Source organism: Agrobacterium vitis (assembly GCF_013426735.1).
GTDB classification, from domain to species: Bacteria; Pseudomonadota; Alphaproteobacteria; order Rhizobiales; family Rhizobiaceae; genus Allorhizobium; species Allorhizobium vitis_D.
On sequence record NZ_AP023272.1, the window covers coordinates 729,911 to 786,751 of the forward strand.

The window sequence follows — 56,841 nt, forward strand, 5'->3', positions numbered from 1 at the left end:
TTGCGGCTGCTGGCGCTCTGCAAGAGCCTTCATATAGTCCTGCATCGCCTGACGAACCTCGTCCATCAGCTTTTTGATCTCGGCATCGGGCGCATTGCGTTCCAGTGCCTCCGACAGCTTCTGCTGCGCTTCGCTCAGCTTGCGTTCCGCCAGTGACACATCGCCATCGTCGATGCCAAGCGCGATTTCCCAGAGGTAGTCTGCCGTGTCCTTCAAGGCTTCGGTGGTGCTCGCCATCTGCATACGGGCATGGGCCGAGGAAATCAGCAGGTAATGGGAAAGCTGCGGAATGGTTTCATCGGCGCGCAGCGTCAGTGCTTCGTTGAGCGCCACGGCGCGAGGCATCCGCCGCGTGTCCAGCGCAAAGACCTGACGCTGTTCGGCCACGGCGGCGGCCAGCGGTTCGGAAAAATTGCGGCCCGGCAGGATCATCTCATGGGCCGGGCTGCGGCCCTCCTGGCCCAATCCGTCCTTGGCAATCAAGGTGATGCGCACCTTCTTTCCAGCCAGCGGATGTTCGGTCAGGTTGCGGCTCGATATGCTTTTGATGTCGCGGGCATTGCGGCTTGGCAGGTCCAGCTTGAACTCGGGCAGGGGATAGAGAGGGCTGGCCTGCGGATCTGCATCCACAGGGACGATCTCGGCGCGCGCTTCCAGCAGGCCATAATCGTCGCGGGCGGTAAAGCCGATTTCCAGCGCTCCGTTGACCGCACGTTTCGGAATGCCGTCAAAGGCGATGGTTGGGCCATGGTCGGGAATGACCTTCAGCGGCCATTGCCTGTTACCAAGATCCAGCGTGCCGCTTTCACCCAATGTCAGGGTCAGCGTACGGGCGCTGTTGTCAGTCTGAGCTGGTGTTGGTGTGGCTGACGAGACGGCAGTCGAGGAGCCGGGCGTGTTTTCCTGGTCGGCCTTGACCGCTTGGAAAGCGACTGCCGCTGCCCCGGATGCCGGTTTGAAGTCTGCCTGTTCGTCTCCGGTGCTGCCGGTCAACCGAACAGTGACCACCGATTGGGTGGGAACGGCGATATCCTGGGTGCCATCGCCATTGCGTCCCGTGAGGAAAACAGGGGGACGGCCCGTATAGCCCGGCGGGGTAATCCAGGCATCGATGCGCAGGGTAGGGGCGGCGTCGTCCCTGTCTTGCAGCAGAAAGGCATCGGTGAGACGGCCAGCGCCATTCGAGCCGGAATAGGCAAAGGCCACCGCCAAAAGCAGAGCGGGCAAGGCCCGTAGGCCGAAGCGGTCAAAGCGGGCGATATCAGGCTTTGGCCGTCCGGCATCGAGCGTGGCGATCCGGGTCGCCATGCGCCGTTGGTGCTCATGCCAGAGGGCGCGGGCAAAAGGCGTGTCGAAGGCCGGTTCCTCACCCTGCACGCCGATGGGTTGATGCGGCAGATGATTGCGCTCTTCCAGCAGCCGGTCTGCTTCGCCAATGTGCGGCCAGCGCAGACGGGCCAGGGGCAAAAGCGAGGCGAGAAAGCCGAAAACCAACAGGAAAACCAGCGGCCAGCGCAGATAGCTGGGTGCCTCGCGGAAAAAGCCGAGCCAGGCCAGTGACAGGAAAATGGCGGCAATCGAGGCTGGAAGCAGCAGCAGAGGCAGCAACCGCTCACAAAACAGCACGAGCCTTGCCGTCCAGCGGTTCACGGCCAGCCTGCGGGCCAGCTTTTGATCGCCGTTTAGAGCAACTTGGCTCTTTTTCGTGCCGGAAGCGGTCATGGGCAGTCTCCGGTTTCCTGTCATCTCAACGCTTATACTGCGCATCGCAACTCATACGGTTCACGACAGCGTTGACATGTTAGGATAGCATTGTTTGTGGCGAAGACGAGGGGCAGGCCCGTTAAGGGGGTGGTTTTTTCAGCCATCCGGGTAAATTGTGAACGCTATCTCCTGAAAAGACGGCGTACTCAGGATGCCAGCCAATCGGGCAGGCTGTCCAACCCGATCATATCCTCATAGCTCGGCCTTGGCCGGATCACGTGGAATTGGTCGCCCTTGACCAGAACTTCGGGCACAAGCCGTCTCGTATTATACGTGCTCGATTGCACGGCGCCATAAGCCCCTGCCGAGCCGATGGCGATCAGGTCGCCGGGCCTTGGCATGCTCATTTCGCGGTCGAGCGCCAGATAATCGCCGGTTTCGCAGACTGGCCCGACCACATCGGCGCGGATGCGCGGGGCGCTGGCCGCAGACAGCATTACCGGGCGAAGCTCGTGATGGGCGTCATAGAGTGTCGGGCGGATCAGGTCGTTCATAGCGGCATCGACGATGACGAAGGTCTTGTTGCCGCCGTCCTTCACATAGATCACTTCGGTGACGAGAATACCGGCATTGCCAACGATCAGCCGGCCCGGCTCGGCCACGATCCGGCAGTCCAGCGAGGCCAATTGCTGCTTGACGATGGCTGCATAGGCTGCCGGGTCGGGCGGCGGATTATTGTCGTCTTTGTAGGGAATGCCAAGTCCACCGCCGACATCGACGTGATCGATAGTGTGGCCTTCGGCCCGCAGCGTGGTCACCAGGTCGCGCAGCAGCTTGAAGGCCTCGGCAAACGGCTGGAGATCGGTGATCTGGCTGCCGATATGCATGTCGATACCGGTGACCTTGATACCTTCGAGGCTGGCGGCGCGGGCATAGACGGCGCGGGCGCGCTCATAGGAAATGCCGAATTTGTTTTCTTTCCGACCGGTGGAAATCTTCGCATGGGTTCCGGCATCGACATCCGGATTGATACGGAAGGAGACATGCGCTGTTTTACCGGCTTTCAGCGCCCTTTGATTGAGGACGTCTAGTTCCGGTTCGGATTCGACATTGAAACAGTAAATCCCGACCTCCAACCCCAGATCCATTTCCGACGGGGTCTTGCCGACACCGGAAAACAGGATGCGGTTGGGGGGAATACCGGCTGCCAGTGCCCGGCGCAATTCGCCTTCGGAGACCACATCGACGCCCGCCCCCAATTGCCCAAGGGTTTTCAGCACCGCCTGGTTGGAATTGGCCTTGACCGCGTAGCAAACCATGGACTCGACGCCGTTGAAGGCCTCGGAAAACACCCGGTAATGGCGCTCCAGCGTTGCGGTGGAATAGCAATAGAAGGGGGTGCCGACCGCTTTGGCGATCTCTGGAACGGACACATCCTCGGCATGGAGAATGCCGTCGCGATATTGGAAATGGTTCACAGTGCGCCTGTCACAGAAGCGGATCGAGGAAGAATTTCTTCTCCGGTGCCTTGGTCTGGGTTGGCGCGTCCGCCTTGTTCTGCTGGGCCACAGGGGTGCTTGGCTTATCCAGATCGCCCTTGCGGCCACAGCCGGTGACGACAATGCTGGCGGCACCGAGCAGGGCGGCGGAAATCATCAGTCTTCGATAGGAAACAGCCATAATATCCTGTCCAACGTGGTGGTTGGCCTATGTCTAGCCAAAAACCGGGCTCTATGCATCCCGATTTTTGTGATGGATCGATCGGGTTTGGCGATCAGTTGCGGCTACGCCACCATTTGATCTGCTTGCGCACCTCGTCCGGGGCCGTGCCGCCATAGCTTTTGCGGCTGGCAACCGAGGCTTCCACCGTCAGGACCGAATAGATATCGGCGGTGATGGCGGTATGAATGGCTTGCAAGTCCTCAAGCGGCAGATCGGCAAGATCGCAGCCTTTTTCCTCCGCCAGGGCGACAACCCGGCCCGTGACATGATGGGCGTCGCGGAAGGGAAGCCCTGCCTCGCGCACCAGCCAGTCAGCCAGATCGGTGGCGGTGGAAAAGCCGGAACCGGCTGCGGCCTTCATCCGGTCTGCCCGCACAGTCATGTCGCGGATCATCCCGGTCATGGCGGCCAGCGCCAGTTCCAGGCTCTCGGCAGCGTCGAAGACCTGTTCCTTGTCTTCCTGCATGTCCTTGGAATAGGCGAGCGGCAGGCCCTTCATAATGGTCAAAAGTGCAATCAGCGAGCCGTTGATCCGGCCCGTCTTGGCGCGCACCAGTTCGGCGGCGTCCGGGTTCTTCTTCTGCGGCATGATTGATGAGCCGGTCGAAAAGGCATCCGAGAGCCGGATAAAGCCGAATTGCGGTGTTGACCAGATGACGATTTCTTCTGCCAAACGCGACAGATGCACCGCCGAAATGGCGGCAATCGACAGGAATTCCAGCGCGAAATCGCGATCCGACACGGTATCGATGGAATTGCGGGTCGGCTCGCGAAAACCGAGCGCCTTTGCGGTCATATGGCGGTCGATAGCATAGCCGGTGCCGGCAAGAGCGGCAGCACCGATTGGGCTTTCATCCAGATGTTCGATAGCGTGGCGTACCCGCTGGCGATCCCGGCCAAACATTTCCACATAGGCCATGCAGTGATGGCCGAAGGTGACTGGCTGCGCGGTCTGCAAATGGGTAAAGCCGGGCATGACCGTTTCGGCATGTTCCTCGGCACGGTCGAGAAAGGCGGCAATCAGGTCGGTCAGCAGGCTTTCGGCTTTTTGCAGCTCTTCCTTGACCCAGAGGCGAAAATCCAGCGCCACCTGGTCGTTGCGTGAGCGGGCGGTGTGCAGGCGACCGGCGGCGGGACCGATCAGGTCGGCCAGCCGCGCCTCGATATTCATGTGAATGTCTTCAAGCTTGCGGGAGAAGGTGAATTGTCCTGCTTCGATCTCTGACAAAATCGTGTTCAGCCCGGTAACGATCTTGTCTTTGTCTTCACCGGAAATAATGCCTTGATGGGCCAACATGGTGGCGTGGGCAATCGAACCGCGGATATCCTGGGCATAGAGCTTCTTGTCGAAACCGATTGAGGCGTTTATCTCCTCCATGATGGCCGCCGGGCCAGAGGCAAAACGGCCGCCCCACATCTGGTTGGAGGATGTCGTGTCTTTGGTGTCCTCGGCCATGCTCAATAGATCCTGGAGACGTCGATGACGAAAAAAAGACCGCTGGGACTTCCTTCCGCCAAGCTGATTGCGTTTGCGGCGATTGCCGGTGTGTTGGCCGGCGCGGTTGCGGTATACGTGAAGGAGACGGGGTCTGGCAATGGCTCTGAAATCGCTGTCGCCCAAGGGTGTGAGACGGCAGCGCAGGCGGTCAAGACGCTTGACCCGTTGATCAAGGGCCAGGTTGCGGCCGTGGTGGCGGCCAATCCGCCGCGCCCCATTACCGGTCTTAGCTTCAAGGATGCCAGCGGCGCCGACAAGAGCCTCCAGGATTTCAAGGGCAAGCCGCTGTTGGTCAATCTCTGGGCGACCTGGTGCCTTCCCTGCCGGGAAGAAATGCCCGCCCTTAACCGTCTGCAACAAGCCAAGGGCGGCGAGACATTCGAGGTTGTGGCGATCAATATCGACAGCGGCAGCGACGAAAAGCCGAAAACCTTTCTCAGCGACAACGGCATCGATCATCTTGGCTTTTACCGTGACAGTTCTATGGGCGTGTTCAATGCGCTGAAAAAGCAGGGTCTGGCTTTCGGCCTGCCGGTGACTTTGGTGCTTGATGGCAAGGGTTGCCTGCTCGGCTCCATGAATGGCCCTGCCGTATGGGACAGTGAGGATGCCAAAACCCTGATCGATAAAATAATGTCTCTTTGAAAATGTTGATAAAAATGGAAAGGAGGACGACATGTTGAAAATCTGGGGTCGGGCAAATTCGACCAACGTCAAGAAGATCTTATGGGTCGTTGAAGAGCTGGATCTTGTTTATCAGAGAATAGACGCAGGCGGCGCATTCGGAGTCGTCAACGATCCCGCGTTTCGCGCCATGAACCCCAACGGGCTGGTGCCTGTGCTGGAAGACGGCGATGTGGTGCTGTGGGAATCCAACACTATTCTCCGATATCTCGCGGCGCGCTATGGTGATGCTGCGTTCAATCCGGTTGATCCGGTCGCCCGCGCCCAGGCGGAAAAGTGGATGGACTGGGTGACATCGACCATTGCCACACCTTTTAAGGATGTGTTCTGGGGCATGATCAGAACACCGGCAGCAGACCGTGATATGGCGAAAATCGAAGCGGCGGCCAAGGTTGTGGCCGGGCATCTTTCCGTCGTCGATACGGTGTTGGCCAAACAGGATTATCTGTCTGGCGAGACATTCGGTGTTGGCGATGTTCCACTTGGATGCTTCATCTATGCATGGTTTGAAATGCCGATTGCCCGTCCGGATCACCCGAATCTCGCCGCATGGTATGAGCGGCTGAAAAGCCGCCCCGCCTATCAAAACGCGGTGATGAAGCCGCTGAGCTGAATGCCGTGGATTACCGTGTCGGAACCGGGATTTCGCCACGGTAATCATAGAAGCCGCGGCCCGATTTGCGGCCAAGCCATCCCGCTTCCACATATTTGACCAGCAGAGGGCAGGGGCGGTATTTGCTGTCGGCCAGGCCGTCATGCAGAACCTGCATGATCGACAGGCAGGTATCGAGACCGATGAAATCGGCGAGTTGCAACGGTCCCATCGGATGATTGGCGCCGAGCTTCATCGCCGTATCGATGGCCTCGACCGAGCCGACACCTTCATAGAGCGTGTAGATCGCCTCGTTGATCATCGGCAGCAGGATGCGGTTGACGATGAAGGCGGGAAAATCCTCGGCGACAGTAATGGTCTTGTCGAGCGACCGCACGAAGTCCTTGGCGGTCTCAAAGGTCTTTTCACCGGTGGCAATGCCGCGCACCAGTTCCACCAGCTTCATCACCGGCACAGGGTTCATGAAATGGATGCCCATAAAGCGCTCCGGGCGATCCGTGGATGCCGCAAGCCGGGTAATGGACAGCGAAGACGTATTGGTGGCCAGCAGCGCTTCGGGCTTTAGCACCGGGCAGATCTGGCCGAAAATCTTGCGCTTGACGCTTTCATCCTCGGTGGCGGCCTCAATCACCAGATCCACCTGGGCCAGATCCTGCACGTCGGTGACGCCGGAAATGCGGGCAAGTGCTGCCTTGCGCTCACTATCCTCCATCTTGCCATTGGCAACCTGGCGGGCCATGTTGCCGTTGATGGTGGCAAGCCCGGCTTCAATCCGTTCCTTGCTCAGGTCGTAAAGCGTGACATCGTAACCGGAAAGCGACGAGACATAGGCAATGCCGCAGCCCATCTGTCCCGCGCCGACAATTCCAACATTCTTGATCATCACGTCTCCCATCCCTGCCTTCAGGCTGCAAAAGCGCCCGTTTCCCATCTCGTTGCCGGGCCTAAAGCCTTGCAAACCGTGGCGCGCGCAGATCGTGCCTATGGCTCATCCGGCGTGTCCTGGCCGACAGTGATAAAGCCATGTATCGCTGTTTTCCAGCCCTGATCGCAGCCCGTTGCTTTATTCCTGTCGCCGCTTGGCTTTAGCCCCGGGATTGTCCCGCTCTTGTTGGCGGAGCAGCCAGCGCTATCCCCAGCGCTTTAGGGTTATTTTAAGCCGCAACGATTAAAGTTGCCGAAAGGTGGCGCGGCTTTTTCAGGTAACGCCATAAGGATGACTATAGCGCTCTGACGCATTCACTTCGTTCATGCTGTCACACGCTCACATTTTTTTTATGCATCGATTGTTCAAACCCGGCTGAGGCCGCCGTTTGGATCGATGCACAGGGGGAGAAATCGCATGCGCATTGCGCGTAAGTTGCCATTGTTTGTCTGTTTGATCACGATTCTGTCGATCGGAGCAGCCAGTTGGGCCACGTTGATTCAAAGCTCCACCCTGGTCAAAAAAGAAGTGATGCAGAAGCTGGAGGCGACGGCCGACGGTCGCCGCAACGAGGCCAGGCTGTATTTCGAAAATCTGGTCACCAATCTGCGGGCTTTTTCCAGCGTCGCCACGACGGGTGAGGCCCTTTACAAGTTCAAGGCGGACTGGCGCTATCTGGGCGAAAAGCCGCGCGAAGCGCTGGTGGATCGCTACATTACTCAGAATCCCAATCCGGCCGGGCAGCGATTGCAGTTGGAGTCGGCCCGTATCGATACCTATGACAGCAACCATGCCAAATTCCATCCGTTGCTGCGCATGGCTTTGCAGCAATACGGCTATGCGGATGTGTTCCTGATCGATCCGAAGGGCAATATCGTCTATTCGGTGCAGAAAAATGATGAATATGCCGGCAATATCGCCGATCCCACGCTGAAAGACGGTCCTTTGGCCCAGGCCTATGCCCAGGTCGCCAAGAGCGACGACCGGCAATTCTATGCGCTGTCCGATTTCACCCTCTATGGTCCGTCGCGTCAGTCTGTGGCCTTCCTGTCGACGCCGCTGTTCATGGGTGACATCAAGATGGGCGTGCTGGTCGTTGCCATTCCCTCGGAGCGGCTGACCGCGATGTTTTCCAACCGCACAGGGCTTGGCGATACGGGTGAGACCATTCTCCTCGATTCCAATAGCGCGATGGTCAATGATTCCGTGCTAACAGGTGAAAAGGATTCTCTCGTCACCAAGATTACCGCACCGATGCTGGCCGATGTTTTGAAGGGTGCCAAGGCGAGCGGTCAGATAGATGGCTATCGCAATATGGTGAGCTATGCGGCGGCCATTCCCCTGTCCTTTGCCGGTCATAACTGGGCTGTCGTCGCGCTGATGAGCGAGAATGAGGCACTGGCCAATGTCGCGCAGCTGCGCAATATCGTGCTGCTGATTGCCGCCGGTCTGCTGGTTCTGGCGATCACTGGCGCGGTTCTGTTTTCCCGCTCGCTGACCGGGCCGATCAATCAACTGGTCGATAGCATGAAACGGCTGGCCGATGGTGATACCGGCGTGACGCTTGTCGGTGAGAACCGGGCCGATGAAATCGGCGATATGGTGCGGTCCGTGGCGATCTTCCGCGATGCGGCCATCGAGAAAACACGGCTGCAATCCGCCGCCGAACAGGATCGGCAGACATCGGAGGCCGAGCGTCTGGCCCGTGAAGCTGCCCGCAACGAGGAAACCGCAAGGCTTCAGCAGGCCGTCGATATTCTCGGTGCCGGTCTGCAACGGCTTGCTGCTGGGGACTTGACGACCACGATCGAGACGCCGTTCATGGAAGGTCTTGACCGGCTGCGCACCGATTTCAACGATTCGATCCGGCGGTTGGCATCGACAGTACGCCAGCTGTCCGGCAGCACCGGCTCGATCAATGGCACCGCGACCGGAATGGTCGCGGCAACACACGATCTGTCGCGCCGCTCCGAACAGCAGGCGGCGGCCATCGAGCAGACATCCGCCGTGATCAACCAGATCATGGAAGCCATTCGCACATCCACGGAGCGGGCCGAAAATGCGAGGCGTATGGTGGCAGATGCCAAGACATCAACAGAACGCTCAGGAGCAATTGTCGGGTCCGCAATCGACGCCATGGGACGGATCGAAGAAGCGTCGCTGGCGATTTCGCAGATCATCAATGTGATCGATGAGATTGCCTTCCAGACCAATCTTCTGGCCTTGAACGCTGGGGTGGAAGCGGCCCGTGCGGGCGAAGCAGGCAAGGGCTTTGCAGTCGTGGCCCAGGAAGTTCGTGAATTGGCGCAGCGTTCCGCTGGTGCCGCCAAGGAAATCAAGGAACTGATCAGCAAGTCCGGCGAGGCGGTGAAAAGCGGTGTCGGGCTGGTGCGCAATACCGGCGACGCGCTGGGCGATATTGCTGGTCAGGTCGTGCATATCAACGAGGAAATCTCGTTTATCGCCACTGCCGTCGGCGAACAATCGGAAAGCGTGCGGGAAATTTCCACGGCGATCCGCCAGATGGAGGAAACGACCCAGCAGAATTCGCAGATGGCAGACCGCACCAATTCCGACATGTCCCGCCTGACCAGCGATGCCGAGGCACTGTCCAATCTGGTGTCGCAGTTCAGGGTGATGGATGGTGAGATCGTTCCCAACCCGTCAGCCTCGTATCGTCCGACGACATCGCATCACAGTGCAATTCCAGGAACCCGCCAGATGATAAAGCCAGCCGACCCGGCCAATAACCGTCCTGCCGCTTCGCCTGCCCGCGCCTTGATGGGCAAGTTGGCAGCGGGGTTGAAGACTGGCACTGGCTCACCCGCCCCAAGCGGTGGCAATAATTGGGAAGAGTTCTGATCACTCTCCACATAATCCCTGAAAGCCAAAAAGGCCGCAGAAATGCGGCCTTTTCCATGTCTGAATTGCTGTGATCAAGGCGCGATCAAAGCGCCTTTTCAAATTCCGGCAGAGCCTCGAACAGGTCGGCGACCAGACCGTAATCGGCGACCTGGAAGATCGGGGCTTCCTCATCCTTGTTGATGGCGACGATCACCTTACTGTCCTTCATGCCGGCGAGATGCTGGATCGCACCGGAAATGCCGCAGGCGATGTAGAGCTGCGGTGCAACGACCTTGCCGGTCTGGCCAACCTGCCAGTCGTTCGGCGCATAGCCTGCATCGACGGCGGCGCGTGAGGCGCCGACGGCGGCACCCAGCTTGTCGGCCAGCGGCAGGATGACTTCCTTGAACTTCTCCGAGGAGCCGAGCGCACGTCCGCCCGAGATGATGATCTTGGCGGAGGTCAGTTCCGGGCGCTCCGAAGACGACAGCGCATCCGAGACGAAGCTGGACAGGCCGGGATCGGCAACCGCTGCCACGGCCTCGACCGCAGCCGAGCCATCGGCAGCAGCGGCGGAGAAGGAGGCGGTGCGCACGGTGATGACCTTCTTGGCATCGCTCGACTGAACCGTCTGGATGGCATTGCCGGCATAGATCGGCCGCTTGAAGGTGTCGGCGGAGATCACTTCAACGATTTCCGAGATCTGGGCGACATCAAGCAGGGCTGCGACGCGCGGCGCGACATTCTTGCCAACGGACGTGGCGGCGGTGATGATCGTATCGTAGGCGGGTGCCAGCGACACGATCAAGGCTGCCAGCGGTTCTGCCAGCTGGTTGCCAAGCTCGGCGCTGTCGGCCAGCAGCACTTTCGAGACGCCGGACAATTTGGCGGCGGCGTCTGCGGCGGGTTTGGCACCCGCACCTGCAACGAGAACATGGATATCGCCGCCAATTTTGGCCGCTGCCGTCAGAGTCTTGGCGGTCTGTTCGGAAATGGTTGCGTTGTCGTGATCTGCCAGAAGAAGAATGGCCATTTTTCTATATCTCCCAATCCGAAATCAAAGCACGCCGGCTTCGTTTTTAAGCTTTTCGACCAGTTCGGCCACCGACTTGACCTTGATGCCTGCCTTTCGGCCACCCGGCTCCTCGGTTTTCAGCACCTTGAGACGCGGCGTGGTATCGACGTTGAAATCGGCAGGCGTCTTCTTGTCGAGCGGCTTCTTCTTGGCTTTCATGATGTTCGGCAGCGAGGCATAGCGCGGCTCGTTCAGGCGCAGGTCTGTGGTGACAACCGCAGGCAGTTTGACGGCAATGGTCTGCAAACCGCCATCGACTTCGCGGGTGACATTGGCCGACCCTTCGCCGATCTCCAGCTTGGAAGCAAAGGTGGCCTGCGCCCAGCCCAGGAGGGCCGCGAGCATCTGGCCCGTCTGGTTGCTGTCATCATCAATTGCCTGCTTGCCGACGATGACCAGGCCCGGGGCCTCGGCCTCGACGATGCCCTTGAGGATCTTGGCGACGGCCAGCGGCTCGACGGCATCCTCGGTTTCCACCAGAATGGCTCGGTCTGCACCCATGGCCAGCGCGGTGCGCAGGGTTTCTTCCGCCTTGGCTGGGCCGATGGAGACCACGACCACTTCCTCTGCCTTGCCCGCTTCTTTCAGGCGCAGCGCTTCCTCAACGGAAATTTCGTCGAACGGGTTCATCGACATCTTCACATTGGCAAGCTCGACGCCGGAGCCATCCGGCTTGACACGGATCTTGACGTTATAATCAACGACGCGCTTGACGGGCACGAGAATCTTCATGGGGTCCTTCCTTGCTTCACGTTCTTGTGGGCCTTGCGCATGATGACATGCGGTGCCGCCACTGCTTGTTTCCTGCATCATTCCGTAGATCAGCGACGATTTAGGGAATAATGCAGCCGAGTTTTCACGCTCTCCTCAATGCGATAGCCCAGTTTATCTGCCAGTCCGAGAAATCAGTGATCCGTTTCCAGGCAAACGCCAGACTGCGGCATTTTGCACGTCGGAGATTGTCAATTGGCGACATGGATACGCATTTTTTCCTCCATGACAACGGTGCCATTCATTCTTGCGATGCTCCTCCCGCAGACTGATGCTCCGAGGCCAGAATTACCTAACTTTTACGTTCACGTCAAATATTGCCTTTCATCCAATCAAAATCGGTTTTCTGCGCGATGCTGTCGCTACCGGTTTTTTCCCGGCACCCACAAAACATCGGCCTTGCCAATCTCATTGGCATAGCGGGCGGCGACGAACAGGAAATCGGAGAGCCGGTTCACATATTTCAGCGCCGGTGCCGAGACGGCTTCTCCGGGGATCTGCATCAGGTCGACCATGATACGCTCGGCGCGTCTTGCTATGGTGCGGGCCAGATGCAGATTGGCGGAGGCTGGTGAGCCTGCGGGCAAGACAAAGGATTTTAGCGGTTCGAGATGGGCGTTCAGCGCATCGATTTCCTGCTCTATCCTGTCCACCTGGCTCTGGACGACGCGCAAGGGTTCCCATTCCAATTTTTCGCCGGTATCCGGCGTCGCCAGATCGGCACCAAGATCGAAAAGGTCGTTCTGGATGCGAAACAGCATGGCGTCCAGCACCTCATCGCCTGCTGTGTACAGGCGGGCAACGCCGATGGCGCTGTTGGCCTCGTCTATCGTGCCATAGGCATCGACGCGCAGATCGTGCTTGAAGCGGCGCGGGCCGCAGACCAGCGCCGTGGTGCCGTCATCGCCGGTACGGGTATAGATTTTATTGAGTTTTACCATGGAACCATTCGTCTTGAGAAAGCAGGTGGTACCCGCACTATTAGAGTTTGCCTTACAGCCTGCTCAAGAATTGCTGCTGGCCAGCGGCGATTTTTGGATAGACTGCTAGGAAAAGTGGAGCCTGACAGATCTAACGGCCCCCACCGGTGATCCACAATGTCAACATGATCAGCACCACGGCAATGGCCTGAAGCAGCACACGCAATTGCATCAGCTTGTTGGAACGGTTGGCATCGCCGCCCTTCATCATGTTGAAAAGCCCGCGCACCAGAACCAGCGCGACAAGCCCCATGACGATAATAGCCAGAATAGTGGTGAATGAGGACATGATGCGCCGCCGACTTTCGTTATTGATGCTTTCCGATCAATCCAGCGCCCGCATCAGCCGATAGAACAGATCGGACGGCATCAGCCGTTTGAGTGCGACGCCCTGTTTCGCCGGTTTCGTGACGAGATAATGTGGCCGTGGACGCTTCGCGGTCAAGGCGTGTTGCAGCACTTTATACACGGCATCCGGTCCAAGCTTATGGCGGTTTTTAGGCCCGGTGCCGTCAAGGCGGGCCAATTGCCGCTGGTAATCTGCGGCATGGACCGAATTTTCCACATCGATATTGCGTTTGATGGCTTCAAGGCAATTGGCGGTGAAGCGGCTTTCTATCGGACCCGGCTCGATCAGGCTGACCATGACGCCGCTGCCGTCCAGTTCCATGCGCAGGGTGAGCGACAGGCCCTCCAGCGCAAATTTGGACGCCGTATAAGCGCCGCGCCAGCGATAGGGAATAAGGCCGAGAATAGACGAGCATTGCACGATCCGGCCCGACCCTTGCGCGCGCATCACCGGCACGATCCGCCGCGTCAGGTCGTGCCAGCCGAACACATTGGTCTCGAACTGGTCTCGAAGCGCCTCTGTTGGCAGATCTTCGACCGCGCCTGCCTGGCCATAGGCGCCGTTGTTGAACAGGGCGTCCAGCCGCCCGCCGGTGCGCGATAACACGGTCTCAGCAAGGGCTGCGATGCTTGCCGTGTCGCGGTAATCCATCAGCAGCGCTTCAAGACCCTCATCCTCAAGGGCTTTTAAGTCTTCGGCCTTGCGCACGGTGGCAAATACCTGCCAGCCATCCTGCTTCAGGGCGCGGGCGCAGTAGGCTCCGATGCCGGAGGAGCAGCCGGTGACGATAATGCTTTTCTGTGCGGCCATATGAGATTTTCCTCTTACAAATACGATAGGGTCTCCCATATTCGAACCATATAGGCAATTGTGGCAGGCCGTTTGGCACGCAGTCATGAAATAAATGAACGGGAGACGGAATGCGGTCCTATCTGGGCAGGCTTTACAAGGTGGCCTTTGATGCGGTCTGGCATTTCACCGAGGACGATGGTTGGGCAATGGCGAGCCATGTGGCGCTGTCGATCCTGCTGGCGGTGTTTCCGTTCTTGATCTTTGGCACGGCGCTTGCCGGTCTTCTCGGTGCCAATACCTTTGCGCCAACCGCCATCCATTTCATTTTCGATACCTGGCCAGAGGAAATCGCCAAGCCGATTTCCGAACAGGTGGTGCAGGTGCTGACCATTCCGCGCGGCGGGCTACTGACCATTTCGGTGCTGGCGGCAGCCTATTTTGCCTCAAACGGGGTGGAGGCGCTGCGCACGGCGCTGAACCGTGCCTACCGGGTCACGGAAACCCGGCCCTGGTATATTACCCGGCTGATCAGCCTTGGTTTCGTGATCATGGGGGTTGCCGCCTTCGCTGTGATCAGCGTGCTGCTGATCGCTGTGCCAATTGCGCTGCGCTTTGCCGAGCGGCAATTTCCGCTCTTGAAGGATTTCCTGGCGCTGGTCTCGAATTGGAGCGTACTCGGCACTTTGATCCTGCTGGCAGTCGGCCTGACGATTTCGCATCTGTGGCTACCGGCGGACCGGCGCCGGCTGATCGACGTTCTGCCCGGCATCTGCCTGACATTGCTGCTCTGGCTGCTGGGTGCGCTGGCCTTTGCCGCCTATCTCGCCACCTTTGCCAATTATGCCGCCACCTATGCCGGTCTGGCCTCGGTTATGGTGGTGATCATATTTCTCTACATGCTGGGCGTGCTGTTTCTGATCGGGGCGGAATTCAATGCGGCACTGATGAAATTTTCCAGGCCGCGCACGCGATCACGGCGAATGTCAGATCCCAATCCCCACCAGCCTACGGATGTCGAGGGGTGATAGGCCCTCTGCGCGCGCATGCCGGAGCCCTGCCGATTGCAGGCTTTTCGATAGTTTGCGCCCATCCTCGCCCATCATCAGCCGATGGTGCGTATAGGCCGGTGCGGGCAGGTCAAGCAGGCTCTGCAACAGGCGGTGGACGGCGGTGGCCTGGTAGAGATCCTCGCCGCGCACCACATGGGTCACGCCCTGAAGGGCGTCATCGACCACCACCGACAGATGATAGCTGGACGGCGCATCCCAGCGCCAGAGAATGACATCGCCCCAGGTGGCCGGATCGGCTGTGATCATCTGTACCGTGTTGCCATGTCTTTCCTCCCAATGCAGGTCGGCGCCAATCATGGACAGTGCTTTGCCGGTATCCAGACGCATGCTGTGGCGCTCACCCCGGTCGATCCGTTGCTGCGCCAAATGCCGGTCCATCTGCCGGTCGCTCGCTGGATAATGCCAGGCACCATCCGGATCGCGCGGCCAGACCTTGCCTTGCGCCTCTGCCGTCTGCGCCTGCTGCTTGATCTCGGCGCGGCTGAGAAAGGCCGGATAGACCAGATCCATAGCCTGAAGCTTTGCCAAGGCAGAACGATAGGCATCGATATGCTCTGACTGGCGGCGCACCTGATCTTCCCATGTCACGCCGAGCCAGGCCAGATCCTCGTAGATCGCCGCCTCGAATGCGGGTGTGCAGCGGTCGATATCGATATCCTCGATCCGCAACAGCAGCCGGCCACCGGTCGCCTCAGCCATATCCGCGTTGATCAGTGCCGAAAGGGCATGGCCGAGATGAAGATAGCCATTTGGACTGGGCGCAAAACGCAAGACTGGTTTTTGCGAAACAGGTAAAGGATGGTGATGATCGGACATGGTTTGTTTTGGCATGATTTATAGCGGGAGGAAAAGATGGCCGAGATGATGCGAATTCGCAACCAAGCGGATCTTGCCACCGGCCTTGAGGCCCTGCTGGATATCGATCCCCGGCTGCATGCCATTGCCCGCGAAGCCGGGCCTTTGCCGCTTCGGTTGACGGAACCGGGTTTCGAAGGGTTGGCCTTCATCATCGTCTCGCAGATGGTATCTCGCGCCAGCGCTGATGCGATCTGGCGGCGGCTTTGTGGGGCGATGGGAACACCTGAACCTGCCGCCTATCTGGCGCTGGGTGACGCAGCGCTTTCGCTCGGTCTTTCGCGCGCCAAGCATGCCTGCCTGAGCGGTCTGGCCTCTGCTGTCCAGGCTGGTAACATCGATCTCTTCGCCATCCTTGATCAGCCGGTGGAGACAGGCATCGCCGAGTTGACTCGGCTGCGTGGCATTGGGCTGTGGACATCGGAAGTTTATCTGATGTTTTGTGGCGGTCACGCAGATGTGTTTCCGGCAGGTGACGTGGCACTGCGGGCGGCTGTGGGGGATGGTCTTTGCCTTGCCGCGCGCCCGGACATCCGTGAAACCACCCGGATTGCACAGACCTGGCGGCCATACCGCGCCATTGCGGCACGGTTGTTCTGGGCCTTTTATGCGGCGCGTTTACGACGCGAAGCAGCGCCGGTGCCGGTCTGATGGAGAATCAGTTCACTGCTTATTTATTGGGCTTCACAATCCTGTAACAGCAAGCCTAATATAGAGGGAGCAGATGCCGAATCGATCAGGAGAACGCCTTGACGATTGCAGTTTCGCCCCAGTCCTTGCCAGCGCTTGTGCTCAACGCTGATTATAGGCCACTGAGTTATTATCCCTTGTCGTTGTGGTCCTGGCAGGACGCGATCAAGGCGGTTTTCCTTGACCGTGTGAATATCATCGCCGAATATGATCATTCGGTCTGTTCACCCAGCTTTTCCATGCGGCTTCCCAGCGTGGTCAGCCTGAAAACCTATGTGCAGCCGACCCGCAATCCTGCCTTCACACGCTTCAACGTGTTTCTGCGCGACAAGTTTCAGTGCCAGTATTGCGGCTCGCCTGACGACCTGACCTTCGATCACGTCATTCCCCGCGCCCATGGTGGGGAAACCACCTGGCAGAATGTCGTGGCGGCCTGCTCGCCGTGTAATCTGCGCAAGGGGTCGAAATTGCCGAAACAGGCCAATATGTTCCCGGCCCAGAAGCCCTATCAGCCAAGCGTGCAGGACCTGCACAACAATGGCCGGTCGTTTCCACCCAACTATCTGCATGAAAGCTGGGTGGATTATCTCTATTGGGATTCCGAATTGCAGCCTTAAGCCGTCATGCGCCGAGCGCCCCAGAAAGCGATGGCGGCGAGAACGAGGCTGGTCAGGACATTCCAGCCGGCCAGCGACACACCGAAAATCCGCAAGGCTGCTTCCGTGCAGGACGGCCCCTTGAAGCTGTTGAGCTGCGAGAGGATATCGCCGCTGCCGTTGAAGCCTGCGCCGCTGGTGGCTGAGCAGGCGCTCGGCCCTTCCCAGAAATGCCATTCGACACCTGCATGGTAAACGCCGAGACCAGCGCTGACGATCATGATCAGGCCGAGAAGCAGGATCAGGCTTTTCGTGACTTTGGCGGGTAGGTTGATGGCGGCGGCGATGACCGTCACCAGTCCGATTACGGCGCCGATATAATAGGGCTTGCGCTGCAACAGGCAAAGTTCGCAGGGAATATAGCCGCCGAGATATTCAAAGGCCAAAGCCGAGCCGACGACGCCCGCCATGCCAAGGGTCAACAGGAGGGCAGGGGCAAGACCGGGCCGGTTGGAAGAAAGCGTGGTCATGATGGTTCTCCGGACCTCGTCGTTCAATGCACAAGGAGGCGATAGGCGACGAACAGGGCGATCAGCACGATAGCGCCGACAGCAGCGATCACGCCGAGGCGTTTTTCAATGAAATGGCGGATCGGCTCGCCATAGCGACGCAGCAGCCAGGCCAGCAAGAAAAACCGGCCTCCACGCGCGACGATGGCGGTCATGATAAACAACCAGATATTCACATGGGCGACGCCCGACAGGATTGTCACCACCTTGATCGGCGGCAGATGGGCCAGGCCGGAGGTAATCAGCAGCAGCACCACCGTTTCATAGTCAACCGACAGCCGCAGCTGGTCGAAGGCATCGGCCTTGCCGTAAAACTCAAGGATTGGCCGGGCAATGCTTTCATAGGCGTAATAACCGAGAAACCAACCAGCTATGCCGCCCAAAACCGAGGTGATGGTGGCAATGGTCGCATAGCGCCAGACCTTTTCCGGCTTGGCCAACGCCATGGGCAGGAACAGCACATCGGCAGGGACAAGGAAGATCGAGCTTTCCACAAAGGAGACTGCCCCAAGCCAGGCTTCCGCGGATTTGCGGGCGGCAAGCGACATGGTCCAGTCGTAAAGGCGTCGCAGCATGATCGCTCCTTGGCTCGATGCAGAGGGTCTTTGCCATTGCGGCGCAGCATTCAAGATGACGAAAGACTGAATATCTGCCGCTCCGTCAAGTCTTTATGCGCAAAGCGCATGGGCTGTAAATGCGGCGAAAACAGTGATATTGCCGGGATGCCTAACTTTTGCGTGAAACCGGAAATTTGTAAAAAACCCGGTTGACCGACCCCCCTTCCTCCGTGTAGTTCGTCCTTCTACTCTAAGTGCCCCTTTGGCGGAATTGGTAGACGCGCCTGACTCAAAATCAGGTTCCGAGAGGAGTGCTGGTTCGATTCCGGCAAGGGGCACCATCAATATCTTTGATATATTGAAATCATTGAGAGTTTAAGGTGTTTTTGTCACATCTTTTGTCGGCCCCGGAATGCCTGGGACAATCTCGGTGTTTTTTTGTTCAGGGATGAGCTTGTCAACGGCGTTCTCGGCAGTCCTCTTCCGGTTGGCATTTTTAGTGTCGGTGACCGTTTGGGTCTTTGTCACCTAAGCATAGATCGCCATTCACCCGATCGAGCAGCAGCTTTCAAGGGCCACGAGTGCGGGCCAGACGACAGAATTGAGGGCGCCTAACCATGTTATTCCGCCACTCCGAAACCGGCCGCAGAGGTCGCGGTCTGCGCGGCGACAGCAAGCTGAGACATCACGCTTCCCGCAACATGTGACGTTTCCTCACCGAGAGCCTCAGCCAGACGGACGCGGGCATCCTCCCAGGTGGCCATAGATTTGGCCATCAACTGGAGGCCTTTGTCGGTAAGCGCCAGGCGTTTGCCGGCCCGGCCCCGCCCTCCGTGACTATGCACGAGATTGTTCCGTTCCAGGCTCTTTACGCTCCGGCTGAGAGTGGTGGCGTCGACCCCGGCGCGTGCCGCCAGTTCAGCGAGCGTTGGCTCGTGGCTACCGCCAATCCCCACCAGAAGACTGAACTGCTCTGCGGTGATCCCTAAGGGTCGAAAGCAGGCATTGTAATAGCGTGTCAAGGCCCTCGCGGCGACCCTGGCCTGGAAGGCCGGGCACTCGGTTTCGACGCGGCGATAGAAATCTGAAGTGTCTGTCATTTGCAGGTCTCGACAATCTCCGACTCACTGAATACTGTATATACAGTATTTTCGGGAGCTGCACTATGACTGCCTATGTTCACGTCAATCTGCGTATCAAAGATCCAGCCAAGCAAGCCGCATTAGCGCCGCGCTTTCAAGCCGCGTTAAAGGCAGCCGGGGGCCGTATCCTGCACTTTGGGCCGGTAGCCGAGATTCTGGAAGGGGACGTGACCCCATTGCCTATGGCTGGCATCTTCGAATTCGCCACCCTTGCCGATGCGCAGGCGTTTTATAAGTCGTCAGAATATGTGCCAATCAAGGTCGAGCGTGATGAGGCCCAGGAAGCACGTATGTTTATTGTCGACGCGAATTAGCTAGATCCGCACCTACGATCGTCCGGCCACTTGTCTGTGAATTAAGCAACGGCCCTTTTCCGTCGCAATTTTTGGAGAACGCCGGACAGGTCAAAAGCAGATTTTGCAGGGCAGCCCCTAGAAGCGGGCTTTCTAGGTTCGGCCCCGTCTCAAACATTTAAGATAGCCTAAGTAGGGTGGCGGATATCGGGAGCCGCCAACGCTGATGGAACGAATGAACTGGAAACTTTTAAACGCTGATTGACAACATATTGTCGAGAAAATCCCACGCACGCCACTTACTCGCGTTTTGATCGGCCATGGAGCATCTTTGAAAATCATTGGTGCGCGGCTGTGATCAATGTGCTGGTGGGCGATGTTCGGCGCCGAGAACTATTAGCTCTCCGTTTTCAGAGCACTGATGAGGGCGCGTAGCGCTGGTGGCGTCTGACGGCGGCTCGGGTGATAGAGGTAGCAGCCCTGAAATTGCGGACACCACTCGTCGAGAACCTGGATCAATCGGCCGGAGGCAATGTCCTCGGCAACATCATGCTCCAACAGGTAGCCGAGACCAGCCCCGGCTCTGACGGCGGCGGCGGCGAGATCGCCGTCATTGCCGACAAAGGAACCGGAGGTTCTGATCTTCATCTCACGTCCATCGCGTTCAAACTCCCAGGGAAGAAGTCCGCCAGCGCTTGCGAGCCGATATCCGATGCAGTTGTGTACTTCAAGATCACCAGGCGTTTGCGGCTTCGGATGGTGCTCGAAATAAGAGGGCGTCGCGACCACGATGGTTCGAAGGTCTGGACCGACCCGCACGGCGATCATATCCTTCGCGACGTTCTCGCCGAACCTTATTCCGGCGTCGTAGCCTTCGGCGACGATATCTGTCAGCCGGTCATCGATATTCACTTCGACCTGGATTTCGGGATGTGACAGGAGGAACGCTGGAAGCTTCGCCATGAGAACGGTTTTTGCAGGGTAAGAGAAGGTCGTGATCCGCACTGAGCCTGAAGGGCTGTCACGCCATTCGGCCAGCGCCGAAAGCCCATCCTCGATCGAGGCGAATGCTGGCCGGATGGATTGCAGCAGCCTGTCGCCGGCTTCCGTCGGAGCGACGCTGCGTGTGGTCCTTGCCAGCAGCCTGACACCAAGTCTTTCCTCTAATCCGCGCATGGCATGGCTCAGCGCCGAGGGCGATATTCCCAGGGATGCTGCGGCCCTTGTGAAGCTCCGCTCGCGTGCGACGGCTGCAAAAGCCAAGAGATCGTTCAGTTCGCCTCGTTCCATTGCTGCAACGTGCTCACAAGTTCATGCCGCGCGCAACGGCTAATCGAGAGGCATGCGACCGGCTAGGGTGTCAGCAGAAACTTTTCGAAACACATTCAAGGAATTCAACATGGACCTGTCAAGCTACCGCACGCTGGGCCGATCCGGCCTCATCGTCAGCCCGTTGGCGCTTGGAACAATGACGTTTGGTGCCGAGCGCTGGGGCGCAGGGATGAAAGGATCGCGCCAACTCTTCGACACCTATGTCGCGGCGGGTGGCAATTTCTTTGATACTGCTGACGTCTATTCAGGCGGCCGAAGCGAGGAGATGCTGGGATCTTTTGTTGCCGAAGCTGGCCTTCGCGACAGACTCGTTATCGCCACCAAGTCAGGCTTTACGCGCAGCCAGGGAACACCTCTGCATGGTGGCAACGGAGCCAAGAACATCCGGCTCGGGATCGAAGGCTCGCTGAAGCGGCTGAAGACGGACTACATCGACATGTACTGGATGCACGTTTGGGATCGGACCACGCCTGCCGAAGAGGTGCTCCAGACCCTGACCGATGCCGTCCGGGGTGGGAAAATCCTCCACTATGGATTCTCCAATACGCCATCATGGTATGTTGCAAAGATCGCGACGCTGGCGGCAGTCCACGGACTTCCGATGCCAATCGGGCTGCAATATGCCTATTCCCTCGTAGATCGGGGCGTCGAACTCGACATCCTTCCGGCAGCCGCAGAGTTTGGAATGGGGCTTGTTCCATGGAGCCCTTTGGCAGCTGGATTGCTTACGGGCAAATACGGTCGCGACATGCTCGCACAAGCCGGAGTAAGGGGTGGCCTTCCGGACAAGGCCTCAGTTGATGACGAAAGCGAGAGCAACGGCCGACTGAACGGCGACAACCCTTTCGGGGGCATGTTGTTCACCGAGCATAATTTTGACGTCGTCGATGTGGTGCGGCAGGTTGCCACGGAACTTGAACAGCCGATGGCGGCAGTGGCGCTGGCATGGACGATACAGCGTCCCGGCATCGATACCACTCTCGTCGGTGCCAGTCGAGCCGAGCAGCTCGCGCAGAATGTGGCATCGCTGCAGGTGGCGCTGACAGCCGATCAACTCAATCGACTGGATCAAATCAGCGCACCGCCATCGTTCAACCCCTACTTTATCTTCACATTGCCAACGCAGGTGATGTTTGGAGGGCAGACGGTCCAGGCTTGGGGGTAAATCAGATTGATCCGCTTTCCCCTGTTTGATCGCAAACAAGGGTAACGGGATCAACGACGGCAAGAGACGTAAACCCTGTAGATAATCATGATGGCCAGTGTTGTCGCAACGCGACCATGATTGCGACCGAACTCTAGGCCGTAGACTCATAACGATCTGATCCAAATTCTTGCTGCTGCCAATTTGACAGCGGCGAGAAAGTTCAATGGGTCTTTGTCGTAACGGGTTGCGATGCCTCTGAACTGTTTGAGTTTGCTGAAGAAACGCTCAACGAGATTGCGCTGTCGGTAAACCCATTGGCTGAAAGGGAAGCTTCCCTTCCGATTGCTCTTGGCAGGAATATTGGCCCATGCCTGCCTTTGCTTTGCAAATGCTCTGATCGCGTTGGTATCGTAGGCCTTGTCCGCCAGCAGGATCGCACCCTTGGAGATTGTCTGTAACAATGGTTCTGCCATGCGACCATCATGGGCTTGACCGGCTGTGAGTGCGAGACGGATCGGTCGGCCATCGGCATCGACAACGGCGTGGATTTTGGTGGTCAAGCCGCCACGGGAACGTCCCATGCAGCCATCGTGTTGATCCCCCTTTTTCCCGTGGCCGCATGTTGATGAACACGGACACAGGAGCTGTCGATCATAACGATATCGCCGTCGAAAGCCTTGGAAATCTCGCCCAGAACATGATCCCAGACACCCGCCTTTCGCCATCGCACGAACCGGTTGTAGCAGGTTGTATATGGGCCATATCGATCAGGAACGTCTGCCCAGGGTGAACCTGTCCGAAACCGCCACAAGATGCCGTTGATCACCCGCCGGTCGTCAACCCGTGGCACCCCACGCGGCTTGTTGGGTAACAAGGGCTGGATGACAGTCCATTCGAAATCGGTGAGATCAAACCGGCGACGGGTCATGAGAGGCCTCCAAATCAAGCCCTCAGTGAATCAAAATCAGGCCGATTTGCAAACCCGGTTTATGAGTGTGCGGCCTAGCAGAAATCATTTCTGCTTTGCGCCCCCATGCGGGTCGTTCACACCACCCGCATTGGATCCTGAAAGCTGTCGGTCTGCTGTTCAGCAGTCACGTCCGGAACGCGGCCGAAAGGTGACTTCGACAATGATAGAGCGCGCCAATAGCCTCGCAAGCATTCGCGGGACGAGCGTTCCCAGCGAACTCGTTTCGGTATCGCCGCGCCGATCTCCAAGAGCCTCGGCATTTCGCCCCATTGCAGGACCAACAGAGACCGACTTCACGTTTTGAAATGAACGGTCACCGAAAATGAGTTCCCATTCGGTGCCAATGCGGGCATGTGTTTGTGAAAGCCCGTATGAGCCACTGCTCGACGACACACGAATCAAAGAGCTGACAGATGGAAAATCCGGTTGCACTGAATCGTCTTTCCGAAAACACGGTCTTCCGTAAAGGCGATGTTTTCGTCCTTTTCGGCGAATTGTTCGGCCGCGGATACGCTACCGGATTGCTCGATGAAGCCAAGCGGGCAGGAATGGAGATTGTCGGGATCACCGTCGGGCGGCGCGACGAGAACAACGCGCTGCGGCCGCTCGACGCCGAGGAGCTGTCTTCGGCGGAGGCCCAGCTGGGCGGCAGGATCATCAACATACCTCTTATGGCGGGTTTCGATCTCGATGCGCCCGAAGACGGGCCAACTCCCACCGATCTCCTGGCAAAGATGACGCTTGAGAGCTGGGAACACGACACGGTCGACTGGGACTATCTCGGGCAATGCCGCGACATCGCCACTGCGCGTTTTACAGAGGCGCTTTCGAAAGTCATGACCGTTCTCGACGGGATGATCGCCGCTGGCCGCAATGTCTTCTTTGCCCACACAATGGCCGGGGGCATCCCGAAGGCGAAGGTATTGTTGGTCGTCGCCAATCGAATCTACAAGGGGACCGGAACGCGCCACATGTCGTCGCAGACCTTGCTCGACAGTGACATGGGAAAACTCATCCTGCAGAATTTTGACGACGTCTCCGCAAACACCTTTCGCCATCTCATTGATTTCAGCGCGGCGATCCGCGAGCGCGTGGAAGCTTCGGGTGGTCAAGTACGATATACGGCCTATGGTTACCACGGATCGTCGGTCCTCATTGACGGAAGCTATCGTTGGCAGACCTACACCAACTACACCCAGGGTTATGCGAAGATGCGGCTCGAAGGCATTGCAGAGCAAGCCTGGGCGGCAGGGATAAAGGCAACTGTCTATAACTGCCCCGAAATCCGGACCAATTCCTCCGATGTGTTCACGGGTATCGAACTGCCCCTGATACCGCTGCTGCTTGCCTTGAAGAAAGAAAACGGTGGCAAATGGGCAGACGAACAGTGGCAGGCCTGCCAGCAACTTCTGGCAGACGGCCTAACCATGAAGGATGTCTTCCAAAAGATCACCGATATGCAGGCCAGCGAGGTCATGCGTCCGTTCTATGACTTTTCGGCATGGCCCATGGCAAACAGCCAGGCACAGGCCGATTTGACCATCAGCACGTCTAACGGGATCACCCAGATGCATCGCAATAGCAAGGTGATGATTAGCGACCTCCTGAGCGGTCTCGTTGTGAAGGCAACCGGGCAGCTCATTTTTGGCGAATCGTCAGACCCCTCCGGTCCTGTCCTGTGGCTCAACCACGATATCGTGGCTCGGCGACTGAACGCTTCCCACCCGCATTCGAAGTCTCCAGCGCCGGGAATGGAATCTTCGTCCCTTGAGATGGCGTGACGGCTTTCCAGCTTAGCTTGGAAGCTGGGTGTTTGGCCATGAAACGACGAATCTTGCGACAGGAACGCCCCCATTCTGGTCATTCGCCATGCGGTAATATGATCTACGCATAGGTGACAAAAAACGCCATCATCGACGCGCTGAAGTACCACATGTCGAGCGCATCGGCATGTTAACCTGCGAATTCAAGTTTGACGCCATTGGTACGTTGTACACGTTGGAGAAGATCGAGACGCCCGCTCCACTGCAATCGGGTAGCGCGTGGACCACTCCAGGGCGGCGCTCGTGTAAAGGATCCGCTCACCAAGACGATGATAGCGTCCTGCACTGGTCGGTCTCGGCGGGTGCAACACTTGATGAACTCTATCCGTCAGACTAGAGCGGTAGAATGTACCGGAAATCTTCTTGAATACGTCACGGGCTTCTCAGCCCGCGCGGCAGGTCTTTCTCGCGGGGATCATTTCCACGTTTATGAAAGTCGCATGACGTCTGCTTCAGGCCAATGATGGAAGTCGGCGAACCGAGATGCTCTGGCCGCTTTCGTCTGCTCTGAGCACAGTCCATTGAACGGTCGGCGCACGCCATCCCCGTCCAGTTCACCCTGGCGGATCTCCAGGGACACATCCACCAGCTTGCCGATCAGTTCTTCCGGCTTCACCGCCTCGCACTTGGCACGCACCGAGAGCGTAATCTCGAACAACCGATTGACGCCTTCCTCGACCGGCATCCACTCCGGCCCCAACTGTCGCGTTGAACACCCACCCGGTCAACGCGTGAAAATATCTTATTTACGTCATTAACGCGTCTACAATAGACTTCTCTCCTAAAAGATCAAGGTGCTGGCAGCCTTAGCGGAGGCCTGGTTGCCAGGCGAACTTATGGCCTTTCGATGTTCGGATTATATCCAGTCATTCACGACGGAGTTCAACATGGCAGTCATGGACTCCCTAAGCCAATGCTGGCCCGGTGACAAAAATGCTGCGGTCTGGTTGGCTTTGTGTCACAAATAGCTGAGGGCGTTTTGAGGTTCGCAGTGGATGCGGTTGCGGCCATGTTGTTTGGCGCGGTAGAGCGCCATATCGGTGGCGGCCATGAATTTCTGGAAAGTTGAAAAATGATCGGCGGATTGGGCAAGGCCAAAGCTGGCGGTGATCCTGCCAGGTGCCAGTGGTTCAAGACAAATATTTTCCAGGCAGGTGCGTAGACGTTCGGCAATCGCTTGGGCCTGGACCAGATTGGTGCCGGGCAGAAGAACGCAGAACTCTTCGCCGCCGATCCGGCCTGCCAGATCGTTTGGTCGCAAATTACTGCGGATTGTCTGTGCTGCTGCGATCAATGCTTTATCGCCGGTTTCATGGCCGAATGCGTCATTGATGCCCTTGAAATGGTCCAGATCGAAGAGAAGAAGGCACATTGGGTCGCCGCTGCGGCGGGTCTCGTCAAGAGCCTCCGTACCTCTTGCCAGAATGAACCGGCGGTTTGCCAATCCGGTCAGGGGATCCGTATTGGCTTGAAGGGTCAGGGTTTTGAGAGAACAGTCCAACTCTGTTACCAAGGCGGAAACCGCTCGGGCGACAGTGCCGATTTCATCTTTCGTCTTGACCGCGATGGTAACAGGTGCCCCTTCCTGCCGGTATCGGGCTATGGAGTGGTTGAGTTGGCGTAGCGGCTGAATGATCCGCCAGAGCGACAGCAGGCATCCGGCCGTTCCAGCCAAGGTCGATATCAGCAGGACAAGCAGAATGCTTGCTTCACTCAGCGCACCGCCGCCAAGGACATGGGCAACCACCGCCAGAAGTGGCACGTGAATGGAGATAAAGCAGATTACAAAAATCTTTGTTATCAGCGACGAACGTATTGCCCGGGCCGTCATATACGGCCATTCAGCCATCCAATTTCTCTTAAGCATTCCTAAAGCTTCAATCCCGTGTGCAACCGGAAGGATAGATAGGGATGATCGTGGCTTAAAAAAGCAGAATCTAGATATTTTTAGGGTTTTTTGGAATTTCGGCCATGCAAGTCGCTAGTGGAATGAATTTGACATTGGCTCTCGAGGGTGCGGTAAGCGGTAGCAAATGTTAAAATCTGACCACGAGTGAATGACAGTCAAATTTGTTTGTTTTTAAAACTATTTTATAGTTTAAGGTGGCCATTCACCAACACAGAGATATTGCCCGCTCATTGAACGGGCAATATCCACCTTGTATCAACACAAAATCGATAGGCTTATGGGGTACCCGTGCTGGTGCCTGTCCCTGAACTATTTCCTGTGCTGCTTCCAGGCGTAGCAGGTGCCGTTGTCGTGCTGCCTGTTCCGCCGGTGCCGCCGGTCGAGGAACTGGTGCCGGGTGTTGATGTCGTGCTTCCGCTATTGGAACTGCTGTCATCTCCGCAGGAGGCCAGAAGCCCGAGAAGAGCAACGACTGGTACGATTTTCTTCAGCATGTGTATCCTCCTTTTATGCTCCGCACGTTTTGAAGTGCGTGAGCTTTTAAACCAAGAAAATGCCGCAGATCTTCGTCGCAAAGACGGCATGTCCGCGACGTTTTCGTGGTTTGGCATGGCGCTTTCACGCCCGCTTTACCGCCTTTCAACCCTTTTGGCTCAGGATTGTTCCAGCAAAAGGGAACCGGTTTTGCGACCTTGAAAATCGAAGGTTGAACGATAATGGATGTCGTCTATCCAGCAATTGCAAGACATCAAGGCCTGACGTCCTCTCTCCACTGCGCATGGGGCCACAGTATTTCCCCGGGCTACTGCATAATTTTAGCGTTATACGGGTTGGAGTTTAAAGCGAGAATTATGCAGCATATTTAAAGCGCTACAGCAAACCTGAAGGTGCCGTAGTCGGTGCATGGCGCTGTCGTGTGCGCTTGCGAGATGGATTGTGCGACTGCGAAAGGAATGATAGGTTTGCCAAGTGACGTTTTTCTCTATTTGACAAAAACGCTGATCCTGGATCTGCGACAAACTCTCTGAATGTTTGGCCAGTGCAGGGGAATGCGACAGGGAACTCATTCAGGACAAGATCGATGTTTCTACCTGCCGGCGCTTCCTATGAGGCTCTCTGTCATGCGTTTTCCTGGTCCATACCAGCTCAGTTCAACATGGGACGGGCGGTTTGTGACGAGTGGGCAGCCCGCGAACCGGACCGGGTCTGCCTTGAGCATTTTTCACCTGACGGTGAGCATCGAACCTTAACCTATGGGGCGCTGGCTGCACGATCCAACGCATTCGCGGATGCCCTGAGCCAGCTCGGCATTGGTCCTGGGGAGCGGGTTGCTTTGCTCCTGCCGCAGGGGTTTGAGACAGTCATCGCCCATGTGGCGATTTACAAGCTTGGGGCGATCGCCCTGCCGTTGGCGTTGCTGTTTGGTGCCGATGCATTGGAATACCGGCTGAAGACGGCGGGTGCCTGCGCGGTCGTCACCAATGATTTCGGTCTGTCGCGGCTGGAGCCTATCCGGGCCAGCCTGCCGGACCTTCGGGAGGTTATTTCCATTGGCACGCCTTCTCCCGGCGTCCTGTCCTTTGAAACTCTATGGCAGAGCGGTTCCGCATCTTTTGAGGGGCCACAGACCGGGCCAGACGATCCAGCACTGATGATCTTCACCTCTGGCACGACCGGTGCGCCGAAGGGCGCTCTGCATGGACACCGGGTGCTTGCCGGTCACATTCCAGGCTTCCAGCTTGCCCATGACGGTCTACCACAGCCGGGGGACAGGATCTGGACGCCTTCGGACTGGGCTTGGGCTGGCGGGCTTTTGAATGTGCTGATGCCAGCCCTGATGCTGGGCGTTCCGGTCGTGTCGTCGCCTGCCCAGAAATTCGATCCGGCCATGGCCTTTCGCATTATGGCGGAGATGAAGGTGCGCAATGCTTTCATTCCGCCCACCGCCTTGCGGCTGCTCAAAACGGTGAACAATCCGCGCCAGCATTATGATCTTGTGCTGCGTTCCATTGGTTCGGCAGGGGAATCGCTGGGGCGGGAAACCTATCAATGGGTCAAGACGGCGCTCGGTATCACGCCCAATGAATTCTATGGGCAGACCGAATGCAATTTTGTGCTGTCATCGGCAGCCGGTCTGGGCGTCAGCAAGGCAGGCGCCATTGGCAAGCCAGTACCGGGCCACCGCGTGGCAATTATCGATGACAAAGGTAGGGAACTGCCAGTCGGCAAGGTCGGACAGGTGGCGATTGCCCGGCCCGATCCGGTGATGTTCCTGGAATATTGGAATGATCCGCAGGCGACCCGCCAGAAATTCATTGGTGACTGGATGCTGACCGGTGATCTCGGACGCCAGGATTGCGAGGGCTATGTGGAGTTTTTCGGTCGCGACGACGATGTGATCACCTCATCCGGCTACCGGATCGGCCCGGCGGAAATCGAGGATTGTCTGGTTGGTCATCCGGCTGTGCGCCTGGCGGCGGCGGTCGGCAAGCCCGATCCGGTGCGAACTGAAATCGTCAAGGCCTATGTGGTGCTCGCGCCGGGTTTTCAGGCTGGACCGGCCTTGGCCCGTGACATTGCCGATTGGGTCAAGCAGCGGCTGTCCATGCACGAATATCCGCGTGAAGTGGAGTTTATCGCCGATATGCCGCTGACCACCAGCGGCAAGGTGATCCGCCGTCTGCTGCGTGAGCGCGATGAACCGCAACAGGCACAGCCGGGCGTGATGACCGGCTGATATCTCGTTCAGTTCTAATTTCGCAATGATCAGCTGTCTTTTTGCCGTCTGCCCAGCACTTTGTCGCGCAGGATGCGGGCGATATTGCGGGTGTTGCGATAGAGATGCAATTGCGCCGCCACTTGGCGGACATCGCGGTCGGCATTGCGCTTCAGGCCGATGACCATGGTTCCCATCTCTTCCCGCTCCCGCCAGAGCCGGCTCATGACCGGATGATCGGGTACGGCGCAGGAATCGGTGCGCAGAATATTGGCATCGTCCAGATGCCATTCCGTCAATCGAGCCACCAGAAGCTTGCCGGGCGAATAGCGGGCATAGCGCTCATCATAGGCAGTCTTCCACGTATAGGCTTCGGCACCCATAATGAAGACAACCATGGAGGCAATGGCCTTTCCATCGAGATCGAGCGTATGGATGCGGACCGAATCGCACTCGGCCAAATTGGTCATCGCCTCGCGGGCAAAGGCGGCTCGCAGCCGGTCCATGACTAGGGCGCTGCGCTTGCGGCCTTTCCAGCCACTGGCTTCAAGCGCCAGGAATTCCTCCATGCGCAGATGGAGATCCTGCGGCTGGCGGGCGACAGAATAGGTCAATTCACCCTGTTGTCCCAGCAGGCGCATCTGCCGGCGCATGTCGCGCCAATGGGACTTGCCGATGGCCTGGCTTAGATAGGTTTCTCCATCCTCCAGGCTCTCGAGCATTGGGCGCTGGTAGGGATTTGTCACGGTCAGTGGCAGGTCACGGCTGATCGCCACGGCCCGCAGCAGTTTTGTGACCGGCCCATCGATTCGCAGATCTGGCAGGACGAGAACGGAGGGCAATTTGGCTTTGGGATCGCTCAGTCCCTCGAAAAGGTTGTCCAGCGTTTCCACCGCATCCTCCGCATCCACCAGCGGCGTGCCAAGCGGGCCGAAGGGGTTGGACCAGACGCGAACAATGGACGGACCGACTGCAAAGCCTGGTTTTTCCACCGAAAAAGGCATCAGCAACCGGATCCGGCTGCGACCCTGCCGCTCGTCGCGGATCAGTGCCATGCGCACTTCACGCTCGTCCAGGCGGGGGATGGCGGGGGCCAAAAAGCGGGCCGAGAAGAAGACATTCTGCTCCAGCGCCCGGTTGGTCAGGTAGTCCATTTCCTGTTCAAGGTCGTAGCTGGTCTGGCGTGGATAGAGCCAAAGATCGCGGCCAGGGCGTCCCACGGCAATCTGGCCATCGGCGGGCGGACGATTGACCGGCGCAGACACGGTATGCAGAACCGGGCGCTCGGTGCTCGTTTCCCGGCTGGTATCGTCGGTCACCGGTAGTGTGTTCATATCCTACAACCTGGTTCGCTTCATGCGGGCCTGTCTTGCTTCATGCGAGACAATGGGTCGGCAAATGCAAATAAGACAATGCCAAGCGCGTAGCGCACGGCAATGTGTAACAAGATCGCTTCCACCAACATCGCCGAGGCGGCAGCCGTTGCCGCGCCGGTGAGGCCATAAAGCGGAATGAGAGTCACATTCAGCCCGATATTAGATGCTAAAGCAATCACATATAGGAGCACACACAATTTTTGTCGCCCGGCCATGGTCAAGAGCATCTCCCCGGGGCCGATCAGCGCCTTGGTCAGGGCGCCGGCAAACAGAATGGCCATCAATGGATAGCCTGCCGTGAAATTCGGGCCGAACAGACCAAGCAGCACTTCGCCAGCCGCCAGCACCAGAAGACCGATGATCAGCGACGGCCAGAAACACCAGCGGGCCATTCTGCCGGCAAATAAGGCCAGCGGTCTGATATCGTCTTCGTTCATCAGCGCTGAAAAACGTGGTCCGGCCGCGGCCTTGACCGCGAAATAGACGAATTGCACCAGGGCCATGGTTTTCGCCGCAGCAAAATAGATCCCGACCTGGTCGGGTGGCAGATAAAGCCCGACCACCATGACGTCGGAATTGGTCAGCAGAAACAGAAAGCCCTCGATCAGGAAAATCGGGATGGCAACGCGAAACCAGACCATGAAATCGATCCGCCGAGGCCCCCGTAGATATTTGCGCCGCAGACGCCAGTGAATGGTGGCGAACTGGCTGAGTGTCGTGACATAGGTGGCGGCAAGGGCCGCCTGCATGGCGGTGGTGGCGGTGCGCGGCGCCCCCAGCATGACGGGCAGCAGCATGAAGACCAGGATCAGCACGGGTCTGACAATGTAGGTGGGGCTGAGGGCTGCAACAGGCCAGCTATTGGCGCGCGCTGTCCCGTCGAGCACGTCGCCCAGCGCAATCATCGGCAGTGCGAACAGGCCGAGAAACAGCGGTGTCAGGTAGTAACCGGCAATCCGATCTCCGAAAAAATTCAACAGGATAAGACCGGTTGCAGTCAGACAGCTGGCGAGGCCAAGAGCGAAGATCCGGATGGTAACGGTGATGCCACGGATTTCAGGAATTTCATCTCTTGCGTGATATTGCGGCAGAAAGCGGATGACGGTCGAATGAAAGCCCAGGCAGGAGAGATTGCCGAACAGCACGACCAGCACCCAGACGAAAACGAAAATACCATATTCGAAATCGCCCATCAGCCGGGCCTGGACGATCTGCGAGAAAAAGGCAATCGCTGCGCTGACGATGCGAATGGCAAAGGCAATCAGCGCCATGCGCTGGGCGCGGGCCACATCGTCTTGAGCGGACAAAGCGGTGACGATCCTGCGCAGCGGGCCATGCAGCCGGGCTGGCAGGAGATGTTCCACCCTCTGGATAACCGCCATGATAAACACGCAACACTCACAGGCACATATGCGACAGGGCATTCAGTCTTGGCAGCTTAGGGTTAACAAAAGCCTGCCCGTCAGTGTTTGAATAGCCTATGCCTGTGAGAAATCGGCCAACCCATCCGGCTGGCCGATTTTGATTGTCTTACGCCAGCAGGGCGCCGTGGCAGTGCTTGAAGCGCTTGCCGGAGCCGCAAGGACACATTTCATTGCGTCCAACCTTGCCCCAGGTCGAGGGATCGGCGGGATTGCGGTTCTCAGGGGCGACGATGCCATCGGTGGCGGCAAACTCATCCTGGCCGGTCTGCGGATCTTCGTGGTGACCATGCATGATCGGCAGGGTCGGCTCCGGGGGTGCTTCACGGACGATTTCCACCCGCATCATCTGGGCGGTCACGCCTTCCCGCATATTGGCCAGCAGCGCCTGGAACAGTTCGAACGCTTCCGCCTTGTATTCCTGCAAGGGATCGCGCTGGGCATAGCCACGGAAACCTACGACCGAACGCAAGTGGTCGAGGTTGACGATATGCTCGCGCCACAGGTTATCGATGGTCTGCAACAACACGGAACGCTCGATATAGGCCATGATTTCCGGGCCGAAGCGCTCGGTCTTCTCAGCCATCACTTCGTCGGCGGCTTTCTTGACCCGTTCGACGATATCGTCTTCAGCAATGCCTTCTTCCTGCGCCCAATCTTCGATAGGAAGGTCGAGGTTGAGGATTCCGGTCATTGCCGTCTTCAGTCCAGCCACATCCCATTGTTCGGCATAGGCCTTTTCCGGGATATGGGTGCGCACGATGGTGTCGATCAGTTCGTGGCGCATGTCGTCGATGGTTTCGGTCAGGTCTTCGGCATCCATCAGCTCGACGCGCTGCTCGAAAATCACCTTGCGCTGGTCATTCAGCACGTCGTCATATTTCAACAGGTTCTTGCGGATGTCGAAATTGCGCGCCTCGACCTTTTTCTGGGCGCGTTCAAGCGCCTTGTTGATCCAGGGATGGACGATGGCTTCGCCTTCCTTCAGGCCCAGCTTCTGAAGCATGCTGTCCATGCGGTCGGAACCGAAAATCCGCATCAGGTCGTCTTGAAGCGACAGGTAGAATTTCGAGCGGCCCGGGTCGCCCTGACGGCCGGAACGGCCACGCAGCTGGTTATCGATGCGCCGGCTTTCATGGCGCTCGGTGGCGATCACGTAGAGGCCACCAGCGGCCAGCGCCTTTTCCTTCAAGGCTTTGACTTCCTCGCGGATCGCCTGTTCCTTGGCGTCGCGCTCGGGGCCAGGCTCCATGCCTTCCAGATCGCGCTCAAGCCGCATGTCGATATTGCCGCCAAGCTGAATGTCGGTACCGCGACCGGCCATGTTGGTGGCGATGGTGACGGCACCCGGCACACCAGCCTGGGAAACGATATAGGCTTCCTGCTCGTGGTAGCGGGCATTCAGCACGCTGAAATCGGTAAATCCGCTCTGGCGCAGCATGGTGGCGAGCAGTTCGGACTTTTCAATCGACGTTGTCCCGACCAAGACCGGCTGATTGCGGGATGCGGAGGCCTTGATTTCCTCGATGATTGCCTTGAACTTTTCCTCAAAGGTCCGGTAGACCTCATCATCCTCGTCGATACGCAGGATCGGCAGGTTGGTCGGCACTTCGATGACGCTGAGGCCATAGATATCCTGGAATTCCTCGGCTTCGGTATTGGCCGTACCAGTCATCCCGGCAAGCTTGGAATACATCCGGAAATAATTCTGGAAGGTAATCGAGGCCAGGGTCTGGTTTTCCGGCTGGATCGTTACCTTTTCCTTGGCTTCCAGCGCCTGGTGCTGGCCTTCCGAATAACGGCGGCCCGGCATCATGCGACCGGTGAACTCGTCGATAATGACGATTTCGTCATTGCGAACGATATAGTCCTTGTCGCGCTGGAACAGCTTGTGGGCCTTCAGCGCATTGTTGATATGATGGACGATGGCGACATTTTCGACGTCATACAGCGAAACGCCTTTGAGCAGGCCAGCGTCTTTCAGCAGGTTTTCCAGCTTTTCGGTGCCGACTTCGGAGAAATTGGCCGATTTCTGCTTTTCATCGATCTCGTAGTCTTCGGCGCTCAGCATCGGAATGAAGGCATCGATGGTGGTGTAGAGATCGGAACGGTCGTCGAGCGGTCCGGAAATGATCAGCGGCGTGCGCGCCTCATCGACCAGGATTGAGTCCACTTCGTCGACGATTGCGTAATTATGGCCGCGCTGCACCATCTGGCCGCGCTCATATTTCATGTTGTCGCGCAGGTAGTCGAACCCAAGCTCGTTATTGGTGGCATAGGTGATGTCGCAGGCATAGGCCTCGCGGCGCTCATCGTCGTTCATGCCATGCACGATGACACCGGTGGTCAGGCCGAGAAAGCTGTAGAGCTTGGCCATGATGGCGGCGTCGCGGCTGGCGAGATAATCATTGACCGTCACCACATGCACGCCCTTGCCGGACAATGCGTTGAGATAAACAGCGAGCGTTGCCACCAGCGTCTTGCCTTCGCCGGTCTTCATTTCGGCAATGGCGTTTTCGTGCAGGATCATGCCGCCGATCAGCTGCACATCGAAAGGCCGCATGCCGAGCGCCCGGCGCGATGCTTCGCGCGCCACGGCGAAGGCCGGGATCAGGATGTCGTCGAGCGTCTTGCCCTTGGCAAGCTCACCCTTGAATTCCTCGGTCTTTGCGGCCAGCTCGGCATCACTCAATGCCTTTATGCTGTCCTCCAACGCGTTGATGGCGGCCACGCGAGGCTTATTCCCCCGGATGCGGCGTTCATTCGAGGAGCCGAAAATTTTGCGGGCGATCCCACCAAGACTGACCATGTCCATGGTCCTTTCTGAATTCCGTCACGAGGTTGAAACCGAAGCCCCGGGTCTACTCCCGGTCGCTCACGGCCACATGACAGTGGAGATTGGCGTACCGCCTCCGGAAACTGCTCTGGACGCGGAGTTGCGTGACAGATAAGAGGGGGGTCGAATTATGTCAACGGGACAGCATGCACCACAAGTGCCACAATCGCGTGGTTTAGGGTGTTTTCGACCCGATTGACAGTCGCAATCGGCCTCTTTACCGAAGGGTTATTATATGCTGCGTTCTCACAAACTCGTCCTGGCGGCCTGTGCCGCCCTTGTGGCGCTGTCTTCCTACGCCCATGCCGACGATGCTGTCGTCGCCAAGGTCGGCACTCTGGAAATCCACCAGTCCGAGCTGGATCTGGCCATTGCCAACCTCGATCCCCAGTTTGCCCAGATGCCGGACGACCAGAAAAAGGTTGCTGCGCTGTCCGGTGCCATCGATGTCAAGCTGCTAGCTGGCAGCGCCATCGGCGAAAAAATGCAGGACGATCCGGCCTACAAGCAGCGCATGGCTTTCATTGCCGACCGCGAACTCCACAATGCCTATTTCAAGAAGCATGTCGTGGACGTGACGACCGATGAGGAAGTCAAGGCGCGCTATGAGAAGGAAATTGCTGCTCTGCCGAAGGAGCAGGAAATTCACGCCCGTCACATTCTGGTGAAGACCGAGGATGAAGCCAAGGATGTGATCAAGCAGCTGGATGGCGGCAAGGATTTTGCTGAGCTTGCCAAGGAAAAATCGACCGATTCCAGCGGATCGGACGGCGGTGATCTCGGTTTCTTCTCCAAGGGCCGTATGGTGCCTGAATTCGAAGAAGCTGCCTTTGCGCTCAAGCCCGGCACCTATACCAAGACCCCGGTGAAGAGCCAGTTCGGCTTCCACGTCATCAAGGTCGAAGAGATCCGTGATGCGGCTCCGCCGAAATTCGAAGATGTGCAGCAGCAGGTTCGCCAGCTGGTGATGCGCGACAAGTATCTGGCCCTGCTGGAAAAGGCCAGGACCTCTGAAAAGGTTGAGATCGTCGATCCGGCTCTGAAGAAGGGCTATGAGGATATCAGCAAGCAGCAGGCCGATCCGGACGCTGCCGCCGCGCCGAAGCCATAAGCAAGCGCTCATTCCGCCGCATCGCGCATAGGACGCGATGCGGCGGTTTCCTTTTGTCGTTTCGTCTTTTCCGGGGCCGTTTCCAGCTATGTCAGCCAGTGTTTCTCCTCTCGCGCCAAAGAGTTTTGCCGAAATGCCCGCGATCCGGGGCGTCTCCATGGCAACAGCTGCGGCGGGCATCAAATACAAGAACCGTACCGATGTGCTGTTGATGGTGTTCGATCGCCCAGCCAGCGTTGCGGGCGTGTTTACCCGGTCCAAATGCCCATCCGCACCGGTGGATTTCTGCCGGAAAAACCTGGCCCATGGCGTGGCGCGTGGCGTGGTGGTCAATTCCGGCAATGCCAATGCGTTTACCGGCACCAAGGGCCGGGCCGCGACCGAGTTGACGGCCAAATCGGCGGCATCGGCGCTCAACTGCGGTGAAGATGAAATTTATCTGGCCTCGACCGGCGTGATCGGCGAACCACTGGATGCAACGAAATTTGCCGGCGTGCTTGATGACATGGCCCGTGACGCCAAGGGCGATTTCTGGCTGGAAGCCGCCAAGGCGATCATGACCACGGATACCTATCCGAAGGTTGCGACCCGCAGCACTGAGATCGGCGGCGTCACGGTCACCATCAATGGCATTGCCAAGGGTGCTGGCATGATCGCGCCTGACATGGCGACCATGTTGTCCTTCGTCGTCACCGATGCCGATATCGCACCGGCTGCCTTGCAGGCGTTGTTGTCGGCGGGTGTCGGTCCAAGCTTTAATTCTGTGACGGTCGATAGTGACACCTCGACCTCCGATACATTGATGCTGTTTGCGACCGGAGCTGCGGCCAGTGACGGCCAGCAGCGCGTCGAGACTACTGACGATGCCCGTCTGGAAGGTTTCCGGGCTGCACTCAACGATCTCCTCAAGGATCTGGCCTTGCAGGTGGTGCGGGATGGCGAAGGTGCGCGCAAGATGGTGGAAGTCACCGTCAAGGGCGCTGAAAGCGACGCGGCTGCCAAGGTGATTGCCCTTTCGATTGCCAATTCGCCATTGGTGAAGACGGCAGTTGCTGGCGAAGACGCCAATTGGGGCCGCGTGGTCATGGCTGTCGGCAAGGCTGGCGAGCTGGCCGACCGGGATCGTCTGGCGATCTGGTTCGGTGACGTGCGCGTTGCTGTTAACGGTGAGCGTGATCCGGATTATTCGGAAGCCGCAGCCACAGCCGTGATGCAGGGCGAAGACATTCCGGTCACGGTTGAGCTCGGGCTTGGGTCGGGGACAGCCACGGTCTGGACCTGCGATCTCACCAAGGAATATGTGGCCATCAACGGGGATTATCGGAGCTGATGGCGGTGGATCAGTCACCACGCGCGCCAAACCTGCCGCAGGTCCGCAGGCTGGAAGCCGTCAGCTTTCGCGCCTGGCCCGCGGCCTCGGTTCAGTATGACGGCAGCTGGCAGGTCCGGCTGACGGGCGGTCATCCGTCGAAGCGGGTCAATTGCGTGGTGGCGCTGGACCGCTCCGATATCCGTGATATCCGTCTGCGGTTGGAAAAGGCAGAGCGCAAATTCGAATCCTACGGTCGGCCCATGGTGTTTCGAGAAACGCCGTTGGCGCCGCCGCAAGTGATCGATGTGCTGCGTGAGGATGGTTGGACCCGCTTCGCCGAAAGCCTTGTCATGGCGCTCGATCTGGCGGAGCTTTGCGATCTCGATGTGATGGATCACCTGCCGACCCAGGATATCGGTCGTTTCGTTGACGCCAGTCTGGCGCTGCGCAATGAGGATGCCGCGTCGAAGCCAGCGCTTGCCGAATTGATCAGCAATATCAAACCGCCGCTTGGCCTGTTTCTGATCGAGGTGCCTGACAATGGTCCGGTGGCGGCCGCCATTTGCGTGCAAGACAATGATCTGGCCGGACTGTTGCAGCTTGCCGTGGGGGAAGCCCATCGCGGCAAGGGAACCGGCCTCGAACTGACCTATGCGGCCCTGCGCTGGGCGCGGATAAGGGGAGCGAAGAGTGCCTGGCTTCAGGTGCAGGCCGATAACGGTCCGGCTCTTTCGCTTTACGAAAAGCTCGGCTTCAAGGAAGCCTATCGCTATTGCTACTGGCGTCACGAAACCGCTGCCAAGGCTGAGGGCGAAGAATGACGGTGCGGCCTATTCTGCTGGTTGCCGCCTGCGTTTTGCTGGATAGCGACGGACGCATTCTGCTGGCGCAAAGGCCGGAAGGAAAATCGCTGGCCGGGCTCTGGGAATTTCCCGGCGGCAAGGTGGAACCCGGCGAAACCCCAGAAGAAACCCTGGTTCGAGAGCTGGAGGAAGAGCTTGGCATTGCCACGAAAATCCCATGCCTCGCGCCGCTGACCTTTGCCAGCCATACCTATGAAACATTCCACCTGCTGATGCCGCTCTATGTCTGCCGTCGCTATGAAGGCATGCCGCAGGGTCGGGAAGGCCAGGCGATCAAATGGGTCAAGGCCCGGGATCTGCGATCCTATCCGATGCCGCCTGCTGATGAGCCGCTGATCCCATTCCTTTTGGATTTGCTATAAAGTCTGCCGTTTCAGGATAACCGGAATCCGAGTCCGATTTCAGGAATTATGCAACAGGTTTGTCCTGTGGAGCGGTGTGAAATGCCGGGATAAGCCCAGCAGATGAGCCTTTGCTCACCGGTTTTTATCGTCGATTAATACAAAGTTAATCCTCAAACCGGCATTATTCCCTCATCATGCACAGGCGCTTCGTGCATCGTCTTATGTGCGTTGGGCGTCGGATGGCATGATCGCATGGGGCGCGGTATCGTTCGATAAAAAATAACGCAGGAATCTCAGGGCTTTACGATTCTATCGTGCAGGATTTTGCCTGCTGCGGTGTTTTGATGTTGGAACCCTCTTGGGTGCGATATCAAGAATCGAATCGGGTCATGGGGTGAGCAACAGGGGTTTTGCATGTTCATTGATGCAAAACCTGCTGATCTATGTGGTCGATTGTGGGGCAATCGTCCGGCGGGCCATGGTCCGGGAAGAAGCCCTTTGGATTTTGTGAGGTTTGCGATGACGCAGAAGGATTTCGGAAAGGGCGGACGGCAGTCGCGACGTGCGACTTCCAGGTCCGGTAGAATAGGTGTTGTCAACCTCGCCTTGCTGTTTGCCGTCACGGCCGTGGCGGTATCGCTGGTTCTGACGCCGATGCTTGCAGACAAGACCACGTCCGGTCAATTTGCCGCGCGACCGGCTGATGTCGATCGGATGAGCACGGGCTCCATTCCTGGCGAGCACGATGCCGGAAAACGCTACACGATCCGGCGCAGCGTCTTGCAGGAGACGCCCGGTTCCGTCTGTATCGTCAATCCCGGCAATGGGGATGCCTGCTGATAGCCTGTGATGGTATGGGCTAGGTGGTTTTGAAACCGGAAATATTTGAAAACAAACAGACAGAGCGTTTTGGTATGACAAAACGTTCGCTTCGATCACCCATGCGGGGGCGCATGGTTTTAGGCTAGGGGTATGATGGGGTTTTTGCGCCGGTTTTCCGGCTCGACGGCGATTTTTCGCCAAACATCTGGTGCGACTGCGATCGAGTATAGCCTGATCGCGGGGATAATCGCGGTGACGCTTTATCTGGCGCTTGGCGTTTATTACGAAGCGCTGGACAGGCTGTTTGATTCCATCATTGCCGCCATACCGCAAGCCTGACCGGCAGTGCTTTAAGGCTTGCGGAAAGCATTTGAGTAATCCTTTACGGCTTGCCGCCCAATGCGTCGGCGAGGCGGATTTTCGCAGACCCCGGCTTGAGCGGTTTGGGCTGGCTTTCATGCGGGGCCCAGCCTGACATGTAGATGATCGAGAAACTGGCGCGAATGCGGCCATCGGTATCGCTATAGCGTTCGGCATACAGCTCTGCAGCGCGCAGGAAGAACTGCCGGGTCAGCGGTTTGCGGCTGCGGGCGGCCAGCGGATTGGCCATGCCCATGGCTTTGAGATCGCGCATCAGCGCCAGAATTCCATCATATCGTACCGTATAGGTCTCGACATCGACAACCGGAAGGGCAAAGCCCGCCCGCTGCAACAGCCCGCCCATATCGCGCACATCGGCAAAGGGCATGACGCGGGGGCTTGCTCCGCCGCTGATTTCGATCTCGGTCGTCAACAGCACATCGCGCAATTCGCCAAGCGTTCCGGCCCCGGGCAAGGCTGCCAGCAAAAGACCGTCAGGCTGGAGTGACCGGCGCATCTGGATCAGCAGCCCCGGCATGTCATTGGCAAGATGCAGGGCAAGCGGCGACAGCAGAAGATTGGCGCTCTGTTCGCCAAGTGGCAGATGCTCGATAGGGCCGGGGATCAGCGTTTCTCCCTGCCGGGCAAAGTGGCTGCTGGTTTCCACCCGCTGCAATTGGCCGATCCGTCCTGTTTCCAGACAGGCCCTCCCGACCCTGCCATCGATTCCGTGCAATTCGACTGCGGTTTCAAACCGGCGTTCCACCACAGCCAGACGCTCGATCAGTTCCTGTGCGACGATATCCAGCAGGAAACCGGCTCCGGCATCATCAGCGCCGAAGGCACGCTCGCGGTTGCGGACGATGAGATCAGGATCGAATAGCGGCTCCATGGAGGCCTCCCGGTGTTGTTCTTCGAGACACCAAGTGCCTACTGCATAATTGCATCAATCGGAATCGATTTGCGCAGGAAATCGCGTAATTGGGCTCGAACATTCCCGTGTTTACCCCAGGCGGATTCTGGACAGCTCTGTCCCCTTAAAGTTTCCAAGCGGCTTGAATCCTCTTGGGTGTTGAGTGCAGTATATCGCACCTGCGCTTTTATGGTGCATTCATGGGCCTTGGGCGAGATCGGGTTAGGGTATATCGGTATGATGCGGGCGAATGGAGGCAGGGTGGACCATATCCGGCAGGTCAGGGACAGCATGGTGGCCCTGGCCCATCGCGGTTTTCGGGGGATGCAAATGGCCGGCCGGGCGCTGCGCGATCTGGTCTATCCCCCCGGCTGCGCCACCTGCGGTCTGCCGGTTGCCAAGGCTGGAAGCCTGTGTTCCGATTGCTGGTTCTCGGTGCGGTTTATCGAGCGGCCCTATTGTGAAATTCTCGGTCTGCCTTTCGGTTTTGATCCAGGCCAGGGCATGGTTTGCGCCGAGGCGATTGCCAATCCTCCGGTTTTCGACCGGCTGCGGGCGGCGGTTGTGCATGACGGTGCGGCGCGTGATCTGGTCCATCGGCTGAAATATGGCGACAGGACCGATCTGGCACCGATGATGGCGCATTGGATGATCCGGGCTGGCGGCCAGGAACTGCTCCGCGCCGATGCGATCCTGCCGGTGCCGCTACATCGCTGGCGGTTGTTTTCACGCCAATATAACCAATCGGCGGAATTGGGCCGGGCCTTGGCCGGGCTGTCAGATAAACCCTTCCTGCCGGGAGTTTTGACGCGGGTGAAGCGGACACAAAAGCAGGTTGGGCTGACGGAGAAGGCGCGGGCGGACAATGTTCGTGGCGCTTTCAAAGTGGCGGAAAACCGCCGCGATCAGGTGTTTGGCCGCCATCTGGTGCTGGTCGATGATGTCTACACGACAGGGGCCACGGTCAGTGCTGCGACCCGCGCGCTGAAGCGGGCGGGGGCAGTGGAAGTCACGGTCTTGACCTTTGCAATGGCGCTTGTAACACCTATATGAGATGACAATACTGATAGACATTATTTCATCAACAATGAACCGGAGACGAGCATGGCGTCCGTGATCATCTATACGCGGAAATATTGTGAATATTGCGCCCGCGCCAAGGCGCTTCTGACCACCAAGGGCGTGGCTTTTACCGAGGTCGATGCAACGGGCAATGCGGAACTGCGCCAGGAAATGGTCGATAAATCCGGTCGCAATACCTTTCCGCAGATCTTCATCGACGCCACCCATGTCGGTGGTTGCGATGATCTGCATGCGCTGGAACGGGCCGGAAAGCTCGATCCGATGCTGGCGGCCTGAGGACATGTCATGACCATTGCGGTTGCAGCCCTGCAAATGTGCTCAGGCACCGATCTTGAGAAGAATGCCGCTACCATGGCGCGTTTGGTGCGCGAGGCGGCAGCAGCAGGGGCGATCTATGTTCAGACCCCGGAAATGACCGGGGCCTTGCAGCGTAACCGGGACGCCTTGAGGGCCATGCTGCGCGATGACGACAATGACTTGATTGCCATGACTGCGGCCCAACTGGCTGGCGAACTGAAGATCCATGTCCATGTCGGTTCGACGGCGATTGCCCGTGCGGATGGGATGATTGCCAATCGCGGCCTGTTGTTTGGCCCGAATGGTCGGCGGATCTGCACCTATGACAAGATCCATATGTTCGATGTGGATCTGGACAATGGTGAAAGCTGGCGGGAAAGCGCCGCTTATGCGCCCGGAAAGAACGCTTGCGTTGCAGATTTGCCCTTCGCCAGGCTCGGCTTTGCGATTTGCTATGATGTGCGGTTTCCCTCGCTGTTTCGCACCGAAGCCATGGCGGGTGCCGACATTCTGACGGTGCCAGCGGCTTTCACCCGGCAGACCGGCGAGGCGCATTGGCATATCCTGCTCAGAGCGCGGGCCATCGAGAATGGTGCGTTCGTGATCGCTGCTGCCCAAGGCGGCACCCATGAGGACGGACGCGAAACCTATGGGCATTCACTGATCATCGATCCCTGGGGAAAAATCCTGGCGGAAGGCCCGGCGGCGGGCGAGGCCGTGGTGATGGCTGAGATCGATCTCGATGCCGTCAAGGCGGCGCGGATGAAGATCCCCAACCTCAAAAATGGCCGCGATTTCAATCTCGACATGGTTCCAACGCTCGCCAAGGGAGGGCAGACGGTTTGATCCGCTATTCCCTCATCTGCGATCAGGCCCATGAATTTGAGGGCTGGTTTGCGCAAAGCGATGATTTCGACCGCCAGAAAGCCAGTGGCTTTTTGACCTGCCCGGTCTGTTCTTCCGCCTCCATTTCCAAAAGCCTGATGGCGCCGATGGTCTCGACGGCGCGCGGCAAGGAAGAACGGCAGAAGGTGGCCTATGACGCTGCCCAGCGTGAAGCCTTCCTGAAGTTGAAGGAGGCGGTTGCGACCGTCAGGGCCAATAGCGAAGATGTCGGCGAGCGATTTCCCGAAGAGGCCCGCAAGATCCATTACGGCGAGGCCGATGCCCGCGGGATTATTGGCAATGCCAGCCCCGACGAGGCGCGCGCCCTGATCGAGGAAGGCATCGAAATTGCCCCCCTGCCGGTTCTGCCTGACGATGTGAATTGAGCATGTCGTCCACCCATCACCTCGCGCTCTATAATTTCGGCCTGCATGTCGCGCCATCTGGAGATCCGGCCATTCAGGGCTTTGTTGACCGCGAGCCTCTTAATTTTGAGGCCGCTACGCGCTCCACGGGCTTTATCGACCGTTCCGGTTATGAGGGCGAACCGGGGCCGGGAAGCTGGGGCGTGCAGGTGTTTCCGCGTTTTATGGAAGGCAGCGGCTTTACCTCCGGTCCATCATCTCTTTCACTCTGGCAAGACCCGGAAACGCTGATGGCTTTCTCCTATAATGGGGTCCATGCCGACGCCCTGAAACACGCTCGCCACTGGAATGTGAAGCAGACCTGGCCTTCTTTGGTGCTCTGGTGGGTGCCAGTTGGCAGCAGACCGCAATGGTCGGATGGTGTGGAAAGGCTCGAGCATCTCGCCGATCACGGCCCGACGCCCTTCGGCTTCACGTTCAAGCAGGCTTTCGCTGAGGATGGTACATCCTATCATCTTGACCGAGCGCGGATAAAGCAGCTTGCCACCGACAATTGCGCCCGCCAGCAGGACTTGCTGGAACGCCTTGCCTCAATGCCGGTATGAGATGGTTCACTCCGGGGTGGACGTCGGCCTGCGGGTCAGCATCATGTAATTGACATCAGTGTCGGAGGACAGGTTCCACTGGTTCTGGAACGGGTTGAAGAAGACACCGACAGTCTCGGACACATTCATGCCTGCGCCGAGGATTGGCTTTTCCAATTCTTCCGGGCGCACCAGTTTTTCATATTGATGGGTGCCGCGCGGCAGCCAGCGCAAGACATATTCGCAGGCACCGATGGCCAGCGCCGCAGCCTTCAAGGTACGGTTGATGGTCGAAATCAGCATGATCCCGCCGGGGCGGACCATGGAGGCGCAGGTGGAGATGAAATACTCGACATTGGCGACATGCTCAACGACTTCCATATTCAGCACGATATCGAAGCTTTCGCCAGCAGCGGCCAGGGCCTCGGCGGTGACGGCGCGGTAATCCACGCTTACGCCGGTCTGGGCGGCATGGGTCTGGGCAATACCGATATTCTTGGCGGAGGCATCAGCGCCCAGCACGTCGGCGCCCATGCGGGCAATGGGTTCCGACAGCAAGCCGCCGCCACAGCCGATGTCGAGAACCCGCAGGCCCGATAGCGGCTGATTGGAGCGTGGATCGCGCTGATAATTTTCGCAGGCTTTGTCGCGGATATAGGCAAGGCGCACCGGATTGATCTTATGCAGCGGCTTGAATTTGCCGGTGGGGTCCCACCATTCGGCAGCCATGGCGGAAAAGCGGTCGACCTCGGCCTGATCGATGGTGCTCTTGGCGGTCTCGCTCATCGGGTTCTCCTGACTGGGCTGCATTCCATAGCTTTGTTGATTCGGGGCTTTGTTGATCCGGGCGGATATCTCAAGGCTCACTACCGCGTTTTGCGCTGCCGCGCCATCCTAGAGGCGCAGTCGCTTCGCCGTCTCTTGCGTGAGGTCGGACGATCCGGGCTTAAAGTCAAGGGTGAGCGACACCTTGTCGCTTCAAAACATGCCGCCTCAAAAAAGCCGGAGGACATTGCTTGACATAAGCGGGTCAAGTGCGGTGGGGCGCTGGGGGGAACAAATTGCTCCTGATGGCGTTACCATGCCGCATGAACCCAATTCCAATTGGCGGGACAAGCCAAGGTCAGGGACGGCCAAGGAGATCAGATCGATGAAACCACTTTACCTGTCGGCCTTTGCAGGGCTGATGGCAGTTGCCTTGCCGGCGGCCGCTGAGGCGGCCCAGGCATTTGCGACTGCGAATGTTAACTTGCGGGCCGGGCCCAGCACACAATATCCCCCTGTTCTGGTCGTGCCAGCCGGTAATTCCGTGCGGATCTTCGGCTGCCTGTCTTCGGCCAATTGGTGCGATGTCGGTTACGCGGGCTATCGCGGCTGGATTTCCGGCAGCTATTTGCAGACGCAATATTCCAACCGCCGGGTCTATGTCGATCCGGATTATTATCAGCCGCTCGGCATTCCGACCGTGACCTTCCAGGTTGATAATTATTGGGATCGCTATTATCGCGGCCGCGATTTTTACCGCGAACGGGATCGCTGGCGCCGTGCGCCGCCACCGCCGCCGGTTTGGCGCCGCGATGGTCCACCGCCCCGCTTCATGGGTGGTGATGGTCCCCCGCCTCCAGGCGCACCTGACATGGATCGCCGTCGTGGACCGGACCCAAGGATGCAAGATCCGCGAATGGACGGCGACCGTGACCGGATGATGCGCGATGACCGGCAGAGGCCTCGCCCGGATGATCGTCGGCCAGATGATCGCAGGCAAGATGACAGGCGGCCAGACGATAGGCGCCCGGACGACAGGCGTCCCGATAACAGAGGGCCGGATAACATGCGCCCCGGTGATATGCGTCCAGGCGATCAGCGTCGTGACCAGATGCAGCCGCCACAAGGCCAGCGTCCTGATCGGCCAGACCGCAATGCGCCGGATGGAAACCGTCCGCCGCCACCGCCGCCGCCAGCGCCGGGTCAGGCTGCCCCGCCACCGCCGCCACCACCGGGTGCTGCCTGCGTACCCAACACGCCGAATTGCCCGCCACGGTAATCAGGCGCGGAACCGAGCTACAGATATTGGAAAGGGCCGCTTTAAGCGGCCCTTTTTTCATGCGGTTAATTTAAAATCTTGTTGCGTACCCTATCCCGCGCAAAGGTCGAGCAGGGCGTGAGCAACGCTCTTTGCTGTATCAATCCAGCTTGCGGGTTTTCAGCCGATCCAGAAGCAGTTTGGCCAGGGCTTCATAGTCGCCATCGAAATGGTGACCGCCCTCAAGCTTGACGACATCGACCTTCTTGGGGTCGAGCTTGTGGCAACCATCATCTTCCTCGTCATCGGCTCCGTACAGGCATTGCACCAGGCCCGCTGGCATTTTGGCGACTTCCTTGGTGGGATCGCCGCCGGCGCCGCTGCTTTTTGCTCCCAGCCAGCCGGTCACGGAAATCTCGAAATCGGATGCCTGCGACATGGACAGCAGCGATACCTGATTGATTTTCTGACGGATATTGTCTGGCAGGAGATTATAGACCGGCGGGCTAATGTCCGCGCCAAAGGAGAAGCCGACGAGCATCACATGCTTGACCTTCCAGCGTTTGGTAAAGGCGGTGATGATGCGGGCGAGATCGTCCGCCGTTTCCTGCGGTTTGCGCTCCGACCAGAAATAGCGCAGCGAATCGACGCCGACGACGGGCAGGCCTTCACTCTGGAAATAGCTTGCCATTTCGCTGTCGATATCGCGCCAGCCGCCATCGCCGGAATAGATGATCGCCATCGTATCGAATGCCGGTTTATCGACATCCATCAGTGTCAGCGGCAAGCCAAGGGGCGAGGCCTCCTTGGCGGTGGCTGCAATCATCACGTCGATGCCGTCCGACAGGGTCTGGGCAGCGGGCTTCTGGCTATCGGCTACGTCGATATCGGAATGATCCTTCAGGAGATCGGCCACATGGGCGCGCCCGGCGGGATCGGCAGAAGGCGAAAAGCGGACGCTGGCCGGATCGGGAAGCGCGCCGTCGGTTAGGCCATAGACGATGCCGCCGTTCTTTTCGGTCTTGACTGCCGGGGTGCAGAACTGTTCGGGCAGGGGAATGACGTCGCCGGGATCGACAGCCAGCGTTTCGCCGATGGTCGCGTTGGGTGTCTGAGCCAGGATCGCCAGGGCCAGCGTACCGCCTTCACCGATGCCCGCCACCAGCGGCGGCAGGTAATCCGCACCGCCGACATGCCGCTGAATCTGATGGGACAGGTCCTCGATGTCAGACACGGTATAGATGCAATCGTCCTCATCGGACGACTTCAGATCAGCTTGTAGGGATTGCAGGTAGCGCGGAGTATCGATGCCGACGACGATCGAGCCGTTGCTGCGCAATCTTTCAGCCTCAGTCTTCATCTTGTCGCTCCAGCCGTCCTTGTCGGACAACAGGAAAACGATGGATTTCGGTTTGTCGTCCGGCATGGCGATAACCGGATCGGGTATCGTGCCTGTTTCGTATTGCGGGTCCTCGGCTAGGGCGGGCTGCACGAAGGCGGTCGTAGACGACGCCCATGCCAGAACGCCGGCGGCCAGACAATTGCGGGCCAGACTGCCCTTGGTGAGACGAGAAGTTGACGATTTCATTTCTTTACCACGCCTTTCAGACCGCCACCGATCAGGAGAGTTGCGTCCAGGAGCGCGATGACCGGACTGAGGCCGCCTGAAACGGCGAGATAGCGGGGTTGCCATTCGGGATGAAACTTTGTCTTGAAAGCCCGAAGCCCCTTGAAGTTATAGAAGCGCTCACCATGCTCATAGAATGTGTTGGCAATGCGATCCCAGACCGGGGCCACATCGCGTCTCGACAGGCCCGATAGGGGCGCCATGCCAAGGTTGAAATGTTCGTAACCTTCGCTGCGCAGATGGGTCAGCAGGCTGACGAACAGATAGTCCATCGAGCCCTTCGGGGCCTCCGGCGAAAAGCGCATCAGGTCGATGGAGGACTCGGCCTTGGTTTCCGTCACCAGGATATTGGCAAAAGCGACGATCCGGCCTTCGAAACGCAGCACGATCACCGGCTGGCTCAGGATATAGTCATCGGTGAACGCGCCGAGGGAAAAGCCCTTTTCCTTGGCGCGGTGCTGGGCAAGCCAGCCATCCGATACGGCGCGCAGATCCTCGAGAATATCAGGCACGTTGGCCAGGGGAATGATTTCATAACTCAGTCCGTCGCGCTCGGCCTTGGCGGCACTTTGGCGAAGATTGGCCCATTTCCCGCCCTTCAGGTCGAAGCGGGAGAGATCAACGACCGCCAGTTCTCCCAGTTTGAAGGCCTGCATGCCGGCATCGGCAATCGCTGGCAGCAGCACGGGCGAAGCCTGGTAGAACACGGCCCGGCAGCCGGCCAGACGAGCCGATTCGACGAATTGCCAAACCAGTTCGTCGCGGGACTTTTTCGGCCCGACCGGATCGAGAAAGGCGATCCACGAGCGGCCCTGCTTGCCATACATCAGAAATGCCAGGCCATCCGGTGAAAACATCACGGCCTTGTCGCCGGTGCGCACAAGATTGCTATCGGCCACATCCGATTTGCTGAGAATGGTGACGGCCTTTTCAATATCTTCCGGGCTCGACGGTGTCACGGCAGGCGCTGCGGGGCGCAGCAGGCTGAAGACAGCCAGCGCCGATGAGAAGATGGTCAGGCCCAGCATGGCGCGCAGCGAGCGCGGCGCTTCTTCCGAAAACTCGAATTCCCACCAGAGCGAGCGGGTGTAATCGACATCGCGATAGACGAAGAACAGGATGAAGCAGGCAAAAATGCAGATCAGGGCGATGGCAGTCAGCCAGGACGAGGTCAGCACCTGGCGAAACAGCGAGGCGGGGCGAATGAACAGCCGCTTGCTGGCGAACAGACCGATCAGCAGGATGGCCAGCGCCGAGGCTTCCAGCACCGCAAAGGCTTTCAGCAGCGAGAGGACCAGGGCGGTCGAGGCTCCGACCATGGCCGCCCACCAAGCGCCGTCCAGCCGCTGGGCAAGGCCGCGCGCCGCGATAACCAGAAACAGCCCGAGCAGGCTGGTGAAAAAATGCGCGCCTTCCACCACGGGAAGTGGCACGATGTTTTGCAGGAATTCCAGATTGCTTTCCGGCGTCGGCGTGACGCTGGAAAAAATCAGCATGACGCCGAGAATGAAGGTGAGGGCGCCGAGAAGTGCCGGTGATATTCGGGCTGCGGTGCGTCCGACCCCGGCCAGCGCCGGGGTTTTGGAATAATGACGCAGCTCGGTGATCGTCACCAGCACGATGGCCAGAATCAGCGGCAGAACATAATAGATCAGGCGGTAAACCACCAGCGAGGCGAGCACCGCGTCGATATTGGTGGTCGGGCCAAGCGCGGCGATGATCACGGTTTCAAACACGCCGATGCCGGCAGGCACATGACTGAGCACGCCGATCCCGATGGCAATGGAATAGATTGCAAAAAAGGCTGGCCAGGAAATGGCGGCCTGTTCCGGCAAGAGCGCATAGACGACCGAGGCGGAAAAGGCGAGATCGGCCACGGTGACCAGAAACTGCCGCGACAGGGTTGGGGTATCGGCCATCCGTAACGTCACACCGGCAAAGGTCAGGCTGCGGCGCTGGCCGATGACGATCAGCACGGCAAAGCCGAGGACGATGGCAATCGCCAGACCACGCAGCCAGAGCGGGCTGATATTCAGCAGCGGCGCGATTTCCGAGGACATCGGAATGAGTGACAAGGCGGTGACGGCGGCAAGCCCCAGGCTGAAGGATAGGGTGACGAAGGCGATGATGCGGCCAATTTCATCAGGAGCAAGGCCTGCCCGCGAATAGGCCCGGTAGCGGATCGCTCCACCCGACAGCATGCCGAAGCCTGCCGCATTACCGACGGCATAGGCACTGAAGGCGGTCAGCGCCACTTCCGCCATCGGGCGTTTGCGGCCGATGAATTCCATGGCGTTCCAGTCGTAGAGACACAGCGACAGGAAGCTGAGCGCGGTAAACACCACCGCCAGCAGGATCTGGTCATAGCCCGTGGTGGCCATGGCCGAGACGACGTCGTCATAGCTGACTTCTTCCGTCAGCCGGTAGATCGCCAGCGCTACGGCGGCAAAAATGACCAGCGTGAACACGGCGGCAATCGCCCTGCCGTAATCGGCCAGGGCTGCCCGCCATCCGGACCTGGTCGGCGGCTCGGCGCTTTCCTGGCTCTCGGATTGTATTTCGGCTGCCATGCGATCGTCCCTTTCATTGACTGCTTTTGTCTGCCGCGATCGGTACGCGGCTGCATTTTATATGTAGCGCCGATGCCCAGTTGGCACCCGCTGCATGAATTTCCCCTGAAACCCTGACAGGTTTAAGGAAATATGCGGTAAATCTTATACCAACTGCCATTAAAAATGGCAGTTGGTATTCCTTTTTCGAATATCTCAAGCCTTTGACGTATTTGAGATATTCGAAACTCACTTAAGGCGAGGATGCGTTAGCATCTTCGAGCCTTGGTATTAACGGTATCGGACATGTTGCCGTTCTCTACTGAATTATCGCTGAATGGGGTATCCCAAATTCATGACAAAAACGTTTGCATAGAGAGCGGCATGGATGCCGCCTCAATGCAGTGAACTTGCCGTTGCACCTTGGCCCCGAATTGTCTAAAAGCCCGCCAGCCGCATTGTGAAATGCAGAGATTGGTTTCAGCCGGATATGTCCGGCACAGGTTTGAGGTCGAGACGGTCGGGCCATGGCGCGCATTGTGATGAAATTCGGCGGTACATCCGTCGCCAATCTTGAACGCATTCACAACGTGGCGCGGCATGTGAAACGTGAAGTGGATGCCGGCCACGAAGTTGCCGTGGTGGTTTCGGCCATGTCCGGCAAGACCAACGAACTGGTGGACTGGGTCCAGACCATGCCCAAGGTCGCCGGTGCTGCTTCGCCTTTCTATGATGCGCGTGAATATGACGCTATCGTGGCCTCCGGTGAACAGGTGACATCCGGTCTGCTCGCCATCGCCCTGCAATCGCTCGGTATTAATGCCCGCTCCTGGCAGGGCTGGCAGATTGCCATCAAGACCGACAATGCCCATGGCGCGGCCCGCATCCAGGACATCGACGGTTCCGATATCATCCGCCGCATGGGTGAGGGCCAGGTTGCCGTGGTGGCCGGTTTCCAGGGCATTGGCCCGGACAATCGCATCGCCACGCTGGGTCGCGGCGGCTCCGATACCTCGGCTGTGGCAATCGCGGCAGCCGTCAAGGCCGACCGTTGCGACATCTATACCGATGTCGATGGTGTCTATACCACCGACCCGCGCATCGAGCCCAAGGCGCGCCGCCTGAAAAAGGTGGCGTTTGAGGAAATGCTGGAAATGGCTTCGCTTGGCGCCAAGGTATTGCAGGTGCGCTCCGTCGAACTGGCCATGGTACACAAGGTGCGCACCTTCGTGCGCTCGAGCTTTGAAGATCCCGATGCTCCGGGCATGGGTGACGTGCTGAACCCGCCCGGAACGTTGATTTGCGATGAGGAAGAGATCGTGGAACAGGAAGTTGTAACCGGCATTGCCTATGCCAAGGACGAAGCCCAGATATCCCTGCGCCGGTTGGCTGACCGTCCCGGTGTTTCGGCGGCGATTTTCGGACCGCTGTCCGAATCGCATATCAATGTCGATATGATCGTCCAGAATATTTCCGAGGACGGTTCCAAGACCGATATGACCTTTACCGTCCCATCCGGGGATGTGGATAAAGCCCTGAAAGTGCTCTCCGACAATCAGGGAAAAATCGGTTTCGACGTGGTGCAAAGCGAAAAGGGCCTGGTCAAGGTCTCGGTGATCGGCATTGGCATGCGCAGCCATGCAGGGGTTGCGGCGACCGCTTTCCGTGCACTTGCCGATAAAGGCATCAATATCAAGGCGATCACCACCTCCGAAATTAAGATTTCCATCCTGATCGACGGTCCTTACGCTGAATTGGCTGTTCGCACTTTGCATTCCTGCTACGGTCTCGATAAGGCTTGATCAACGGGTGGGAATTTGCCACCCTTGATCACTACCTCCGGGCGCATTTTGCGCCTGGATTGTCATTATCGGGAGCATGCACGCGATGAGAGACCTTTCCGCAGGTCCGCGCGTCCTCCTCAAGCGGCTTCGCGAATTGATGGCGGAGCCCCTTGAGCCTCAGGAGCGTCTTGACCGTATTACGCGCCAGATCGCGAGCAATATGGTTGCCGAAGTCTGCTCCGTTTATGTCCTGCGCTCCGATGGTGTGCTGGAACTCTACGCGACCGAAGGTCTCAATCCCGACGCGGTGCATCTGGCCCAGCTGAAAATGGGGCAAGGTCTGGTCGGTACCATCGCGGCATCCGCCCAACCACTCAATCTTTCCGATGCGCAGGCGCATCCCGCTTTCCGCTATCTCCCTGAAACCGGTGAGGAAATTTATCATTCTTTCCTCGGTGTGCCGATTTTGCGGGCTGGCCGCAGTCTTGGCGTTCTTGTCGTCCAGAACAAGGCGCAACGGAATTATCGGGAAGACGAGCTTGAAGCGCTTGAAACCACGGCCATGGTGCTGGCCGAAATGATTGCCACTGGCGATTTGAAGAAGATTACCCGACCGGGCCTTGAATTGGACCTGACGCGGGCCGTGACCATCGATGGCGACAGCTATAGCGAGGGCATCGGCCTTGGCCATGTCGTGCTGCACGAGCCGCGCATCGTCGTCACCAATCTGTTGAACGAGGATACCGAGACCGAGTTGAAGCGGATGGCCGAATCGCTCGGCTCCCTGCGCATCTCCATCGATGACATGCTGTCGCGCCGCGAAGTGGCGATGGAAGGCGAGCATCGTGAGGTGCTGGAAACCTATCGGATGTTTGCCCATGACCAGGGCTGGGTGCGGCGCATGGAAGAGGCAATCCGCAACGGCCTGACGGCGGAAGCGGCGGTCGAAAAGGTCCAGAGCGATACCAAGGCGCGGATGATGCGCCTGACCGATCCCTATATGCGCGAGCGCATGCATGATTTTGACGATCTGGCCAACCGGCTGCTGCGGCAGCTGACCGGATTTTCCGGCAGCAGTGCCGAAGGATTTCCCTCGGATGCGGTAATTTTCGCCCGTGCCATGGGCGCGGCGGAGCTGCTCGATTATCCGCGGCAGAATATTCGGGGCCTAGTGCTGGAAGACGGTGCCGTTACCAGCCATGTGGTGATCGTTGCCCGCGCCATGGGCATTGCCGTGGTCGGACAGGCGGCTGGGGCCGTGGCGCTGGCGGAAAACGGCGATCCCGTCATCATCGATGGCGATGACGGTAAGGTGCATGTGCGCCCGATGGTCGATCTGCAAAAGGCCTATGAGGAAAAGGTCAAGCTACGCGCCCGCCGTCAGGAGCAGTTCAAGGCGCTGCGGGATGTCGAACCGCTCAGCAAGGACGGCCAGCGGATCAAGTTACAGATGAATGCCGGACTGATGGTCGATTTACCGCAATTGGCCGATTCTGGCGCCGAAGGCATCGGCTTGTTCCGCACCGAGCTGCAATTCATGATCGCTTCGACTATGCCCAAGGCCGACGAGCAGGAAGCGCTCTATCGCAATGTGCTGAAACAGGCGAAGGGTCGGCCCGTCACCTTCCGCACGCTGGATATCGGCGGCGACAAGGTTCTGCCCTATTTCCGCAGCCATGAGGAAGAAAATCCGGCTCTCGGCTGGCGCGCCATCCGGCTGTCGCTGGACCGGCCCGGCCTGTTGCGCACCCAGATGCGGGCGCTGCTGAAGGCCGCGACCGGGGGTGAGCTGAAGATGATGCTGCCGATGGTCACGGAAGTGTCGGAAATCCGCGCTGCCCGCGAATTGCTGCAGAAGGAAGTGCAGCATATTTCCAAATTCGGCCATGGCCTGCCAAAGCGGCTGCAATTCGGCGTGATGCTGGAGGTTCCTGCCCTGATGTGGCAACTCGACGAGTTGATGCAGGAAGTGGATTTCGTCTCGGTCGGCTCCAACGATCTGTTCCAGTTTTCCATGGCGGTGGACCGGGGCAATGCCCGGGTGTCCGACCGGTTTGACACTCTGGGCCGGCCTTTCCTGCGCATTCTGCGTGATATTGTCCGTGCTGCCGACCGGCATGATACGCCGGTGACGCTGTGTGGTGAGATGGCGGGAAAGCCGTTGTCATCCATGGCGCTGTTTGCTATCGGCTTCCGTTCGGTGTCGATGTCGCCGACGGCCATCGGTCCGATCAAGGCCATGCTGTTGCAATTGGATATCGGCAGGCTTTCCGCCGAGCTGAATGCGTTGCTGGACGACAACAGGCCAAGTGAGCCGATCCGGGCTTTCCTGACACGGTTTGCCGAACAGAACGGCGTTCCGGTCTGATTTCTGAAGAAAAACAAGAGGTAAAGGTGGCGAAGCTTCCTGTCGATAAAATGCGCGAGCTTGAGCGCCGGTTTGGCGAAATCGAGGCGCGCATGTCCGCCGGGCCTGCCGCCGATGTCTATGTCAAGCTTGCCTCGGAATATTCCGAGTTGCAGCCGGTGGTCAAAGCCATCCGGGAATTGGGGTTGGCGGAAAAGGAAGTTGCTGATCTGAAGGCGCTGCTGGCCGACAAGTCCACGGACCGCGAGATGCGCGATCTGGCGGAAATGGAGCTGCCGGATGTCGAGGCGCGGCTGGAAGGACTGGAAAAGGAAATCCAGATCCAGCTTCTGCCCAAGGATGCCGCGGACGAGAAAAGTGCGATCCTGGAAATTCGTGCCGGTACGGGTGGGTCCGAAGCCGCGTTGTTTGCCGGTGACTTGTTTCGGATGTATGAGCGTTTCGCGGCGGGCAAGGGCTGGAAAGTCGAGGTCCTGTCTTCCAGTGAAGGCGATGCCGGGGGCTTTAAGGAAATTATCGCCACCGTGACCGGGCGAGGGGTCTTCTCCAAGCTGAAATTCGAATCCGGTGTTCACCGAGTGCAGCGCGTTCCCGATACGGAGACGCAAGGACGTATCCATACGTCGGCTGCTACCGTGGCGGTTTTGCCCGAGGCGGAAGAGATCGATATCGAGGTTCGGGCTGAAGACATTCGCATCGATACGATGCGCTCCTCCGGGGCAGGCGGCCAGCACGTCAACACCACGGACTCTGCGGTGCGCATCACCCATCTGCCGACCGGCCTGGTGGTGACCAGCTCGGAAAAATCCCAGCATCAGAACCGGGCGAAAGCGATGCAGGTGCTGCGTTCGCGTCTGTTCGACATGGAGCGCCAGCGGGCCGACAGCGAACGATCGGCGGATCGCAAGAGCCAGGTTGGCTCCGGTGACCGATCCGAGCGGATCCGCACCTATAATTTCCCGCAGGGCCGGGTGACCGATCATCGGATCAACCTGACCCTCTACAAGCTCGACCGGATGATGATGGGTGAAATCGATGAAGTGGTCGATGCCCTGATCGCCGATTATCAGGCTGGACAATTGGCGCAACTCGGCGAACACGCATGACAGGCGCACCGGTGACGCTGAAGCAGGCGATCACTGCCGCTCGTCTTCGGTTTGCGCAAGCGGGTATCGCCGATGCGCCAAGCGATGCGCGGACCTTGATCGCCGGTCTTCTTGGACTGACGTCGACCGATCTTATCCTGCAGGACAACCGGATTTTGAGCGTCGATGAGACAAGCCTGATCGAGGCGGCAGTTGAACGACGCCTGATGTTTGAGCCGGTGCATCGAATTTTGGGGCGGCGGGCCTTTTACGGTTTGGAACTGGCCCTGTCACCGGCAACATTGGAACCTCGGCCCGATACGGAAATCCTGATCGAACGTGTTTTACCTCATCTTCGCGCCATGGCGGCGAAGAATGGCAGCGTCCGCCTGCTGGATATGGGAACGGGTACCGGTGCGATTGCACTGGCACTTTTGCAGGAATGTCCAGCCGCTACGGCATTGGCGACCGATATTTCCGCCGAAGCGCTGGCCACGGCGCGGCAGAACGCCGCAGCCAATATGCTTTTTGACCGGTTCGAGACGCTGCAAAGCCATTGGTACGAGGCTTTGTCGAGCCGTTTTGACATCATTCTGTCGAATCCGCCCTATATTGTGAGCAGGGTAATCGACGACCTTGCCCCTGACGTTCGGCTTTACGATCCTGCCGTAGCACTTGACGGGGGCGACGATGGGCTGGATGCTTACCGGGCAATTGCCGCTGGTGCAGCCGATTTTCTGAAACCGGGCGGTCTGGTTGGGGTGGAAATCGGTTATGATCAGGCGATGGCGGTGACGCAACTTTTCGCCAACAATAGCTTCGTTCTTGTGGAAAGCGCAAAGGATCACGGTGATAATGATCGGATTCTGTTGTTTGCTCAGACCGGACCGCAACTATAGTGGTATTCACCAAGGAACTTTCTGCAATGCAAAGAAAGGGCTTGGTTTTCGAAAGGAAGCGGGATAGGTTGCAGACACGCACCGGGCAGCGGGGAATGAACAAAGATTCGTTTGGCTCTGGGTCGACCGCAAACATGCCTCCTTAAGGAGACGGTAGCGGCGCGAATGATCCTGGTGCGTGGATCAAATAATTTACTGCTTGATTCCTTAAGCCGAAGTCGGATTAAGGGCAAAAATTATGCAGAATGTTAACGTGTTACAGTTGACCCTCACGCATTTTATAGAATGCAAGGAGCTGTGATAGTCAC

Annotated in this window: 51 protein-coding genes, 1 tRNA gene and 1 pseudogene (1 of these 53 running past the window's edge); 27 read left to right on the forward strand and 26 right to left on the reverse strand. The window is 58.3% G+C overall.

The genetic code is table 11. The features are described from left to right. The 4 genes from H1Y61_RS03325 to argH form a co-directional block, all read right to left on the reverse strand. On the reverse strand, positions 1-1,722 hold the 5' portion of the coding sequence (locus H1Y61_RS03325; RefSeq protein ID WP_235680822.1) for a TIGR02302 family protein. The gene continues 981 nt to the left of window position 1, outside the view; 1,722 of the gene's 2,703 nt are visible here — the first part of the coding sequence; it begins with the start codon at positions 1,720-1,722; the stop codon falls past the left edge of the window. Positions 1,723-1,910: 188 nt separating this feature from the next. After that, on the reverse strand, positions 1,911-3,182 hold the full coding sequence (gene lysA / locus H1Y61_RS03330; RefSeq protein WP_180573704.1) for a diaminopimelate decarboxylase: 1,272 nt from the start codon (positions 3,180-3,182) through the stop codon (positions 1,911-1,913). Positions 3,183-3,192: 10 nt separating this feature from the next. Further along, positions 3,193-3,384 carry an LPS translocon maturation chaperone LptM gene (lptM, locus tag H1Y61_RS03335; protein ID WP_156617599.1) on the reverse strand — a complete coding sequence of 64 codons (192 nt, stop codon included), beginning with the start codon at positions 3,382-3,384 and terminating at the stop codon, positions 3,193-3,195. Positions 3,385-3,478: 94 nt separating this feature from the next. Further along, positions 3,479-4,882 carry an argininosuccinate lyase gene (argH, locus tag H1Y61_RS03340; protein ID WP_087729349.1) on the reverse strand — a complete coding sequence of 468 codons (1,404 nt, stop codon included), beginning with the start codon at positions 4,880-4,882 and terminating at the stop codon, positions 3,479-3,481. Positions 4,883-4,906: 24 nt separating this feature from the next. Here argH and tlpA point away from each other — a divergent pair, with 24 nt between their 5' ends. Together tlpA and H1Y61_RS03350 are read left to right on the forward strand one after the other, a co-directional pair. After that, entirely contained in the window at positions 4,907-5,569 is a 663-nt protein-coding gene (tlpA, locus tag H1Y61_RS03345; RefSeq protein WP_180573705.1) for a thiol:disulfide interchange protein TlpA, read from the forward strand. 31 nt (positions 5,570-5,600) lie between these two features. Continuing rightward, positions 5,601-6,221, forward strand: coding sequence for a glutathione S-transferase family protein (locus tag H1Y61_RS03350; RefSeq protein WP_180573706.1), 621 nt, complete (start codon positions 5,601-5,603; stop codon positions 6,219-6,221). 10 nt (positions 6,222-6,231) lie between these two features. Here H1Y61_RS03350 and H1Y61_RS03355 read toward each other — a convergent pair whose 3' ends face one another. Next, positions 6,232-7,104, reverse strand: coding sequence for a 3-hydroxybutyryl-CoA dehydrogenase (locus tag H1Y61_RS03355; protein ID WP_071203225.1), 873 nt, complete (start codon positions 7,102-7,104; stop codon positions 6,232-6,234). 459 nt (positions 7,105-7,563) lie between these two features. Between H1Y61_RS03355 and H1Y61_RS03360 the strand changes: the two genes are divergently transcribed. After that, positions 7,564-10,008, forward strand: coding sequence for a methyl-accepting chemotaxis protein (locus H1Y61_RS03360; protein ID WP_180573707.1), 2,445 nt, complete (start codon positions 7,564-7,566; stop codon positions 10,006-10,008). A gap of 85 nt (positions 10,009-10,093) precedes the next feature. Here H1Y61_RS03360 and H1Y61_RS03365 read toward each other — a convergent pair whose 3' ends face one another. From H1Y61_RS03365 to H1Y61_RS03385, 5 genes are all read right to left on the reverse strand, one after another. Then, positions 10,094-11,023 (reverse strand): electron transfer flavoprotein subunit alpha/FixB family protein, encoded by a 930-nt coding sequence (locus H1Y61_RS03365; protein ID WP_180573708.1) that lies wholly within the window; start codon positions 11,021-11,023, stop codon positions 10,094-10,096. 24 nt (positions 11,024-11,047) lie between these two features. Continuing rightward, positions 11,048-11,797, reverse strand: coding sequence for an electron transfer flavoprotein subunit beta/FixA family protein (locus tag H1Y61_RS03370; RefSeq protein ID WP_070164374.1), 750 nt, complete (start codon positions 11,795-11,797; stop codon positions 11,048-11,050). Positions 11,798-12,198: 401 nt separating this feature from the next. Then, on the reverse strand, positions 12,199-12,777 hold the full coding sequence (locus H1Y61_RS03375) for a cob(I)yrinic acid a,c-diamide adenosyltransferase (RefSeq protein ID WP_071202879.1): 579 nt from the start codon (positions 12,775-12,777) through the stop codon (positions 12,199-12,201). A gap of 130 nt (positions 12,778-12,907) precedes the next feature. Beyond that, positions 12,908-13,105, reverse strand: a complete 198-nt coding sequence (locus H1Y61_RS03380; RefSeq protein WP_070164376.1) for a twin transmembrane helix small protein — start codon at positions 13,103-13,105, stop codon at positions 12,908-12,910. A 36-nt stretch (positions 13,106-13,141) separates the two neighbouring features. Continuing rightward, positions 13,142-13,975 (reverse strand): SDR family oxidoreductase, encoded by an 834-nt coding sequence (locus tag H1Y61_RS03385; RefSeq protein ID WP_174111932.1) that lies wholly within the window; start codon positions 13,973-13,975, stop codon positions 13,142-13,144. A 110-nt stretch (positions 13,976-14,085) separates the two neighbouring features. Between H1Y61_RS03385 and H1Y61_RS03390 the strand changes: the two genes are divergently transcribed. Next, a complete protein-coding gene (locus H1Y61_RS03390; RefSeq protein ID WP_174111931.1) occupies positions 14,086-14,982 on the forward strand; it encodes a YihY/virulence factor BrkB family protein in 897 nt (298 codons plus the stop codon). Here the strand turns inward: H1Y61_RS03390 and gluQRS are convergent. Further along, positions 14,941-15,843, reverse strand: a complete 903-nt coding sequence (gene gluQRS, locus H1Y61_RS03395; protein WP_174111930.1) for a tRNA glutamyl-Q(34) synthetase GluQRS — start codon at positions 15,841-15,843, stop codon at positions 14,941-14,943. The two genes, H1Y61_RS03390 and gluQRS, sit on opposite strands and share 42 nt — an antisense overlap. A gap of 45 nt (positions 15,844-15,888) precedes the next feature. Here gluQRS and H1Y61_RS03400 point away from each other — a divergent pair, with 45 nt between their 5' ends. Then, a complete protein-coding gene (locus H1Y61_RS03400) occupies positions 15,889-16,533 on the forward strand; it encodes a DNA-3-methyladenine glycosylase family protein (RefSeq protein WP_180574396.1) in 645 nt (214 codons plus the stop codon). 98 nt (positions 16,534-16,631) lie between these two features. Beyond that, on the forward strand, positions 16,632-17,189 hold the full coding sequence (locus H1Y61_RS03405) for an HNH endonuclease (RefSeq protein WP_015917300.1): 558 nt from the start codon (positions 16,632-16,634) through the stop codon (positions 17,187-17,189). On the opposite strand, the gene H1Y61_RS03410 is transcribed toward H1Y61_RS03405, so the two are convergent. Both H1Y61_RS03410 and H1Y61_RS03415 read right to left on the reverse strand, forming a co-directional pair. Continuing rightward, on the reverse strand, positions 17,186-17,698 hold the full coding sequence (locus H1Y61_RS03410; RefSeq protein ID WP_174111929.1) for a disulfide bond formation protein B: 513 nt from the start codon (positions 17,696-17,698) through the stop codon (positions 17,186-17,188). The two genes, H1Y61_RS03405 and H1Y61_RS03410, sit on opposite strands and share 4 nt — an antisense overlap. A gap of 23 nt (positions 17,699-17,721) precedes the next feature. Beyond that, complete coding sequence (locus tag H1Y61_RS03415; protein WP_180573709.1) at positions 17,722-18,312, reverse strand: YqaA family protein; 591 nt, start codon at positions 18,310-18,312, stop codon at positions 17,722-17,724. 238 nt (positions 18,313-18,550) lie between these two features. Here H1Y61_RS03415 and H1Y61_RS03420 point away from each other — a divergent pair. Beyond that, positions 18,551-18,635, forward strand: a tRNA-Leu gene (locus H1Y61_RS03420). A gap of 279 nt (positions 18,636-18,914) precedes the next feature. On the opposite strand, the gene H1Y61_RS03425 is transcribed toward H1Y61_RS03420, so the two are convergent. After that, positions 18,915-19,394, reverse strand: coding sequence for a MarR family winged helix-turn-helix transcriptional regulator (locus H1Y61_RS03425; RefSeq protein ID WP_015917297.1), 480 nt, complete (start codon positions 19,392-19,394; stop codon positions 18,915-18,917). Between the two features lie 65 nt (positions 19,395-19,459). Between H1Y61_RS03425 and H1Y61_RS03430 the strand changes: the two genes are divergently transcribed. Then, positions 19,460-19,750, forward strand: a complete 291-nt coding sequence (locus H1Y61_RS03430) for a DUF1330 domain-containing protein (RefSeq protein ID WP_041697131.1) — start codon at positions 19,460-19,462, stop codon at positions 19,748-19,750. Positions 19,751-20,125: 375 nt separating this feature from the next. On the opposite strand, the gene H1Y61_RS03435 is transcribed toward H1Y61_RS03430, so the two are convergent. After that, positions 20,126-21,019 (reverse strand): LysR family transcriptional regulator, encoded by an 894-nt coding sequence (locus H1Y61_RS03435; protein WP_180573710.1) that lies wholly within the window; start codon positions 21,017-21,019, stop codon positions 20,126-20,128. 109 nt (positions 21,020-21,128) lie between these two features. Between H1Y61_RS03435 and H1Y61_RS03440 the strand changes: the two genes are divergently transcribed. Beyond that, on the forward strand, positions 21,129-22,226 hold the full coding sequence (locus H1Y61_RS03440; RefSeq protein ID WP_180573711.1) for an aldo/keto reductase: 1,098 nt from the start codon (positions 21,129-21,131) through the stop codon (positions 22,224-22,226). A gap of 146 nt (positions 22,227-22,372) precedes the next feature. On the opposite strand, the gene H1Y61_RS03445 is transcribed toward H1Y61_RS03440, so the two are convergent. Beyond that, positions 22,373-23,136 (reverse strand): IS5-like element IS869 family transposase gene (locus H1Y61_RS03445; protein WP_139192301.1). Its coding sequence is split into 2 segments (ribosomal slippage): positions 22,373-22,821 and positions 22,821-23,136, totalling 765 coding nucleotides; the frame shifts between segments, so codons are not numbered across the junction. 455 nt (positions 23,137-23,591) lie between these two features. Between H1Y61_RS03445 and H1Y61_RS03450 the strand changes: the two genes are divergently transcribed. Then, on the forward strand, positions 23,592-24,959 hold the full coding sequence (locus tag H1Y61_RS03450) for an enoyl ACP reductase FabMG family protein (RefSeq protein ID WP_174111927.1): 1,368 nt from the start codon (positions 23,592-23,594) through the stop codon (positions 24,957-24,959). Between the two features lie 547 nt (positions 24,960-25,506). Here H1Y61_RS03450 and H1Y61_RS03455 read toward each other — a convergent pair. The 3 genes and pseudogenes from H1Y61_RS03455 to H1Y61_RS03465 all read right to left on the reverse strand — a co-directional run. Beyond that, a pseudogene (locus H1Y61_RS03455) lies at positions 25,507-25,704 on the reverse strand (contractile injection system protein, VgrG/Pvc8 family); the annotation flags it as partial. A gap of 255 nt (positions 25,705-25,959) precedes the next feature. Beyond that, complete coding sequence (locus tag H1Y61_RS03460) at positions 25,960-26,850, reverse strand: GGDEF domain-containing protein (protein ID WP_174111926.1); 891 nt, start codon at positions 26,848-26,850, stop codon at positions 25,960-25,962. A 335-nt stretch (positions 26,851-27,185) separates the two neighbouring features. Next, positions 27,186-27,404 carry a hypothetical protein gene (locus H1Y61_RS03465; RefSeq protein ID WP_180573712.1) on the reverse strand — a complete coding sequence of 73 codons (219 nt, stop codon included), beginning with the start codon at positions 27,402-27,404 and terminating at the stop codon, positions 27,186-27,188. Positions 27,405-27,991: 587 nt separating this feature from the next. Here H1Y61_RS03465 and H1Y61_RS03470 point away from each other — a divergent pair. After that, positions 27,992-29,647 carry an AMP-binding protein gene (locus H1Y61_RS03470; RefSeq protein ID WP_180573713.1) on the forward strand — a complete coding sequence of 552 codons (1,656 nt, stop codon included), beginning with the start codon at positions 27,992-27,994 and terminating at the stop codon, positions 29,645-29,647. Positions 29,648-29,676: 29 nt separating this feature from the next. On the opposite strand, the gene H1Y61_RS03475 is transcribed toward H1Y61_RS03470, so the two are convergent. From H1Y61_RS03475 to secA, 3 genes are all read right to left on the reverse strand, one after another. Next, positions 29,677-30,960, reverse strand: a complete 1,284-nt coding sequence (locus tag H1Y61_RS03475; RefSeq protein WP_174111923.1) for a GNAT family N-acetyltransferase — start codon at positions 30,958-30,960, stop codon at positions 29,677-29,679. A 20-nt stretch (positions 30,961-30,980) separates the two neighbouring features. Next, complete coding sequence (locus tag H1Y61_RS03480) at positions 30,981-32,393, reverse strand: lipopolysaccharide biosynthesis protein (protein WP_174111922.1); 1,413 nt, start codon at positions 32,391-32,393, stop codon at positions 30,981-30,983. Positions 32,394-32,532: 139 nt separating this feature from the next. Next, positions 32,533-35,232 carry a preprotein translocase subunit SecA gene (gene secA / locus H1Y61_RS03485; protein WP_174111921.1) on the reverse strand — a complete coding sequence of 900 codons (2,700 nt, stop codon included), beginning with the start codon at positions 35,230-35,232 and terminating at the stop codon, positions 32,533-32,535. Between the two features lie 262 nt (positions 35,233-35,494). Here secA and H1Y61_RS03490 point away from each other — a divergent pair, with 262 nt between their 5' ends. The 6 genes from H1Y61_RS03490 (at position 35,495) to H1Y61_RS03515 (ending at position 40,050) form a co-directional block, all read left to right on the forward strand. Beyond that, complete coding sequence (locus H1Y61_RS03490) at positions 35,495-36,370, forward strand: peptidylprolyl isomerase (RefSeq protein ID WP_180573714.1); 876 nt, start codon at positions 35,495-35,497, stop codon at positions 36,368-36,370. A gap of 88 nt (positions 36,371-36,458) precedes the next feature. Next, on the forward strand, positions 36,459-37,700 hold the full coding sequence (gene argJ, locus H1Y61_RS03495) for a bifunctional glutamate N-acetyltransferase/amino-acid acetyltransferase ArgJ (protein ID WP_180573715.1): 1,242 nt from the start codon (positions 36,459-36,461) through the stop codon (positions 37,698-37,700). Next, the gene (locus tag H1Y61_RS03500; protein WP_180573716.1) at positions 37,700-38,503 is read left to right on the forward strand and encodes a GNAT family N-acetyltransferase; all 804 of its coding nucleotides are present in this window, start codon (positions 37,700-37,702) and stop codon (positions 38,501-38,503) included. Before argJ ends, H1Y61_RS03500 begins: the two co-directional genes overlap by 1 nt. After that, positions 38,500-38,907: an 8-oxo-dGTP diphosphatase MutT gene (gene mutT / locus H1Y61_RS03505; protein WP_180573717.1), complete on the forward strand. Its 408-nt coding sequence runs from the start codon at positions 38,500-38,502 to the stop codon at positions 38,905-38,907. The genes H1Y61_RS03500 and mutT overlap by 4 nt, the downstream gene beginning before the upstream one ends. 501 nt (positions 38,908-39,408) lie before the next feature. Next, on the forward strand, positions 39,409-39,729 hold the full coding sequence (locus H1Y61_RS03510) for a hypothetical protein (protein ID WP_015917282.1): 321 nt from the start codon (positions 39,409-39,411) through the stop codon (positions 39,727-39,729). 132 nt (positions 39,730-39,861) lie between these two features. Next, positions 39,862-40,050 carry a Flp family type IVb pilin gene (locus H1Y61_RS03515; RefSeq protein ID WP_235680824.1) on the forward strand — a complete coding sequence of 63 codons (189 nt, stop codon included), beginning with the start codon at positions 39,862-39,864 and terminating at the stop codon, positions 40,048-40,050. Positions 40,051-40,093: 43 nt separating this feature from the next. Here H1Y61_RS03515 and H1Y61_RS03520 read toward each other — a convergent pair whose 3' ends face one another. Further along, entirely contained in the window at positions 40,094-40,963 is an 870-nt protein-coding gene (locus H1Y61_RS03520) for a methyltransferase domain-containing protein (RefSeq protein ID WP_180573718.1), read from the reverse strand. Between the two features lie 312 nt (positions 40,964-41,275). Here H1Y61_RS03520 and H1Y61_RS03525 point away from each other — a divergent pair, with 312 nt between their 5' ends. Genes H1Y61_RS03525 through H1Y61_RS03545 form a run of 5 tightly spaced genes read left to right on the forward strand, consistent with a single transcriptional unit; the run spans position 41,276 to position 44,219 of the window. After that, positions 41,276-42,037 carry a double zinc ribbon domain-containing protein gene (locus H1Y61_RS03525; protein WP_409363968.1) on the forward strand — a complete coding sequence of 254 codons (762 nt, stop codon included), beginning with the start codon at positions 41,276-41,278 and terminating at the stop codon, positions 42,035-42,037. Positions 42,038-42,088: 51 nt separating this feature from the next. Then, complete coding sequence (grxC, locus tag H1Y61_RS03530; RefSeq protein WP_180573719.1) at positions 42,089-42,343, forward strand: glutaredoxin 3; 255 nt, start codon at positions 42,089-42,091, stop codon at positions 42,341-42,343. Between the two features lie 9 nt (positions 42,344-42,352). Continuing rightward, on the forward strand, positions 42,353-43,210 hold the full coding sequence (locus tag H1Y61_RS03535) for a carbon-nitrogen hydrolase family protein (RefSeq protein ID WP_180573720.1): 858 nt from the start codon (positions 42,353-42,355) through the stop codon (positions 43,208-43,210). Further along, on the forward strand, positions 43,207-43,635 hold the full coding sequence (locus H1Y61_RS03540) for a DUF1178 family protein (protein WP_015917276.1): 429 nt from the start codon (positions 43,207-43,209) through the stop codon (positions 43,633-43,635). The genes H1Y61_RS03535 and H1Y61_RS03540 overlap by 4 nt, the downstream gene beginning before the upstream one ends. A gap of 2 nt (positions 43,636-43,637) precedes the next feature. After that, positions 43,638-44,219: a DUF3291 domain-containing protein gene (locus H1Y61_RS03545; RefSeq protein ID WP_180573721.1), complete on the forward strand. Its 582-nt coding sequence runs from the start codon at positions 43,638-43,640 to the stop codon at positions 44,217-44,219. 6 nt (positions 44,220-44,225) lie between these two features. On the opposite strand, the gene ubiG is transcribed toward H1Y61_RS03545, so the two are convergent. Continuing rightward, on the reverse strand, positions 44,226-44,984 hold the full coding sequence (gene ubiG / locus H1Y61_RS03550) for a bifunctional 2-polyprenyl-6-hydroxyphenol methylase/3-demethylubiquinol 3-O-methyltransferase UbiG (RefSeq protein ID WP_180573722.1): 759 nt from the start codon (positions 44,982-44,984) through the stop codon (positions 44,226-44,228). 364 nt (positions 44,985-45,348) lie between these two features. Here ubiG and H1Y61_RS03555 point away from each other — a divergent pair, with 364 nt between their 5' ends. Next, complete coding sequence (locus tag H1Y61_RS03555; RefSeq protein ID WP_180573723.1) at positions 45,349-46,242, forward strand: SH3 domain-containing protein; 894 nt, start codon at positions 45,349-45,351, stop codon at positions 46,240-46,242. 139 nt (positions 46,243-46,381) lie between these two features. Here the strand turns inward: H1Y61_RS03555 and H1Y61_RS03560 are convergent, their stop codons facing one another. Beyond that, positions 46,382-47,809, reverse strand: a complete 1,428-nt coding sequence (locus H1Y61_RS03560) for a virulence factor family protein (protein ID WP_180573724.1) — start codon at positions 47,807-47,809, stop codon at positions 46,382-46,384. Continuing rightward, a complete protein-coding gene (gene mprF, locus H1Y61_RS03565; RefSeq protein ID WP_180573725.1) occupies positions 47,806-50,418 on the reverse strand; it encodes a bifunctional lysylphosphatidylglycerol flippase/synthetase MprF in 2,613 nt (870 codons plus the stop codon). Before mprF ends, H1Y61_RS03560 begins: the two co-directional genes overlap by 4 nt. A 506-nt stretch (positions 50,419-50,924) precedes the next feature. On the opposite strand from mprF, the gene H1Y61_RS03570 reads away from it, so the two are divergent. From H1Y61_RS03570 to prmC, 4 genes are all read left to right on the forward strand, one after another. Further along, a complete protein-coding gene (locus H1Y61_RS03570) occupies positions 50,925-52,199 on the forward strand; it encodes an aspartate kinase (RefSeq protein WP_174111910.1) in 1,275 nt (424 codons plus the stop codon). Between the two features lie 85 nt (positions 52,200-52,284). Further along, on the forward strand, positions 52,285-54,549 hold the full coding sequence (gene ptsP, locus H1Y61_RS03575) for a phosphoenolpyruvate--protein phosphotransferase (protein ID WP_180573726.1): 2,265 nt from the start codon (positions 52,285-52,287) through the stop codon (positions 54,547-54,549). A gap of 26 nt (positions 54,550-54,575) precedes the next feature. Beyond that, entirely contained in the window at positions 54,576-55,655 is a 1,080-nt protein-coding gene (gene prfA / locus H1Y61_RS03580; protein WP_071585084.1) for a peptide chain release factor 1, read from the forward strand. Next, positions 55,652-56,533 (forward strand): peptide chain release factor N(5)-glutamine methyltransferase, encoded by an 882-nt coding sequence (prmC, locus tag H1Y61_RS03585; RefSeq protein WP_180573727.1) that lies wholly within the window; start codon positions 55,652-55,654, stop codon positions 56,531-56,533. The genes prfA and prmC overlap by 4 nt, the downstream gene beginning before the upstream one ends. Positions 56,534-56,841: the final 308 nt, after the last annotated feature.

Excerpts from the sequence above, each read along its gene's own strand:
- lptM (WP_156617599.1), bottom strand. The coding sequence starts at position 3,384 with ATGGCTGTTTCCTATCGAAGACTGATGATTTCCGCCGCCCTGCTCGGT.
- argH (WP_087729349.1), bottom strand. The coding sequence starts at position 4,882 with ATGGCCGAGGACACCAAAGACACGACATCCTCCAACCAGATGTGGGGC.
- tlpA (WP_180573705.1), top strand. The coding sequence starts at position 4,907 with ATGACGAAAAAAAGACCGCTGGGACTTCCTTCCGCCAAGCTGATTGCG.
- H1Y61_RS03350 (WP_180573706.1), top strand. The coding sequence starts at position 5,601 with ATGTTGAAAATCTGGGGTCGGGCAAATTCGACCAACGTCAAGAAGATC.
- H1Y61_RS03355 (WP_071203225.1), bottom strand. The coding sequence starts at position 7,104 with ATGATCAAGAATGTTGGAATTGTCGGCGCGGGACAGATGGGCTGCGGC.
- H1Y61_RS03360 (WP_180573707.1), top strand. The coding sequence starts at position 7,564 with ATGCGCATTGCGCGTAAGTTGCCATTGTTTGTCTGTTTGATCACGATT.
- H1Y61_RS03365 (WP_180573708.1), bottom strand. The coding sequence starts at position 11,023 with ATGGCCATTCTTCTTCTGGCAGATCACGACAACGCAACCATTTCCGAA.
- H1Y61_RS03370 (WP_070164374.1), bottom strand. The coding sequence starts at position 11,797 with ATGAAGATTCTCGTGCCCGTCAAGCGCGTCGTTGATTATAACGTCAAG.
- H1Y61_RS03375 (WP_071202879.1), bottom strand. The coding sequence starts at position 12,777 with ATGGTAAAACTCAATAAAATCTATACCCGTACCGGCGATGACGGCACC.
- H1Y61_RS03380 (WP_070164376.1), bottom strand. The coding sequence starts at position 13,105 with ATGTCCTCATTCACCACTATTCTGGCTATTATCGTCATGGGGCTTGTC.
- H1Y61_RS03385 (WP_174111932.1), bottom strand. The coding sequence starts at position 13,975 with ATGGCCGCACAGAAAAGCATTATCGTCACCGGCTGCTCCTCCGGCATC.
- H1Y61_RS03390 (WP_174111931.1), top strand. The coding sequence starts at position 14,086 with ATGCGGTCCTATCTGGGCAGGCTTTACAAGGTGGCCTTTGATGCGGTC.
- gluQRS (WP_174111930.1), bottom strand. The coding sequence starts at position 15,843 with ATGTCCGATCATCACCATCCTTTACCTGTTTCGCAAAAACCAGTCTTG.
- H1Y61_RS03400 (WP_180574396.1), top strand. The coding sequence starts at position 15,889 with ATGATGCGAATTCGCAACCAAGCGGATCTTGCCACCGGCCTTGAGGCC.
- H1Y61_RS03410 (WP_174111929.1), bottom strand. The coding sequence starts at position 17,698 with ATGACCACGCTTTCTTCCAACCGGCCCGGTCTTGCCCCTGCCCTCCTG.
- H1Y61_RS03415 (WP_180573709.1), bottom strand. The coding sequence starts at position 18,312 with ATGCTGCGACGCCTTTACGACTGGACCATGTCGCTTGCCGCCCGCAAA.
- H1Y61_RS03425 (WP_015917297.1), bottom strand. The coding sequence starts at position 19,394 with ATGACAGACACTTCAGATTTCTATCGCCGCGTCGAAACCGAGTGCCCG.
- H1Y61_RS03430 (WP_041697131.1), top strand. The coding sequence starts at position 19,460 with ATGACTGCCTATGTTCACGTCAATCTGCGTATCAAAGATCCAGCCAAG.
- H1Y61_RS03435 (WP_180573710.1), bottom strand. The coding sequence starts at position 21,019 with ATGGAACGAGGCGAACTGAACGATCTCTTGGCTTTTGCAGCCGTCGCA.
- H1Y61_RS03440 (WP_180573711.1), top strand. The coding sequence starts at position 21,129 with ATGGACCTGTCAAGCTACCGCACGCTGGGCCGATCCGGCCTCATCGTC.
- H1Y61_RS03450 (WP_174111927.1), top strand. The coding sequence starts at position 23,592 with ATGGAAAATCCGGTTGCACTGAATCGTCTTTCCGAAAACACGGTCTTC.
- H1Y61_RS03460 (WP_174111926.1), bottom strand. The coding sequence starts at position 26,850 with ATGGCTGAATGGCCGTATATGACGGCCCGGGCAATACGTTCGTCGCTG.
- H1Y61_RS03465 (WP_180573712.1), bottom strand. The coding sequence starts at position 27,404 with ATGCTGAAGAAAATCGTACCAGTCGTTGCTCTTCTCGGGCTTCTGGCC.
- H1Y61_RS03470 (WP_180573713.1), top strand. The coding sequence starts at position 27,992 with ATGTTTCTACCTGCCGGCGCTTCCTATGAGGCTCTCTGTCATGCGTTT.
- H1Y61_RS03475 (WP_174111923.1), bottom strand. The coding sequence starts at position 30,960 with ATGAACACACTACCGGTGACCGACGATACCAGCCGGGAAACGAGCACC.
- secA (WP_174111921.1), bottom strand. The coding sequence starts at position 35,232 with ATGGTCAGTCTTGGTGGGATCGCCCGCAAAATTTTCGGCTCCTCGAAT.
- H1Y61_RS03490 (WP_180573714.1), top strand. The coding sequence starts at position 35,495 with ATGCTGCGTTCTCACAAACTCGTCCTGGCGGCCTGTGCCGCCCTTGTG.
- argJ (WP_180573715.1), top strand. The coding sequence starts at position 36,459 with ATGTCAGCCAGTGTTTCTCCTCTCGCGCCAAAGAGTTTTGCCGAAATG.
- H1Y61_RS03500 (WP_180573716.1), top strand. The coding sequence starts at position 37,700 with ATGGCGGTGGATCAGTCACCACGCGCGCCAAACCTGCCGCAGGTCCGC.
- mutT (WP_180573717.1), top strand. The coding sequence starts at position 38,500 with ATGACGGTGCGGCCTATTCTGCTGGTTGCCGCCTGCGTTTTGCTGGAT.
- H1Y61_RS03510 (WP_015917282.1), top strand. The coding sequence starts at position 39,409 with ATGACGCAGAAGGATTTCGGAAAGGGCGGACGGCAGTCGCGACGTGCG.
- H1Y61_RS03515 (WP_235680824.1), top strand. The coding sequence starts at position 39,862 with ATGATGGGGTTTTTGCGCCGGTTTTCCGGCTCGACGGCGATTTTTCGC.
- H1Y61_RS03520 (WP_180573718.1), bottom strand. The coding sequence starts at position 40,963 with ATGGAGCCGCTATTCGATCCTGATCTCATCGTCCGCAACCGCGAGCGT.
- H1Y61_RS03525 (WP_409363968.1), top strand. The coding sequence starts at position 41,276 with ATGGTGGCCCTGGCCCATCGCGGTTTTCGGGGGATGCAAATGGCCGGC.
- grxC (WP_180573719.1), top strand. The coding sequence starts at position 42,089 with ATGGCGTCCGTGATCATCTATACGCGGAAATATTGTGAATATTGCGCC.
- H1Y61_RS03535 (WP_180573720.1), top strand. The coding sequence starts at position 42,353 with ATGACCATTGCGGTTGCAGCCCTGCAAATGTGCTCAGGCACCGATCTT.
- H1Y61_RS03545 (WP_180573721.1), top strand. The coding sequence starts at position 43,638 with ATGTCGTCCACCCATCACCTCGCGCTCTATAATTTCGGCCTGCATGTC.
- ubiG (WP_180573722.1), bottom strand. The coding sequence starts at position 44,984 with ATGAGCGAGACCGCCAAGAGCACCATCGATCAGGCCGAGGTCGACCGC.
- H1Y61_RS03555 (WP_180573723.1), top strand. The coding sequence starts at position 45,349 with ATGAAACCACTTTACCTGTCGGCCTTTGCAGGGCTGATGGCAGTTGCC.
- H1Y61_RS03560 (WP_180573724.1), bottom strand. The coding sequence starts at position 47,809 with ATGAAATCGTCAACTTCTCGTCTCACCAAGGGCAGTCTGGCCCGCAAT.
- mprF (WP_180573725.1), bottom strand. The coding sequence starts at position 50,418 with ATGGCAGCCGAAATACAATCCGAGAGCCAGGAAAGCGCCGAGCCGCCG.
- H1Y61_RS03570 (WP_174111910.1), top strand. The coding sequence starts at position 50,925 with ATGGCGCGCATTGTGATGAAATTCGGCGGTACATCCGTCGCCAATCTT.
- ptsP (WP_180573726.1), top strand. The coding sequence starts at position 52,285 with ATGAGAGACCTTTCCGCAGGTCCGCGCGTCCTCCTCAAGCGGCTTCGC.
- prmC (WP_180573727.1), top strand. The coding sequence starts at position 55,652 with ATGACAGGCGCACCGGTGACGCTGAAGCAGGCGATCACTGCCGCTCGT.